This window comes from Spirillospora sp. NPDC052242 (genome assembly GCF_040679555.1).
In the GTDB taxonomy this organism is placed as follows: Bacteria; Actinomycetota; Actinomycetes; order Streptosporangiales; family Streptosporangiaceae; genus Spirillospora.
In genome coordinates this window covers 1-42396 of sequence record NZ_JBFAUZ010000070.1, presented here as the reverse complement: position 1 = coordinate 42396, position 42396 = coordinate 1, and the positions used below count along the sequence as shown (strand labels likewise).

Annotated in this window: 36 protein-coding genes and 1 other RNA gene; 12 read left to right on the top strand and 25 right to left on the bottom strand. The window is 72.6% G+C overall.

What is annotated here, in order from left to right; translation table 11 throughout:
• Positions 1-112: 112 nt before the first annotated feature.
• The 6 genes from ssrA to ftsE form a co-directional block, all read right to left on the bottom strand.
• Positions 113-485, bottom strand: a transfer-messenger RNA (tmRNA) gene (ssrA, locus tag AB0L25_RS37775).
• A gap of 294 nt (positions 486-779) precedes the next feature.
• Positions 780-2696, bottom strand: a complete 1917-nt coding sequence (locus AB0L25_RS37770; protein WP_500178043.1) for a penicillin-binding transpeptidase domain-containing protein — start codon at positions 2694-2696, stop codon at positions 780-782.
• A gap of 3 nt (positions 2697-2699) precedes the next feature.
• Positions 2700-3173 carry an SsrA-binding protein SmpB gene (smpB, locus tag AB0L25_RS37765; RefSeq protein WP_500178041.1) on the bottom strand — a complete coding sequence of 158 codons (474 nt, stop codon included), beginning with the start codon at positions 3171-3173 and terminating at the stop codon, positions 2700-2702.
• Positions 3174-3177: 4 nt separating this feature from the next.
• Positions 3178-4338: a S41 family peptidase gene (locus AB0L25_RS37760; protein WP_500178039.1), complete on the bottom strand. Its 1161-nt coding sequence runs from the start codon at positions 4336-4338 to the stop codon at positions 3178-3180.
• Between the two features lie 44 nt (positions 4339-4382).
• Positions 4383-5288 (bottom strand): permease-like cell division protein FtsX, encoded by a 906-nt coding sequence (gene ftsX / locus AB0L25_RS37755; RefSeq protein WP_500178037.1) that lies wholly within the window; start codon positions 5286-5288, stop codon positions 4383-4385.
• A gap of 98 nt (positions 5289-5386) precedes the next feature.
• On the bottom strand, positions 5387-6076 hold the full coding sequence (ftsE, locus tag AB0L25_RS37750; RefSeq protein ID WP_026403056.1) for a cell division ATP-binding protein FtsE: 690 nt from the start codon (positions 6074-6076) through the stop codon (positions 5387-5389).
• A 389-nt stretch (positions 6077-6465) separates the two neighbouring features.
• Here ftsE and AB0L25_RS37745 point away from each other — a divergent pair, with 389 nt between their 5' ends.
• The gene (locus tag AB0L25_RS37745) at positions 6466-6648 is read left to right on the top strand and encodes a hypothetical protein (RefSeq protein ID WP_500178035.1); all 183 of its coding nucleotides are present in this window, start codon (positions 6466-6468) and stop codon (positions 6646-6648) included.
• 79 nt (positions 6649-6727) lie between these two features.
• On the opposite strand, the gene AB0L25_RS37740 is transcribed toward AB0L25_RS37745, so the two are convergent.
• Positions 6728-7948: a DUF8094 domain-containing protein gene (locus AB0L25_RS37740; RefSeq protein WP_500178033.1), complete on the bottom strand. Its 1221-nt coding sequence runs from the start codon at positions 7946-7948 to the stop codon at positions 6728-6730.
• Between the two features lie 143 nt (positions 7949-8091).
• Here AB0L25_RS37740 and prfB point away from each other — a divergent pair, with 143 nt between their 5' ends.
• Together prfB and AB0L25_RS37730 are read left to right on the top strand one after the other, a co-directional pair.
• Positions 8092-9195: a peptide chain release factor 2 gene (gene prfB, locus AB0L25_RS37735; RefSeq protein ID WP_500178031.1), complete on the top strand. Its 1104-nt coding sequence runs from the start codon at positions 8092-8094 to the stop codon at positions 9193-9195.
• Positions 9196-9285: 90 nt separating this feature from the next.
• Complete coding sequence (locus AB0L25_RS37730) at positions 9286-10299, top strand: DUF8094 domain-containing protein (RefSeq protein ID WP_500178030.1); 1014 nt, start codon at positions 9286-9288, stop codon at positions 10297-10299.
• Between the two features lie 214 nt (positions 10300-10513).
• Here AB0L25_RS37730 and AB0L25_RS37725 read toward each other — a convergent pair whose 3' ends face one another.
• Positions 10514-15370, bottom strand: coding sequence for an NAD-glutamate dehydrogenase (locus AB0L25_RS37725; protein ID WP_500178028.1), 4857 nt, complete (start codon positions 15368-15370; stop codon positions 10514-10516).
• Between the two features lie 331 nt (positions 15371-15701).
• Positions 15702-17228 carry a serine/threonine-protein kinase gene (locus AB0L25_RS37720; RefSeq protein ID WP_500178026.1) on the bottom strand — a complete coding sequence of 509 codons (1527 nt, stop codon included), beginning with the start codon at positions 17226-17228 and terminating at the stop codon, positions 15702-15704.
• A gap of 249 nt (positions 17229-17477) precedes the next feature.
• On the opposite strand from AB0L25_RS37720, the gene AB0L25_RS37715 reads away from it, so the two are divergent.
• Complete coding sequence (locus AB0L25_RS37715; protein WP_500178024.1) at positions 17478-18074, top strand: hypothetical protein; 597 nt, start codon at positions 17478-17480, stop codon at positions 18072-18074.
• A 23-nt stretch (positions 18075-18097) separates the two neighbouring features.
• On the opposite strand, the gene AB0L25_RS37710 is transcribed toward AB0L25_RS37715, so the two are convergent.
• From AB0L25_RS37710 to pruA, 3 genes are all read right to left on the bottom strand, one after another.
• Positions 18098-20059 carry an acetoacetate--CoA ligase gene (locus AB0L25_RS37710; RefSeq protein WP_500178022.1) on the bottom strand — a complete coding sequence of 654 codons (1962 nt, stop codon included), beginning with the start codon at positions 20057-20059 and terminating at the stop codon, positions 18098-18100.
• 254 nt (positions 20060-20313) lie between these two features.
• Positions 20314-21024 carry an HAD family hydrolase gene (locus AB0L25_RS37705; protein WP_500178020.1) on the bottom strand — a complete coding sequence of 237 codons (711 nt, stop codon included), beginning with the start codon at positions 21022-21024 and terminating at the stop codon, positions 20314-20316.
• Positions 21025-21123: 99 nt separating this feature from the next.
• Positions 21124-22755: an L-glutamate gamma-semialdehyde dehydrogenase gene (gene pruA / locus AB0L25_RS37700; RefSeq protein ID WP_500178018.1), complete on the bottom strand. Its 1632-nt coding sequence runs from the start codon at positions 22753-22755 to the stop codon at positions 21124-21126.
• A 166-nt stretch (positions 22756-22921) separates the two neighbouring features.
• Between pruA and AB0L25_RS37695 the strand changes: the two genes are divergently transcribed.
• Positions 22922-23095: a hypothetical protein gene (locus tag AB0L25_RS37695; RefSeq protein ID WP_500178017.1), complete on the top strand. Its 174-nt coding sequence runs from the start codon at positions 22922-22924 to the stop codon at positions 23093-23095.
• Between the two features lie 54 nt (positions 23096-23149).
• Here the strand turns inward: AB0L25_RS37695 and AB0L25_RS37690 are convergent, their stop codons facing one another.
• Positions 23150-24154 carry an alpha/beta hydrolase gene (locus AB0L25_RS37690; RefSeq protein ID WP_500178015.1) on the bottom strand — a complete coding sequence of 335 codons (1005 nt, stop codon included), beginning with the start codon at positions 24152-24154 and terminating at the stop codon, positions 23150-23152.
• Positions 24147-24398, bottom strand: coding sequence for a hypothetical protein (locus AB0L25_RS37685; RefSeq protein WP_500178013.1), 252 nt, complete (start codon positions 24396-24398; stop codon positions 24147-24149). The genes AB0L25_RS37690 and AB0L25_RS37685 overlap by 8 nt, the downstream gene beginning before the upstream one ends.
• Before the next feature lie 101 nt (positions 24399-24499).
• On the opposite strand from AB0L25_RS37685, the gene AB0L25_RS37680 reads away from it, so the two are divergent.
• Positions 24500-25099: a TetR/AcrR family transcriptional regulator gene (locus tag AB0L25_RS37680; protein WP_500178011.1), complete on the top strand. Its 600-nt coding sequence runs from the start codon at positions 24500-24502 to the stop codon at positions 25097-25099.
• A 24-nt stretch (positions 25100-25123) separates the two neighbouring features.
• Here AB0L25_RS37680 and AB0L25_RS37675 read toward each other — a convergent pair whose 3' ends face one another.
• Together AB0L25_RS37675 and AB0L25_RS37670 are read right to left on the bottom strand one after the other, a co-directional pair.
• Positions 25124-25630, bottom strand: a complete 507-nt coding sequence (locus AB0L25_RS37675) for a DUF6912 family protein (protein ID WP_500178010.1) — start codon at positions 25628-25630, stop codon at positions 25124-25126.
• Between the two features lie 59 nt (positions 25631-25689).
• Entirely contained in the window at positions 25690-26325 is a 636-nt protein-coding gene (locus AB0L25_RS37670) for an HAD family hydrolase (protein ID WP_500178008.1), read from the bottom strand.
• Positions 26326-26533: 208 nt separating this feature from the next.
• Here AB0L25_RS37670 and AB0L25_RS37665 point away from each other — a divergent pair, with 208 nt between their 5' ends.
• A complete protein-coding gene (locus AB0L25_RS37665) occupies positions 26534-27730 on the top strand; it encodes an acyl-CoA dehydrogenase family protein (RefSeq protein ID WP_500178006.1) in 1197 nt (398 codons plus the stop codon).
• A 94-nt stretch (positions 27731-27824) separates the two neighbouring features.
• On the opposite strand, the gene AB0L25_RS37660 is transcribed toward AB0L25_RS37665, so the two are convergent.
• Together AB0L25_RS37660 and AB0L25_RS37655 are read right to left on the bottom strand one after the other, a co-directional pair.
• Positions 27825-28721 carry an N-acetylmuramic acid 6-phosphate etherase gene (locus tag AB0L25_RS37660; RefSeq protein WP_034518384.1) on the bottom strand — a complete coding sequence of 299 codons (897 nt, stop codon included), beginning with the start codon at positions 28719-28721 and terminating at the stop codon, positions 27825-27827.
• Positions 28718-29683: a MurR/RpiR family transcriptional regulator gene (locus AB0L25_RS37655; RefSeq protein ID WP_500178004.1), complete on the bottom strand. Its 966-nt coding sequence runs from the start codon at positions 29681-29683 to the stop codon at positions 28718-28720. The genes AB0L25_RS37660 and AB0L25_RS37655 overlap by 4 nt, the downstream gene beginning before the upstream one ends.
• Before the next feature lie 152 nt (positions 29684-29835).
• On the opposite strand from AB0L25_RS37655, the gene AB0L25_RS37650 reads away from it, so the two are divergent.
• Together AB0L25_RS37650 and AB0L25_RS37645 are read left to right on the top strand one after the other, a co-directional pair.
• The gene (locus AB0L25_RS37650) at positions 29836-30924 is read left to right on the top strand and encodes a BadF/BadG/BcrA/BcrD ATPase family protein (RefSeq protein WP_500178003.1); all 1089 of its coding nucleotides are present in this window, start codon (positions 29836-29838) and stop codon (positions 30922-30924) included.
• A 91-nt stretch (positions 30925-31015) separates the two neighbouring features.
• Entirely contained in the window at positions 31016-32662 is a 1647-nt protein-coding gene (locus tag AB0L25_RS37645) for a glycoside hydrolase family 3 protein (protein WP_500178001.1), read from the top strand.
• Positions 32663-32734: 72 nt separating this feature from the next.
• Here AB0L25_RS37645 and ptsP read toward each other — a convergent pair whose 3' ends face one another.
• The 7 genes from ptsP to nagA form a co-directional block, all read right to left on the bottom strand.
• Entirely contained in the window at positions 32735-34429 is a 1695-nt protein-coding gene (gene ptsP, locus AB0L25_RS37640; protein WP_500178000.1) for a phosphoenolpyruvate--protein phosphotransferase, read from the bottom strand.
• Positions 34422-34694 (bottom strand): HPr family phosphocarrier protein, encoded by a 273-nt coding sequence (locus AB0L25_RS37635; protein WP_500177998.1) that lies wholly within the window; start codon positions 34692-34694, stop codon positions 34422-34424. Before AB0L25_RS37635 ends, ptsP begins: the two co-directional genes overlap by 8 nt.
• A gap of 10 nt (positions 34695-34704) precedes the next feature.
• On the bottom strand, positions 34705-35412 hold the full coding sequence (locus tag AB0L25_RS37630; RefSeq protein ID WP_500177996.1) for an HAD family hydrolase: 708 nt from the start codon (positions 35410-35412) through the stop codon (positions 34705-34707).
• Positions 35403-35852 carry a PTS sugar transporter subunit IIA gene (locus tag AB0L25_RS37625; RefSeq protein ID WP_500177994.1) on the bottom strand — a complete coding sequence of 150 codons (450 nt, stop codon included), beginning with the start codon at positions 35850-35852 and terminating at the stop codon, positions 35403-35405. The genes AB0L25_RS37630 and AB0L25_RS37625 overlap by 10 nt, the downstream gene beginning before the upstream one ends.
• A gap of 54 nt (positions 35853-35906) precedes the next feature.
• Positions 35907-36140 (bottom strand): PTS sugar transporter subunit IIB, encoded by a 234-nt coding sequence (locus tag AB0L25_RS37620; protein ID WP_026403037.1) that lies wholly within the window; start codon positions 36138-36140, stop codon positions 35907-35909.
• A gap of 65 nt (positions 36141-36205) precedes the next feature.
• A complete protein-coding gene (locus tag AB0L25_RS37615) occupies positions 36206-37246 on the bottom strand; it encodes an SIS domain-containing protein (RefSeq protein WP_500177992.1) in 1041 nt (346 codons plus the stop codon).
• The gene (gene nagA / locus AB0L25_RS37610) at positions 37243-38340 is read right to left on the bottom strand and encodes an N-acetylglucosamine-6-phosphate deacetylase (RefSeq protein ID WP_500177990.1); all 1098 of its coding nucleotides are present in this window, start codon (positions 38338-38340) and stop codon (positions 37243-37245) included. The genes AB0L25_RS37615 and nagA overlap by 4 nt, the downstream gene beginning before the upstream one ends.
• Positions 38341-38562: 222 nt before the next feature.
• Between nagA and AB0L25_RS37605 the strand changes: the two genes are divergently transcribed.
• The 3 genes from AB0L25_RS37605 (at position 38563) to AB0L25_RS37595 (ending at position 42364) form a co-directional block, all read left to right on the top strand.
• Positions 38563-39903 carry a PTS transporter subunit EIIC gene (locus AB0L25_RS37605; protein ID WP_500177988.1) on the top strand — a complete coding sequence of 447 codons (1341 nt, stop codon included), beginning with the start codon at positions 38563-38565 and terminating at the stop codon, positions 39901-39903.
• A 172-nt stretch (positions 39904-40075) separates the two neighbouring features.
• Positions 40076-40813, top strand: coding sequence for a GntR family transcriptional regulator (locus AB0L25_RS37600; protein WP_500177987.1), 738 nt, complete (start codon positions 40076-40078; stop codon positions 40811-40813).
• 21 nt (positions 40814-40834) lie between these two features.
• Positions 40835-42364, top strand: a complete 1530-nt coding sequence (locus tag AB0L25_RS37595) for a PTS transporter subunit EIIC (RefSeq protein WP_500177984.1) — start codon at positions 40835-40837, stop codon at positions 42362-42364.
• Positions 42365-42396 lie beyond the last annotated feature (32 nt).

The window sequence follows — 42396 nt, the reverse complement described above, 5'->3', positions numbered from 1 at the left end:
CCTGCGGAGAGAGTACTCCGGGCGGATCCGGGGAGTGACCTTCCAAGGGGACGGACGGACGGTCAGGGCGAGGAGCTGCCCTGGCGGGCAACGAGCACACTTCCCCCCGAGCGAGTGGAGGTGGCGGGAATCGAACCCGCGTCCTTCGATGATGAGTCAGGGCTTCTCCGGGTGCAGCCTGCTAGGCGGTTTCTCGGCCCCGGCGCTCACGCAGGCTAGTCGCCGACGGGCTCAGTCGCTGTTGGTTTTCCCTTACGGCCCCGCGACCGGGCTGCAAGGTGGAGTCTCCTGATGATGTCAGGTCCCGGGGCGGAGACTCACCCGGGCTGACAGAGTTCGCTCCTCGCTCAGGCGGCGAGGGCGAACTCGGACTGCTTCTTGTTGGCAGTTATTGTTTTGCTGTCACAGGATTTACGAGGTCACGACAGCAACCCTCGACCCGCTTCTCCTGGCTCGATCGACCGAAGTCGAAGCCGGTCACCCCCATGTTGAGTTGTCAAAGCGGCCCGAGGGCCGCGCATGTTGACGTTACTAGGATAACGCGTGGCGGGGCAACGTGATTCCCGGTGGACGCGTGAAACCCGGGCGGGCGCGTGGCGCCCGCCCGGGTTCGACCGGCAGGGTCGGGCCGGTCCGGACGGCAGAGCCTCCCCCGAGACGAGGCTCTGGTCTCATCACGGCGACTGAGTCCGCAACCCCCCAAGCGGTTTCTCAGTCATAGGGGAAGACGCTCGGGGGGCGGGCGTTGGTTGCGGTCCGGACGTAAACAGGTTTTAAAGTCAGCCGAAGAAGGTCGCGGCGACCTGGGCGGCGTCCACCTGGCCCTCGATGGCGATGGCGACGGCGAGGTCGCCGTTGGAGCCGACGAACCAGGAGACGTTCTTGGAGCTGCCGCCCTCGTTGTAGGTGTTGAAGGAGGTGACTCCGGCGACCTCGCGGTCGACGTGGGCGGCCTTGGCGGTGCCGTTCCGGGCGGAGTTCTCCAGGACCTCCTTGAGGTTCGCGATCGACTCCGACGGGAGGTTCTGGGCGGGCGCCCGCTGCTCGACGTTGGGGACGTCCTTGCCCTTGAAGACGTACGGGGGACGCCAGGTGCCGGCCTGGGCGGCCGCGGCGACGAGGGCCATCGCGAGGGGGCTGACCTCGACGCCGCCCTCGCCGACCATCGTCGCGGCCTTCTCGCCCTCGTTGTCGGGGGACGACACCGAGCCGGTGAACGCGGGGACCTGCAGGCCCCAGTCCTGGCCGATGCCGAAGCGGGCCGCCTCGGCCAGCAGGGTCTTGCCGTCGATCTTGCCGCTCTGCTGGGCGAGGGCGGTCTTGCAGGACAGCGCGAGGTGGTTGGTGAACTCGCTGTCCGCGTACGCCTTCGTGGTGAAGTTCTTGCCGCCGACCGTGGTCGTGCCGGGGCAGGACGTCTCGGTGGCCGGGGTGAGGCCGCCGTGGCTGAACAGCGCCTGGGCGGAGACGATCTGGAACGTCATGCCGGGCGGGTAGTGGCCCTCGAACGCGCGGTTCTCGCCCTTGGTGCCGTGGTTGGAGACCGCGAGCACCTCGCCGGTGGCGGGCCGGACGGCCACGAGGGACGCCGGGAACGGCAGGCCGTTCAGGGCCCGGTCGGCGGCGACCTGGACGCCCGGGTCGAGCGTCGTCTGAACCTCGTTCGGCTTCTCGCCGGGCCAGCTCTTCAGGGTCGAGGTGCGCTGCCCGTTCGGGTCCTGCGCGACGACGCTGACGGTGGGGGTGCCGGCGAGGCGGCGCTGCATGAGCAACTGGACGCCGCTGACGCCGATCGTGTCGCCGGGCTGGTACGGGGCGCCGACCTCCTGCAGCCGGTCGGACGTCGCGGGGCCGAGGGTCCCGATCAGCTCGGGGGCGGCCTTCGGCGCGATCGGCGCGACGACCTCGTGGAACTCCAGGCCGGGGATGTTGCCGTGGAGCCGCTGGATCAGCCGGGCGTGCGTCGCGGCCTGCAGGGTCATCAGCGGCAGGAACTCCTGCGGCGGCGCGGACAGGACGCGGCCGTGGAGGCGTTCGGCGTCGAGCCGGCGGCCGCCGTCCATCTCGGTCGCCTTCGCGAGGGCGTCGAGGGTCTTCTTCGGGTCCTTCAGCCGGCCGGGGGTGACCCCGACCTGCCAGGCCCGGGCGGGGCTCAGCATCGAGTTGCCGTTGGTGTCGGTGATCAGCGCTCGCTCGGGCACCTCGCTGACCACCGCGAGCCGCTGGCCCTGCTGGAGCTTCGGGTTGATGATGGACGGGCTCCAGACGACCTTCCAGTGGCCGCCGACGCGCTTGAGGTCCATGTGGCCCTTGTACTCCCAGGGCCGCCCGTTCTCGCCGAGGTCGATCTTGACGGAGAACGACGCCTGCGCGGTCTCGCCGTCCTTGACGATCGCCGCGGCGTCGGGGTCGGCGCCGAGGACGCCGATCGACAGCCGCAGGGACGCCGCGTCGAGCTGGGCGCTCACCTTGCTGAGGGCGTCCGCGACCTGCTTCTCGTCGGCGCCCACGGTGTTGCCGGCGGCGGCCTCGTAGTTGCCGACCGACCAGGCGATCAGGAAGTCACGGACGGCCGGCATCGCCGACCGCTCGGCGAAGCAGCCGGTGGTCAGGGACGCGACGAGGGCGCCGCACCCGGCCAGCGAGATCGCTCGGCGCCGGACGCTGCGCGTCCGGTCTCGGTTGGTCTTCGACACCCTTCACCGTCTCCTGAACCGGGCCGCCTGTGCACGCTGCATCTCCCGCTGGGCCTCCCGCTTGGCGATGGCCTGCCGCTTGTCGTAGGACTTCTTACCACGGGCCAGGCCGATCTCGATCTTGGCCTTGCCGTCCTTGAAGTAGAGCGACAGCGGGACGAGGGTCCAGCCGGGATCGGACGTCTTGTCGATGATCTTCTGGATCTCGCGCCGGTTCAGCAGCAGCTTCCGGCGCCGCCGCGGGGCGTGGTTCGTCCAGGTGCCCTGCGTGTACTCGGGGATGTGGACGTTTTCCAGCCACACCTCCCCGTCCCTGACGTGGGCGAAGCCGTCGACGAGGGAGGCGCGGCCGGCGCGGAGGGCTTTGACCTCGGTGCCCATCAGCACCATGCCCGCCTCCCAGGTGTCGTCGATGTGGTAGTCGTAGCGGGCCCGCTTGTTCTGGGCGATGAGCTTTCGCCCTGTGTCGCGTGACACGTGATCAGCCTCGGTCCTTGTCCGGCAGCGTCGCGTCCAGGCCGCGCAGCACCGTCCGGGCGCGCTGCTCGGCCGCTTCGGGAGGGCGGTCGGCGGAGACCGCCACGTCGGGTTCGATCCCGACACCGTCGAGGTTACGGCCGCTCGGGGTGCGGTAGCGACCGACGGTCAGCTCGATCGTCGAACCGTCGGAGAGCTCGATCGGCTCCTGCACCGACCCCTTGCCGTATGTACGTGATCCTACGAGGACCGCGCGGTCGCGGTCGCGCAGGGACCCGGCGACGATCTCCGCGGCGCTCGCCGTCCCGGCGTCGACGAGCACGACCAGCGGCGACTCGGCGTCCCCGGGACGGTCGGCGGTGTAGCGGCGGGGCGGTTCGCCGCGCCGCTCGTAGGTGACGACCGGGCCGCCCGCGAGGAACGCCGACGCCGCCCCGACGGACTCCTCCAGCAGCCCGCCCGGGTTCCCGCGCAGGTCGAGGACGAACCCGGCGGACGGCGCGGGCTCGACGGCGGCGCGGACGCGGTCGCCGGTGCCGCGGGTGAACGCGCCGACGCGGATCGTCCGGACGCCGCCGGGCCCGTCGGTCACGGTGACGTCGCCCTTGCCGACGGACGTCCGGACGAGCCGGTACGTGCGGGCGCGGGAGTCGCGGGTCACGGTGAGGTCGACGGCGTCGCCCTCGGGCCCGCGGAGCGCGGCGGCGACGCGGGCGAGGTCCCAGCCGGCGGTCGCGGCGCCGTCCACGGCGGTGACGACGTCGCCCGCGCGGACCCCGGCGCGCGCGGCGGCGCTCCCGGGCTGGACGCTCGCGACGCGGACCCGCTCGTCGCCGTCCTCGGCGCCGAGCCACAGCCCGACCCCGCTGTAGTGCCCGTTGAGGCGTCCCTCGACGTCGTCGTACCGGCGGGCCGGGTAGTAGCGGGCCCACGCGTCGCCGAGCCCGCGCAGCATGCCCTCGATCGCGTGCCGGTCGAGTTCGGCGCGCCCGACGGGGTGCGCCGCACTGCCGCCGATCTTGGCGGCGGCCTCGTCCAGGACGGACCCGCCGGCGACGGCGGCGTGCCGGTCGGGGCCCGGTCCGCTGACCGCGCCGAGACCGTACGCGCCGAGGACGGCGGACGCCATGACGGCACCGCGGAGCAGGCGACCGGACGGGAACATGCCGCAAGTCTAGAGTCGGGGCCGGTGCGGGCCCGGCGTTCCGCTCAGATCCGCAGGTATCGCCGGAGGGTCAGGAAGGAGGCGATCGCGCACAGCAGGACGCCGAAGCAGATCGACACCACGATGACCGAGAGGACCGTGCCCCAGCCGAGCGTGCTGATGAGCTGGATGTCGTCGGCGAGCCGGTCGAGCAGCAGGAACTTGCTCATCACGAGCAGGATCGAGGCGAACAGGCCGCCGATCAGGCCGGCGATCGCGCCCTCCAGGATGAAGGGCAGCTGGATATAGGTGTTGGAGGCGCCGACGAGCCGCATGATGCCGGTCTCCCTGCGCCGGTTGAACGCCGACAGCCGGACGGTGTTGCCGACCAGCAGCACGGAGGCGACGACCTGGATCAACGCGATCACCAGGGCGCCCCACTGCAGCGCGTTCAGGATGCCGAAGAACCGGTCGAGGATCTCCTGCTCGTTGATCACCGTGTCCACGCCGGGACGGCTCTGCACGGCGTTGGCGACGGCCTTGTACTCCTCGGCGTTCTTGAGCTTGACGCGGAAGGAGTCGGGGATGTCGCCCTCGCGGGTGCTCTCCACGAAGCCGGGCGAGCCCGCGTAGCGCTCCTTGAACCGCTGGTACGCCTCCTGCCGGCTCTCGTAGGTGACATCCGAGACCTCGGACATGCCCTTGAGCTGCTGCTCGAGCTGCTTGCGCTGGTCCTCGGTGACGTCCTGCCCCTGGCAGGCCGGGTTCGAGCTGGTCTTCGCGCACAGGAAGATCGAGACCTCGATCTTGTCCTGCCAGTAGCTCTTGGAGGCGGAGACCTCGGCGCGGATGAGCAGGCCGGTGCCGAAGAGCGCCATGGCGATGGCGACCGTGATGATGAGGGAGATCGTCATCGTCAGGTTCCGGCGGAGACCGATCCAGATCTCCTGGAGAACGAACTGTACGCGCATGCCTCGCTGTCCTTGGTCGCCTGTCGTCGTCCCGGCTGTCTTCGCGGTGGCGGGAACGGGTGGTTCAGATGGAAGCCGTCAGTGGGCCGGCCGGGTTCTCAGTAGGCCTGGCCGTAGACGCCGCGCGACTGGTCGCGGACGACCCGCCCGTCCTCGAGCTCGACGACGCGCTTGCGGAAGGCGTCGACGATCGCGGCGTCGTGGGTGGCCATGACGACGGTGGTGCCGGTCCGGTTGATGCGGTCCAGCACCTTCATGATGCCGATGGAGGTGGCCGGGTCGATGTTGCCCGTCGGCTCGTCCGCCAGCAGGATCATCGGCCGGTTGACGAACGCGCGCGCGATGGCGACGCGCTGCTGCTCGCCGCCGGACAGCTCGTGCGGCATCCGGTGGGCCTTGCCCTCGAGACCGACCAGGTCGATGACCTCGGGCACGACCTTGCCGATGAAGCGCCGCGGCTTGCCGATCACCTCGAGGGCGAACGCGACGTTCTCGAAGACGTTCTTGTTCGGGAGCAACCGGAAGTCCTGGAAGACGCAGCCGATGCGGCGGCGCAGGTGCGGCACCTTCCAGTTGCTCAGTCTGTTGAGGTCCTTGCCCGCCACGTGCACGTGACCCTGGGAAGGACGCTCCTCCTTGAGGATGAGTCGCAGGAAGGTCGACTTGCCGGAGCCCGACGGGCCGACCAGGAACAGGAACTCGCCCTTGTCGATGGCGACGTTCACGTGCTGGAGGGCGGGCCGGTTCTGGCTCCGATAGACCTTGGTGACGTTGTCGAAATTGATCACGGCTGCATCACGGCGGTTCAGTCTAGGGGTTGGGGAGCGGCCCCGACCTGCGGCGGCGGATCCGTTCCGTCGCGTTCGGCCTGCGCCGCCCGGCTCTGCGGCCCGGGCGGGCCGTGGAGCCTGCGAGCAGTGTAGAGGGGACAGTCAACTACCTCGTCCCACTCGACGTGGTGGTGATGACGCGGTGGGAATGACCGGGCCCGCACCGTGCGGGCACTGTGCGGGGTCTGGGGGTCGCCCCCGAGTGGTTCGTACCGTTCAAGATTCCAGACTTGCCGGAACGACCATACAGTCCGGCTAGGCTGGATGATGGGAAAGATGCCTAATAAGTCGGTGATCGACGCATCCGCACGGACCCGCGTGCCGAGCACGGAGATGGGGGCCACACCATGAGCTGCGAAGATCTGATCTGCGCCCGTTGCGCGAACCCGGTCGTCGAGGGACGCTGCCCGACCTGCAGGATCGCCCGCTCCCAGATGCACCGGCACGGGCCGTCGCTGCCCCCGGCGCTCGTCCTGGCCGTGCTGGTCGCGCTGCTGTTCGTGGCGCTCGTGCTACAGCGCGTGTACTGAGGGCTCTGAGAGCCTTCTCACCAACTCCGTGACCGGGAACCCTGCCGTCCACAAATCCGGATGAATCGGGTGAACGGCGTCAGTTCTTCTTCAGCGGCGGGGTGTTCGCGCGGGTGACGGCCCCGTTGTCGCCGATGACCCGCGCCTTGGCCGTCCCCGAGCCGCCGTCGCCGTCCTTCTTCTCTCCGCCGTCGCCTTCCCCGGACGGACGGTCGCCGCTCGGGCTCGCGCTCGCACTCGGGCTCGCGCTCGCACTCGGGCTCGCGCTCCCGCTCGGCGACGGCTCACCGGAACCGGCGTCCTCGCCCTCCTCGCCGTCCTCGCGCGGCGGGTCGTAGGCGGCGAAGTGCAGCGTCGACGCCGTGTCGACCCTGTTCCCCTCGACGGTCCCGTCGAGCAGGTGCTCCGCCTCGGCCGGGATCTCGGGCCGGGGCGCCTCCGGGTCGTCGGCGGCGGCCTCGGAGATGAGCGAGGCGTTGCGGTACAGCGAGTAGATGATCAGCCCGCCGCCGTCCTCGGTGCGCAGCCCGAAGTAGGGGAAGGACGTCGCCGTCGGCACGACCGTCAGCGTCAGGTCGTCCTTCCCGGCGTCCTCCTTCGCCTCCTCGGCCCGCTCGTAGTAGCCGCTCGTGCGCGGGCCCGCCTCCATGACCTTGGCGGCGACGCTGCCGTCGCCCTCGGCGGCCATCGTCGCGTGGATGCCGCCCATCTCCTGCGGCCGGATGAGGACGGACGTGTCGTCACTGCGCAGCGCCTCCGCGTAGCCGTCGTCGTCGACCGCGACCGCGGGGACGTCGGCGTCCCGGTCGAGGACGACGACGTTGGTCAGCGACCAGCGGCGGTCGGCGCCGCGCAGGATGAACGACATCAGCACCCGGCGCCCGCTGTCGGACTCGCCCACGACCGAGCGGTCCACGGACGCCACGAACCACTGCGGGTAGCCGCCCGACCGCAGCTTCGGGACGTACAGCTCGGGCCTGCCGTAGTCGAAGCGGCGCACGGGATCGCCGTCGTAGGCGGCCTTGCGGAACTCGGCGGCGGTGAGCTGGGACTGCCCGTCGGACGTCCAGGTCAGCGCGAGCCGCTCGTCGCCCGCGGCGCGCGCCACGTCCTCGTTGATGACATAGGTACGGAAGGCGTCCTTCGCGACCTGCGGGGTGAGGTCGACCGGTTCGGGCGGCGAGGGCGTGGGCATGGCGGCGGTCGGCCGCACCTCCGGCGTGCTCTGCTGAGCGCAGCCCGCGGCCGCCATCGGCACCAGCAGCATGACGGCCGCCAGCGCGCGCGCGATCGTGTGCAAAACTCCGTCCCCCGGACCCGACGTTCGCCCTGACGCTCAGGCCGTCCGGCAGGGCCTCCCGTTCGCCGATTCTGCCACCCAGGGTATGGGGCGGGCGCCCCCGGCACTGCCGGGACGGCGATAAGCTCGGAAGCGTGGCAGGCATGGAACCGGAAGAGCGACTCAAGGAGCTCGGCGCGACCCTGTCCGGCATCGAGCAGGTGCTGGACCTCGACGGCATGCGGCGCGACATCGCCGAGCTGCGCGAGCAGTCCGCCGACCCCGACCTGTGGAACGACCAGGAGCGCGCCCAGTCGGTGACCCGCCGCCTGTCGTACCTGGAGAGCGAGCTGGGCAGGGTGGAGGGCCTGCGGCAGCGTCTCGACGACGCCGCGACCCTGTACGAGATGGCCGCCGAGATGGACGACGCCGACACGCGCGCGGAGGCCGACGGGGAGCTGGAGGAGCTGCGCAAGGCCGTCCAGCAGCTCGAGGTCCGGACGCTCATGTCGGGCGAGTACGACGCCCGCGAGGCGCTCGTCACGATCAACGCGCAGGCCGGCGGCGTCGACGCGGCCGACTGGGCCGAGCAGCTCCAGCGCATGTACCTGCGGTGGGCCGAGCGGCACGGCTACCCGACCGAGGTCTACGAGACGTCCTACGCCGAAGAGGCCGGGATCAAGTCGACGACGTTCACGGTCAAGGCGCCCTACGCGTACGGGACGCTGCGCGGCGAGCACGGCACGCACCGGCTCGTCCGCATCTCCCCGTTCGACAACCAGGGCCGCCGGCAGACGTCGTTCGCCGGGCTCGACGTCGTCCCGGTGGTCGAGCAGAGCGACCACGTCGACATCGACGAGGGCGACCTGCGGATCGACGTGTACCGGTCGTCCGGTCCCGGCGGGCAGGGCGTCAACACGACCGACTCCGCGGTCCGGATCACGCACCTCCCGACGGGCATCGTGGTGTCCTGCCAGAACGAGCGGAGCCAGCTGCAGAACCGGGCGACGGCGATGAACGTCCTGCAGGCGAAGCTGCTGGAGCGCAAGCGGCAGGAGGAGGCGGAGAAGATGTCCGCCCTGCGCGGCGAGGGCACCAGCAGCTGGGGCACGCAGATCCGCAACTACGTCCTGCACCCGTACCAGATCGTCAAGGACCTCCGCACGGGCGTCGAGGCGGGCAACCCGTCGTCCGTCCTGGACGGCGACATCGACGAGTTCATCGAGGCGGAGATCCGCTGGATGCGGCAGCAGGAAGCCGACGCCTGATCTTTTTTCTCGCGTTCGCAGAGTGATCAGGTGGTCACTCTGCGATGATTCCGGGTGGACTCAGCTCGTCGATTCCACCCGGGGGACCGCATGCCCGCACGCACACCCGCACGTCCGCACGGGCGCTCACGCCCGCGCCCGGTCGTGGCCGCGCTGGCGGTGCCCTGCCTGCTCGGCGCCGCCGCCGCGGGCTGCAGCGAGAGCCCGTCCGGGGCGTCGTCCGGGTCGGACGCGCCGCCCGCGCTGAGCCGGGCGCAGGCCGAGCAGGTGCTGAAGTCCTACACCGCCGCCGCCGACCGGGCCGGGCAGCGGCTGAGCCGCCGGGCGCTGGCCGCGGTCGAGACCGACCCGCAGCTGTCCATGGACGCGGCCATGTTCCGGAAGTACGGGGCGCTCCGCCAGCGGCCGCCGAAGCTCGCCTTCGCGAAGACCACCTTCTTCATCCCGCGGCTCCAGGGCCACCCGCGCTGGTTCGCGGTGGGCGCCGGGGGCGGCGGGGGCCAGGGCTCGCGCGCGCACGCGATGCTGTTCACGCAGGAGAAGCCGGGCGGGCCGTGGCTGCTGGCCGCCGACCCGGCCCCCGGCGACGGCGCGCTGGGCCGCATCAAGCTGGACGACCGGGGGTTCGCCGAACCGGTCGCGCCGGAGGCGGACGGGCTGCCCGTCACGCCCGCGGGGCTCCCGCAGGCGCACGCGGCGCTGATGACGAGCGGGCCGGACGCGTCCGGCGCCGCGGCGTTCGCGGACGGGCCCACCACCGGCCGGGCGTACCAGGCGCTGCAGCAGGTCACGAAGTCGCTCGCCGGGCAGGGCGTCAAGCTGTCGTCGACGTTCGCCCCGGCGCCCTACCGGGTGCACGCGCTGCGCACGAAGGACGGCGGCGCGCTCGTCTGGTACGCGATGAAGCAGCAGGAGGCATACTCCGCCGCAAAACGGGGCAGCCTGGCAGTAAGCGGTGATCTCGTAGGGCTCGCCCCGGCCACGTCGGTCAGGACACGCCTGAAGACGACGGTGCTCACGCAGTACCTGGCCGTCGTACCGCCGGACGGCCGCGCCATGGTCGCCGGCATCTACCGCAAGGCCGTCGCCGCCAAGGGCGCCTGAAGCCACGGGCCCCCGGACCGCGGGGGCCGTCAGTACGCCGCGCACGGCGCCGAACCGCGCGCGGCCACCGATCTCCGTCGGGTGCCGGGCCGTCCCGCTCTTCCCGACCGCTGCAGCGGGAGCGGTCCGGCACCCGGCGGGTCCTTCGATTGTGCCGCGCGCGCCGCCCCGTCCCCCGCTACACGGGACGGGACGGCGCGTCACGGTCACCCGCTCACGCCTCGGCGGGCGGCAGGGAACTGCTGGTGACGAGCGTGCGGACCGACCGCAGCGCCACCGACAGCGTCGCGAGGTCGAAACCGTCGCTCTCCCAGATCTCGCCGAGCATCTGCTGGGCGCGGTCCACCGCCGTCTTGTTCTTCTCCGCCCAGTGCGCCAGCCGCTCCTCCGGCCCCGCGCCGGGCTCGCTCGTCACCAGGACGTCCCGGGTGAGGGCCGAGTGCGCCGTGTACAGGTCGTCGCGCAGCGCGGACCGCGCCATCGAGCGCCACCGGTCGTCGCGGGGCAGCGCGATGATCCGCTCCCGCAGCCGGGACAGCTGCAGCCGCTCGGCGAGGTCGAAGTACACCTCCGCGACCTCCTCCACCGGACGTCCCGTCTCGTGCGCCACCCCCACCAGGTCGAACGTGCTGTAGGCGGCGACGAGCATCGCGCACTGCTCCGCCAGCTCGCCGGGGACGCCCCGCTCGGCGAACCCGTCGCGGCGCTGCTCGAACGCCGCGAGGTCCGCCCCGGTGAGCAGCTTGGGCAGCTGCGCGCTGAGCGTCGCGGCGCCGCCGGCGAAAAAGTCGACCGTCTCCCGGATGTCGAACGGGGGCCGCCGGTTGTGCAGCAGCCAGCGGGCGCCGCGCTCGGTCAGCTTCCGCGCCTCCAGCAGCATCGCGATCTGCGTGGACTGGTCGACCTGCCGCGACAGACTCTCCACCGACCGCCAGAACTTCGGCATCTCGAACACGTCCCGGGTCACCAGGTAGGCGCGGGCGATGTCGGACGACGACGCGCCCGTCTCCTCGTTCATCCGGAAGACGAACGTGGAGCCGGAGCTGTTGACCAGGTCGTTCACCACCGCCGTGGTGATGATCTGGCGGCGCAGCGGGTGCCGGTCCATGTGCGGGCGGAAGCGTTCGCGCAGCGGCGTCGGGAAGTAGTCGACGAGCCACGACTCCAGGTACGGGTCGTCGGCCAGGTCGGACTCGACGACGTCGGCGTCCAGCGCCAGCTTCGCGTACGCCAGCAGCACCGAGAACTCGGGGCCGGTCAGCCCCAGCCCGGACTGCCGCCGCTCCGCGATCGCCTTGTGGCCCGGCAGGAACTCCAGGTGCCGGTTCAGCCGCCCGTCCCGCTCCAGCTTCCGCATGTGCCGGGCGTGGACGTGCAGCATCGCCGGGGCCTGCGCCCGGGACGCCGCGAGCACCACGTTCTGCGCGTAGTTGTCGCGCAGCACGAGCCGTCCGACCTCGTCGGTCATCTCGTACAGCAGGGCGTCGCGCTGCTTGCCGGTCAGCTCCCCGTCGCGGACCGCCTGGTCCAGCAGGATCTTGATGTTGACCTCGTGGTCGGAGGTGTCGACGCCGGCGGAGTTGTCGATGAAGTCGGTGTTGACCAGGCCGCCCCGCCCGTCCGCGCCGCTGCGCGCGTACTCGATCCGGGCGAGCTGCGTCAGCCCCAGGTTGCCGCCCTCGCCGACGACGCGGCAGCGCAGCTCCCCGCCGTCGACCCGCACCGGGTCGTTCGCCTTGTCGCCGACCGCGTCGTTCGTCTCCAGCGAGCCCTTGACGTACGTGCCGATCCCGCCGTTCCACAGCAGGTCGACCGGGGCCCGCAGGATCGCCCGGATCAGCTCGTACGGCGTCAGCGCGGTGACGCCGTCGGCGATGCCGAGCGCCGCCCGCACCGGCGGGGTGATCTTGATCGACTTCGCCGTGCGCGGGAAGACGCCGCCGCCCTTGGAGATCAGCGACGCGTCGTAGTCGGCCCACGTGCTGCGCGGCAGCTCGAACAGCCGCCGCCGCTCGGCGAACGACGCCGCCGGGTCCGGGTCGGGGTCGAGGAAGACGTGCCGGTGGTCGAACGCCGCGACCAGCCGGATGTGCTCCGACAGCAGCATCCCGTTGCCGAACACGTCACCGGACATGTCGCCGATCCCGACGACCGTGAAGTCCTCGGACTGCGTGTCCTTGCCGAGCGTCCGGAAGTGGTACTTCACCGACTCCCACGCGCCGCGCGCCGTGATGCCCATCGCCTTGTGGTCGTAGCCGACGGACCCGCCCGACGCGAACGCGTCCCCGAGCCAGAACCCGTACTCGGCGGCGACCCCGTTCGCGATGTCGGAGAACGTCGCCGTGCCCTTGTCGGCCGCGACGACGAGGTAGGTGTCGTCCCCGTCGTGCCGCACCACGTCCGGCGGCGGCACCACCTTGCCGTCCACCAGGTTGTCGGTGACGTCGAGCAGGCCCGAGATGAAGTCCTTGTAGCAGGCGACGCCCGCCCGCTGCCACGCCTCCCGGTCCACGGCCGGGTCGGGCAGCTGCTTGCCGACGAACCCGCCCTTCGCGCCCGCCGGGACGATCACCGTGTTCTTCACGGCCTGCGCCTTCACCAGGCCGAGGATCTCGGTGCGGAAGTCCTCGCGGCGGTCCGACCAGCGCAGCCCGCCGCGCGCCACCGCGCCGTACCGCAGGTGCACGCCCTCGACCGACGGCGAGTACACGAAGATCTCGTACATCGGGCGCGGCTCCGGCAGGTCCGGGATGCGCGCCGGGTCCAGCTTCAGCGACAGGTACGGCTTGCGCTGGTAGTGGTTCGTGCGCAGCGTCGCCTGGATCATCGCGAGGTACGCGCGCAGGATCCGGTCCTCGTCGAGGCTCGCGACCTCGTCGAGCTTGCCCTGCAGCTCCTCGCCGATGCCGAGGCTGCGCTCGCTCTCCCCGCCCGCCAGGGCCGGGTCGAACCGGCTCTCCCACAGCCGCACCAGCAGCCGCGTGATCTGCGCGTTCCGCAGCAGCACCTGCTCGACGTAGCGCTTGGAGAACGTCGTGCCCGCCTGCCGCTGGTACATCGCGTACGCGCGCAGGATCATCGCCTGCCGGAAGCTCAGCCCCACGTGCAGGACGAGCGCGTTGAACCCGTCGTTCTCGATCTCGCCGCGCCACAGCGCGCGGAAGGCGTCCTGGAACAGCTCCTTGACCGACTCATCGGGCACGTCGGCGGACGGCGCGTACCGCAGCCCCAGGTCGTAGATCCAGTACCGCCGGCCGTCCGCGGTGTTGATCTCGTAGGGGCGCTCGTCGACGACCTCCACGCCCATGTTCTGCAGCAGCGGCAGCACCCGCGACAGCGAGATCGGCTCGCCCAGCCGGTAGATCTTCAGCCGCCGCTCGCCGTGCCCCGCGCCGAACGGCTCGTACAGGTTGATGGACGTGTCGGCGTCCGGTCCGAGCTCCTCCAGGAACCGCAGGTCGGCGACCGCCGTGCGGGCCGGGAAGTCCGCCTTGTACCCCTCGGGGAACGCGTCGGCGTACCGCCGCGACAGCGTCCCCGACCGCTCCTCGCCGAACTGCTCGACGACCGCGTCCGCCAGGTCGTCCGCCCACGACCGGGTCGCCGCCGCGAGCCGCGCCTCCAGGTCGTCCACGTCCACGTCCGGCAGCGGACGGCCGCGCTCGCCCCGCACCACCACGTGCAGGCGCGCCAGGAGCGACTCGGTGACGTTCGCGCTGTAGTCGACGCTGACGCCCTCGAACGCGTCCTTCAGGATCCCCTGGATGCGCAGCCGCACCTTCGTCGTGTACCGGTCGCGCGGCAGGTACACCATGCACGACATGAACCGGCCGTACATGTCCTTGCGGAGGAACAGCCGCAGCTGGCGGCGCTCCCGCAGCCGCAGCACCCCGAGCGCGATGCCCAGCAGGTCGTCGGCGTCGATCTGGAACAGCTCGTCGCGCGGGTAGCCCTCGAGCACCTCGATGAGGTCCTGCCCGTCGTAGCTGTCGCGCGGGAACCCGGACCGGTCCAACACCTCGTCGAGCTTGCGCTTCAGGACCGGGACGTGCGCGATCGACTCGCTGTACGCGACGTGCGTGAACAGGCCGAGGAACCGGCGCTCCCCCACCACCTCGCCGGACGCGTCGAACTTCTTCACCCCGATGTAGTCGAGGTACAGCGGCCGGTGGACGGTCGAACGCGAGTTCGCCTTCGTCAGCACCAGCAGCCGCTTCTCCGTCGCCTTCTCCCGCACCTCCGGCGGCAGCGCGGCGAAGCTGCGGGACTCGCGCGTGTCGTCGCGGAGGATGCCGAGCCCGGTCCCGGGCTCCGGCCGCAGCGCCGTCCCGTCCTCCACCAGCGTGTAGTCGCGGTAGCCGAGGAACGTGAAGTGCCCGTCGGCCAGCCAGTCCAGCAGCTCGACGCCCTCGGCGAGCTCCTTCTCCGGCAGCGCGGGCCCGTCCCCGCGGACCGCGTCGGCGATCTCGCCCGCGCGCGCCCGCATCTTGGGCCCGTCCTCGAACGCGACCCGCACGTCCTGCAGAACGCGCAGGAGGTCCTTCTCGAGCGTTTCCAGCATCGCGCGGTCGCTCGTCCGGTCGATCTCGATGTGCATCCACGACTCGTCGATGTCGGTGGAGTCGTCGAGCTTCGCGCGGAACCCGTTCAGGTGGCCCGCGACGTCCCGGTCGACGCCGAGCAGCGGATGCACGACCAGGTGCACCGCGAGCTGGTGCCGGTTCAGCTCCATCGTCACCGAGTCGACGAGGAACGGCATGTCGTCGGTGACCACCTGCACGACCGTGTGCCCCGGGTCCCAGCCGTACTCCTCGACCGTCGGCGTGAACACCCGCACCTTCGGGCGTCCCTGCGGCCGCTCCTCGCCGAGCAGCCGGTGCGCCATCGCGGGCCCGCAGATGTCGGCCGGATCCCGCTCGAGGAGATCCTCCGGCGCGACATGCCGGTAGTAGAGCCGGAGGTACGCGACGGCCTCCTCGACGTCGCCCCCGCGAGCCCCCGGCCGCTGGACGCACGTCTCAGCGGCCCTCCGTAGGAGATCGTCCTTCGCCTGGTCGAGCTTGCCGCCCATCAACAACTCCCCTTAGAGACTCCGCCACCCCGTTGTGGCGCTCCTCACGCGCCAGCGTAGCCAGGAAAACACCCCAAAGTTGACCTGCCAACCCGTAACGCGGACGTGGCTTTTCCCACGTGTCCATGGCGTCGCTCCGGTCGTCAGGCCGCCGGGCGGCCTTCCTCCAGTGGCGATGCGTGCGATCGCGGCATCGCTCCGGCTCGCCCAGGGCTCGCTGCGCGCTCAGATTCTCGCAAGCCCGAATCTGGCTTCGCACGCGATTGCGGTGATAGGGGTCCGCGCGTGGCCGGGGTGACGGCCGAGGTCCGTGCTCGACGGCTCCGGCACCCTAGGCGGGGGTGTCGGAGCCCGTGCCGTCGTCGCCGCCGGTGCCGCCCGTCGGCGGGACCTCGGGCCCCTCGGTGCCGGGACCGCCCGGCTCGCCGCCGGGGTCGCCGCTCGGCGGGGGCCCGCTGGTGGTGGGCGACCCGGTGGGGGTGTCGGACGTCGTCGGGTCGGGGGACGCGCTGCCGCTGGGGCTCGGGGAGCCCGACATGCTCGGGGACCCCGGGTAGGACGCGTCGTACGACGGGTCGGGCGTGTACGACGGGGTGTCGGAGACCGGGTCGTCCACCGCCGTGCTCGTCGGGACCGTCAGCGACGGGGAGCCGCTGTCCGACATCGGCGGGACGGTCGGGTCGCCGACGTGCTCGCCGGCCTTCCCGCTCCCGCCCGAATTGAAGATCATCACCGAGGACACGACCACGATCGCGACGAACACCGCGGCCACGCCGGCCAGCGCGGCCGAGCGGCCCGAGCTCTCGACGAGCTGCCGCAGCGTGGGACGTCCGCCGCCGGGGAGAGCCGCGGCGGAGACGGCCTGCGTGCGTTCGAGGTCGCCCGTCCGGACGGGGTCGCTCGTCCGGAGGGGGTCGTCCGCGGCGGCCGCGGCCGCCGGCGTCTCGTCGACGGCCTCGGCGGCGCGGACGGACCCGGCCGCGAGCATCGCGGTCGCCTCGGGGTCGCCCGCGTCGTCCGGGACGGCGACGACCGGGACGGGCACGGCGGCCTCGTCGTGCCCGAGCAGCCGCATCAGCACCTGCCGGGCCGTGGGCCGCAGCTCCGGCTCCTTGCGCAGGCAGTCGGCGACGAGGTCGCGCAGGGCGCCGTCCAGGTCGCCGAGGTCGGGCTCCTCGTGCAGGATCCGGTTGATCACCGCGGGGATGGTGTCCTGCCCGAACGGGGGCTCCCCCGTCGCGGCGAACACCAGCGTGGCCGCCCAGCAGAAGACGTCCGAGGGGGTGCCGACCTCGTCGCCGCCGATCTGCTCGGGCGACATGTACGACGGGGTTCCGATCACCCGGCTGGTCAGCGTGGTGCTGCCCGCCATCGCCCGCGCGACGCCGAAGTCGATCACGCGCGGGCCGTCCGGGCCGAGCAGCACGTTGTGCGGCTTGAAGTCGCGGTGGATGATCTCCGCCTGGTGGATCGCGGCGAGCGCCGTCGCGGTGCCGACCGCCAGCCGGTCGAGGGCCGCGCCCACCAGCGGACCGTCCTTGGTGACGTGCTGGTTCAGCGACGGGCCCGGCACGTACTCGCTGACGATGTACGGGCGTTCGCCCGTCGCGTCCGCGTCGATCACCTGCGCGGTGCAGAACGGCGCGACCTGCTTGGCGACGTCGAGCTCCCGCAGGAACCGGGCGCGGGCCTTGTCGTCCTCCTCCAGCTCGGCGTGCAGGAGCTTGATCGCGACCTGCCGTCCGTCCTCGTCCTCGCCGAGGTAGACCGTCCCCTGCCCGCCTTCGCCCACCCGGCCGATCAGGGCGTAGGAACCAAGCCGCTCCGGATCCCCGGATCGCAGCGCCCCAATCTCCATGCGTGGAACCGTCCCTCTCCTGATCGCCCGGGTCGAGCGGACCACCGGCCGATCGTCGCGGGCCGGCGCTGTGCGTGTCAGTGTGACGTCCGAGTCGGGCGGGGGGTTCACCCGGCCATGAGGCCATACGGTGCGTTCTGACCCAGTGCTTCCGATCGGACACGTATGAGCAGGCTCTTACCTTAGTGCCGAACACCGACGGACCGCGAGATCATTCGCCGTCCGATCCGCATCGGCGAGACTGGTCCCATGTCCTTCCTGCACGGCCGCCGGGTCCGCACCCGGAACGAGATCATGGAAGCCCACGGGCTCGGCCGCAGCACCCTGGAGAAGTGGTACCGGGAACGCGCGTCCAACGGGCATCCGGAACCCGTCGGGAAGGTCGGCGCGCAGCTCGCCTGGGACGCCGACGCGTGGGACCGCTGGTACGCGGCGCGCGAGGCCCCGGCCGTCCCGTCCGGCCTGGCCTCCCGCGACGACCTCGCCGCCCGGCACGGCCTCAGCCGGCACCGCCTCAAGCAGCTCTGGGCCGACCGCGCCGCCAACGGCCACCCGGAACCCGCCCACCGCGCCGGCAAGGCCCTCTACTGGGACGAGGCCGAATGGACGGCCTGGTACGCGGCGCTCGCGGAACGGCCGCCCGCCGAGGACCCGGACGATCTCGTCACCCTCGCCGAGGCCGCCCGCATCCTCGGGCTCGCCCCGACGAGCGTCACCGTCTACGCGAAGCGCCCGCCCGCCGGCTGGCCGGAGCCCGCCCGCGTCGAACCCCTCGCGGGCGGCCGCGTTCGCCGCCTCTACCGCCGCCGCGACGTCCGGTCCTACGCCGCGCTCCGCACCCGCTGACCTCCCGGGGCGGGTGACGCCGGTCAGCGGGTGAAGTGGGTCAGGACCTCCGGGTTGGCCATCGAGTCGCGGTTGGCGGCCTGGTCGACGGGGGTGCCCTGCAGGATCTTGCGGACCGGGACCTCGAGCTTCTTGCCCGACAGGGTGCGGGGGATGCCGGGGACGGCGTGGACCTCGTCGGGGACGTGCCGCGGCGACAGGGACGAGCGCAGTTCGCGCTTCAGGCGGTTCAGCAGGTCGTCGTCCAGGGACGCGTCCGGGGCGAGCTGCACGTAGAGCAGCAGGCGGCCCTCCTGGCCGAGGCGGCCGGTGTCGATGACGAGGCTGTCGGTGATCTCGTCGAACGCCTCGACGACGCGGTAGAAGTCGGACGTCCCCATGCGGACGCCGCCGCGGTTGAGGGTCGAGTCGGACCGGCCGTAGATGACGCAGCCGCCGTCCGGGAGGATCTTGAGCCAGTCGCCGTGCCGCCACACGCCCGGGTACATGTCGAAGTACGAGTCGCGGTAGCGGGCGCCGTCCTCGTCGTTCCAGAAGAAGACCGGCATCGACGGCATCGGCTCGGTGATGACGAGCTCGCCGACCTCGTCGATCACGGGCTCGCCCTTGTCGCCGTACGCCTCGACCTTGGCGCCGAGGCCGCGGCACTGGATGACGCCCGCGCGCAGCGGCAGCAGCGGGGACGGTCCGACGAAGCCGGTGCACAGGTCGGTGCCGCCGGAGAACGAGCCGAGCAGCAGGTCGCGGCCCACGGCGTCGTACACCCAGGCGAACCCCTCGGGCGGCAGCGGCGACCCCGTGGAGCCGATGCCGCGCAGCGCCGACAGGTCGAGTTCCTCACCGGGGCGGCGGCCCTCCTTGGCGGAGGCGGTGATGTAGGGGGCGCCGACGCCCATGTAGGTCACGCCGCTGTCGGCGGCGAGCCCCCACAGGTCGAGGGGCGCGCCGTCGTACATGACGACGGTGGAACCGACCAGCAGCCCGCCGACCAGGTAGTTCCACATCATCCAGCCGGTGGTGGTGTACCAGAAGAAGACGTCGCCGGGGCCGAGGTCCTGGTGGAACGACAGGGCCTTGAGGTGTTCGAGGACGACGCCGCCGTGGCCGTGCACGATCGGCTTGGGCAGCCCGGTCGTCCCGGAGGAGTAGACGACCCACAGGGGGTGGTCGAAGGGGACGGGCTCGAACTCGAGGGCGTCGTGGTCGGGGCGGGGCAGGTCGGCGTAGTTCATGCCGACGCGCAGGCCGTCGGGGGTCGCGGCCGGGTCGAGGTACGGGACGAGCACGGTCGCGGCGAGCGTCGGCAGCGCGGCCTCGATCTCGCGGACGGTGTCGCGGCGGTCGAACGTCCTGCCGTTGTAGGCGTAGCCGTCGACGGCGATGAAGACCTTCGGCTCGATCTGCGCGAACCGGTCGATGACGGACGACGATCCGAAGTCCGGCGAGCAGGACGACCAGATCGCGCCGAGGGACGCGGCGGCGAGGAAGCACACCAGCGCCTCGGGGATGTTCGGCATGTAGGCGGCGACCCGGTCGCCCTTGCCGACGCCGAGGGCGGCGAGCCCGGCGCGGACCTCGGCGACGTGCAGCGCCAGCTCCCGGTAGGACAGCACGCGGTGCCCGCCCGCCTCCGACCGGAAGACCACCGCGGTGTCGTCGGGGGTCTGCTCGGCGCGCCGCAGCGCGTTCGCCGCGTAGTTGAGCGTCGCGCCGGGGAACCAGCGCAGGCCGTCCACCGGCATGGGGCCGCCGGTGCGGACGGGCCCGTCGCCGCGCTCGCCGACGACGTCGAAGTACGTCCAGATCGCGTCCCAGAAGGCGTCGACCTCGGTGACGGACCAGCGCCACAGGTCGTCGTAGGTCTCGGTGAGGACGCCCCGGTCCCACAGCCAGTGGACGAAGTGCGTCACCCGCGCGTTCGCGACGACCTGCTCGGACGGTTCCCAGAGCGGTGCGCCCTCGGCGACGGTGTGCTCACCCGACATCTCTCCACCTTCCCGCCGCGTCCCGGCCACGCGGCGCTCCCCATACTCGTCGCGGGCCGCACCCGGCGCAACCTCGCCGCCCGCGCCCGTCCGGCCGCTCCCTCCGCAGGTCACGCGCAATGCCTGCGGCCCACACACTTCCCGTGCCGATCATGGTCGGCCGGCCCATGGCCGAGGTTATCCACAGGGGCGGTTTCTAGTGCCGCGCCGTCCCGGGACCGCGAAGACTGGAGCCGACGGAAGGAAGTGACATGTCAGTGACCGGTCAGGTCGGCGACGGCCCGCAGCACGGCATCGGTGTCGGCGAGCGTGGGGAGGACGACGTCCGCGCCCGCCGAACGCAGCTCCGCCTCCGTGGCGCTCCCGGACGCGACCGCGACGATCGGCGAGCCGGCGATGTGCGCCGCCTGCACGTCGCGCGGCGAGTCCGCGATGTAGACCGTGGCCCGCTCGGGGAAGGCGGCACCGTGCCGCTCACCCGCGCGGGACCGGGCGAGCTCCAGCAGCGCCGCCTTGCTGTAGACGCCGTCCTCGTACCCGCCGGCGTCCAGATCGAGGTGCCCGGCGAGCCCCAGCTCGGTCACCTTCAGCACCGCGTTCGCCCGGACCGACCCGGTGAGGACCGACTGCACGACGCCGGGCACCCGCGCCAGGGCGTCCACGGCCTCCCGCGCGCCCGCGAGCACCCGGCCGTGCTCCCGCAGTTCCGCCCGCCGCGCGGCGAACGCCCGGGTCAGCGCGGCGATGAACGGCGGCAGATGGTCGTCGGTGGTCACGACGTCGTTGAACGCGAGCGTCTCGAACACGATCTCGGACTCGGTGCGCCCCGGGGTCGGCGCGAGCCGCAGGAGCGGCCGCCCGACGGTCGCCTGGAACGCCTCGGCGTAGGCCTCGCGGGTGACCCGCCCGACGTCGACCAGCGTGTGGTCGATGTTCCAGAGCACCAGCCGGTTGAGCGTCGACATCCCGTTCCCATGGTCGTCGGAGGAGGAGCGCCCGGGCGTCCCGGGGGCGGTGGGCGCCCTTATCGTCGGGCCTCACGGGCGCTCCTGGCAACCGGACGGTCAGGGCCCCATGTGCGGGTAGCGGTGGTCGGTCGGCGGGACGAACGACTCCTTGATGACTCGCGCGCTCGTCCAGCGGGTCAAGTTGAACACCGCCCCCGCCTTGTCGTTCGTCCCGCTCGCCCGCGCGCCGCCGAACGGCTGCTGCCCGACGATCGACCCGGTGGGCTTGTCGTTGACGTAGAAGTTCCCCGCGGCGAACCGCAGGCTCTCGGTGGCCGCGGCGATCGCCGCGCGGTCGTCCGCGATGATCGCGCCGGTGAGCCCGTACTCGGAGACGCCCTCCATCTGCCGGAGCACGGCGTCGTAGTCCCCGTCCTCGTAGACGTGCACGCCGAGGATCGGCCCGAAGTACTCGGTCGTGAAGATCTCGTCCTCCGGGTCCGCCGACTCCAGGACCGTCGGCCGCACGAAGTACCCCCGCGAGTCGTCGAACTCGCCCCCGACGAGGATCTTCATCGAGTCGATCGTCCGGGCCCGCTCGATCGCCGCCCGATGCTTGGCGAACGCCCGCTCGTCGATGACGGCCCCCATGAACGTCGACAGATCGGCCGCGACGTCCCCCATCGTCAGCGACTCCGTCTCGCCGCAGAAGTCGTCCCGCAGTCGCTCCCAGACACTCCGCGGGATGTACGCCCGCGATGCCGCCGAGCACTTCTGCCCCTGGTACTCGAACGCCCCGCGCACCAGCGCCGTCTTGAGCACCCCCACGTCGGCCGAAGGGTGGGCGACCACGAAGTCCTTGCCCCCGGTCTCGCCCACGATGCGGGGATACCCCCGGTACCCGGCGATGTTCTCCCCGATGGCCCGCCAGAGCCCCTGGAACGTCCGCACCGACCCCGTGAAGTGCAGCCCCGCCAGGTCGGGCTGCCTCAGCGCCACCTCCGACACGGCCCGCCCGTTCCCGGTCACCATGTTGATGACTCCGGGCGGCAGCCCGGCCGCCTCCAGCAACCGCATGGTGAAGTGCGCGGCCAGCTGCTGCGTCGGCGACGGCTTCCACACCACGACGTTGCCCATCAACGCGGGCGAGGTCGGCAGGTTCCCGGCGATCGCGGAGAAGTTGAACGGGGTGATCGCCAGCACGAACCCCTCGAGCGGCCGGTACTCCATCCGGTTCCACACGCCCGGCGACGACCTGGGCTGCATCTCCTGGATCTGCCGCGCGTACGCGACGTTGAACCGCCAGAAGTCGATCAGCTCGCACGCCGCGTCGATCTCGGCCTGCTGCACGGACTTCGACTGTCCGAGGATCGTGGCCGCGTTCAGCGTCGGCCGCCAGGGCCCGGCCAGCAGATCGGCCGCCCGCAGGAAGATCGCCGCACGATCGTCGAACGACATCGCCCGCCACGCCGGAGCGGCCTCCCGCGCCGCCGCGATCGCCTCGGCCACATCGGCCTCCACGGCGTCCCCCATCCGCCCGAGCACATGCCCGTGGTCGTGCGGCTCGACGACCGCGATGGGCTCCCCCGCGCCCATCCGCCGCGCGCCCCCGATCGTCATCGTCAGCTCGGTCTCCGTCCCGCCGAGCTCCTTGATCCGGGCCTCCAGCGCCGCCCGTTCCGGGCTGCCCGGCGCGTACCCCTTGACCGGCTCGTTCACCGGAACCGGAACGGTGCTGACGGCGTCCATGCGTTGCTCCCGCGAAGTCCGACAACGATGTCGACGTGCCGGTCCCTACCCCTTCGTCCCATCCCGATGCGTCGCGCCGACCCCCGTCCCGCGCCCGTCCGAAACCGCTGCGGATTCGGCGGTCGGGGCGGTGTTCAAGAAGTGCCGGAGGGCGGATGATGGCGATATGAGCGAGCAGAAGCAGCACGGTGAGAAGACGCCGGACGGGCGGTGGCGGGCGCTGCCGCCGCGTACGCCCTTGGAAGACCTGGTGACCGGCCAAGAGGTTCCGCCCAAGCCCCAGGTGATCGCGGACGCGGACAGCGCGAAGGTCGACGAGGCCACCCGGTACCCCGCCTGACCCTTCGCCGGTCCCGAGGTCCCGAGGCCGCGGCGAGCCGCCGACGCGGAGGGCCTAAAGGCTTTGGACGAGGACGGCGGCGAGGTCGCGGGGGTCCTCGGGGCCGAGGTGAGGTGCGTCGAGCGAGCGGACGGCGAAGGGGTTGGACGGGGTGGCCGCGTCCGCTTCGGCGATCATGCGGTCCTGGAGGGCCGGGGGGACGGCCCGGTCGGCGGTGTAGCGAACGTAGGCGCGCGGGATGCGGCCCCAGGTCCGCGGGTGGCCGCGGGCGTCGTCGGTCGAAACGGCGGCCGACTCGTCCGGTTCGAACGTGTTGAGCGCCGCGAGGAAGGCCGCGTCGCCGTACCCGGCGGCCAGTGCCTCCTTCGCGATGGCGATGAACTCGCGATCGGCCGAGCGCCAGTTCGTGCGGCTGACGCCCAGGTGCTCGGGCGTCGGCACGGCGGGGATCCGCGGTAGCAGGGTGGAGGCGGCTTCCGGTGTCAGGTAGCAGTCCAGGACACTGCGGAGCCGGACGCAGCAGAACGCCGACAGGTACACCAGCCGCTCGATCAGGTCGGGGATCTGGTTGCCGACACGGGTGATGGTGGCTCCGCCCATGCTGTGCCCGACCAGGACGACCGGCCCGTGACGGGCGACGCGGCGAACGATGCGCACCACGCGCCGCACGTTGTCGTCCAGTGTCGTCGCGGCGAGCACCGGCGAGGGTGCGGCGGCGAAGGCGGCCGGGTTCTGGGGCGCCTGGTAGGAGCGCGGGAAGTTGCCTTCCGGACCGTGGCCGGGCAGGTCCACCGCCATCGCGCGGTGACCCGCCTCGGCGAGCGAGGCGACCAGCGGCGCGAACGAGTAGGCGTTGCCGTTGGCGCCGTGGACGATCACGAAGGTCGGCCGCCCGCCGCGTCCGGCGGGGCGGCCCGCGGCCCCGGCGCGGGCGGGGGCCGCGGTGAACACGCCCGCGCCGCCGGCACCGGCCAGGACCGCGGCGGCTCGGAGCAGCCGTCGGCGCTCGGGCCGCGGCGAATTTGTGGCGTCCGGAGCGTCGTCGTGCCGTTCATGCATCGGCCTGCTCCCGCCCGGTCGTGTGGCGCCAGGCCATGGCCCACACCAGGAGTACGGCACCGGCGGCGCCGAGCAGCAGGTCGGTCCATTGCGGGAGGTCAGCGGCGCGGGCCAGTCCGGCCACGCCGAAGCTGGTGCCCCACAGCGTCTGGGTGACGGCGGAACCGAACCCCTGGACGAACAGCAGCGTGCCCAGGATCCAGCGAGCGCTCTGCGCACCGGAGCCCTGTCGTCGTCGCGCCATGCAGACATCCCCTCTTCGCCATGCGCACCCAACCGTTCCGATGCGCTTGCATCAGAACGTAGCACTGTTCCGATGCAAGCGCATCACTTAGACTCGGGGACGTGCCCAGACAGGTGGATCACGACGGACGGCGCCGGCAGATCGCGCGAGCGGTCTTCGACCTCATCGGCGAGCGCGGCATGGAAGGCGCCACGCTGCGCGACGCCGCGCGGCAGGCCGGGGTGTCCATGGGGGCCGTGCAGCGCTGCTTCCCCACCAAGGAGCAGATGGTCGCCTGCGTCATGGAGCACATGCAGCAGCGGATCACCGAACGGGTCCGGGCCCAGGTCCCCGACATCGCCGAACCCGACGCGGCGATGACGACGCTGGAGCACACCCTCGCCGCGACGCTGGCGCTCGACCCGCCGAGCTCGGCCGAGACCAGGGTGTGGCTGGCCTTCACCGCCCAGGCCGCCATCGACCCGGCCCTGGCCGCGGTCCAGTACGAGCAGTACACCGGCCTGGCCGAACTCATCGCCCTGCTCATCGGCGCCGCGCAGACCCACGGCCACGCCCGTCCCGATCTGGACCCCCGTCAGGAAGCCGAAGCGCTGATCACCCTCACCGACGGGCTGAACATCCAACTGCTCCTGGGGCGGCACACCCCCGAAAGCGCTCGCGCCGCACTCCGCGACCGGCTGCACGCCCTCCGCACCGACTGATTTTCCGCGGTCACGGCATCGGCTTCAAAGGAGGTGCTGGAGTTCCTGGGTGGCGTACCAGAGGAGTTCGTGGCCCTCGGCGCCGTCGACGGTGAACGCGGCGTCGTCGTCGCCGGCGTCGGCGGCGGGGAGGGCGGCCGCGGCGGCGGCGATGTCGGCCTCGGCGTCCGCGTCGTCCACGTGCCCGGACGCGATCTTCTTCCACGGGACGGGCGACACGAGGCGGACGAGCGACGGATCGTCGTCGTCGATGGCCGCGTCGCCGCGTCCCTGCTCGACCACCCGGTCGGGCATCTCGGCGGCCAGCACGACGCGGCGGCGCGGGGCGGACGGGTCGGCGGCGAGGAGGCGCAGGGACGCGCGGGCGGCGGCGGTCAGCGCCGCGTACTCGAGCTCTTCGGTGTCGCCGCCCGCGTACCACTCGCGGAGCGCGGGCGTCACCGCGTGCGCGGCGAGCGGCGCGGGGCCGATCTCCCGGGATGCGTGGACGCCGGCGAGGAGTGCGAGCGTGCTGGGCAGGTAGACGCGCATGACGGTCGACAAGTCTGCCAGATGCCCGCCGGGCGCCCTCGCGGGACGCACCGGCGGTGTCACGGCAGGAGGTTCAGCTCGCGGAGTTCGGTGATGGTCTTCGCGGGCTCGGTGTGCAGGATGCCGTGGATGCCGAGGGCCTCGGCGGCCTTGATGTTGTGCTCGATGTCGTCGATGAAGACGCACTCGGCGGCGTCGAGTCCGAGGAGGTCGAGGGCGTGCCGGAAGATGCGCTCGTCGGGCTTGCGCATTCCGACCTCGCACGAGATGACGACGGCGTCGAACAGGTCGGCGAAGAGGTCGCGGGGGTACTCGTTGCCCCAGGAGTTCGAGAGGAGGGCGGTGCGGGTCCCGGCGGCGCGGGCGGCGCGCAGGGCCTCGTACATGGGCTCGACCGGGGAGAACGCGCCGAACATGCGGGCGATCAGTCCGGCGGCGGCGACCGGTTCGCCCTCGACGGTGAGGAGTTCGGCGGCGAGGAGCCGCTCGAACTCGGCGGGGTCGAGGGTGCCGTCCTCGAGCCCGTGGATCGGGTTGACGCCGCCGCCGTCGTACGCCTGCTTGACCCAGGCGCGCATCACCGTGCGGTAGCGCTCGGCGTCGATGCGGTCGGCGGCGAGCCAGGTGGCGATCGCGTCGTTCAGCGGGGAGGTGAGGACCCCGCCCCAGTCGGTGATTACGGCTTTGACGGTCACGAGGCGATGGTAGGCGATCCGACCCCGATGACCGAATCCTGTTCGGGGTCAGGGGCGTGCGGACGCCGGCCATGCCGCGACGGCGAGCATGGTGGCGCCGGTGGGGCGGGTCGAGAAGGCGCCGTACCCGCGCCGTCAGGCCGCGCGAGGTGAGTCGTCGGGGGTGGGCGGGAAACGGGACCGAATCGCGTTCTGCAAGACTGCGGGCATGGACTTCGAACTCAGCGCGAAGGCTCGGGAGTACCGGGACAGACTCCAGGAGTTCATGGACGAGCGGGTCTATCCGGCCGAGCCCGTCTACGCGGAGTGGCGTGCGGCGAACGATCCGCACGCGCTGCCGCCGGTGGTCGAGGAACTGAAGGTCGAGGCGCGGGAGCGGGGGCTGTGGAACCTGTTCCTGCCCGACATCTCGGGCCTCTCGAACGTCGAGTACGCGACGCTGGCGGAACTGACGGGACGGTCCCCCGACCTCGCGCCGGAGGCGGTCAACTGCGCCGCCCCGGACACCGGGAACATGGAAGTCCTGCACATGTTCGGCACCGAGCAGCAGAAGCGGGACTGGCTCGAGCCCCTGCTGAACGGCGAGATCCGCAGCGCGTTCGCGATGACCGAGCCCGCGGTGGCCTCGTCGGACGCCACGAACATCACGACCTCGATCGTCCGGGACGGCGACGAGTACGTGATCAACGGCCGCAAGTGGTTCATCACCGGCGCGGCCGACGAGCGCTGCAAGATCTTCGTGGTGATGGGCAAGACGGACCCGGACGGCGCCCCGCACCGGCAGCAGTCGCAGATCCTCGTGCCGCGGGACACCCCGGGCGTCCAGGTGCTCAGGCATCTGCCGGTGTTCGGCTACCAGGACCAGCACGGGCACTCGGAGATCCTGTTCGAGGACGTGCGGGTGCCGGTGTCGAACCTGCTCGCGGAGGAGGGCGACGGGTTCATGATCGCCCAGGCGCGGCTGGGGCCCGGCCGGATCCACCACTGCATGCGGGCGCTCGGGATGGCGGAGCGCGCGCTGGAGCTGATGTGCCGGCGCGCGGTGGACCGGGTGGCGTTCGGCGCGCCGCTGGCGAAGCAGGGCGTCGTGCGGCAGCAGATCGCCGAGTCGCGGATGGCGATCGAGCAGGCGCGGCTGCTGACGCTGAAGACGGCGTGGCTGATCGACCGGGCGGGCGCGAAGGGCGCCCGCTCGGAGATCGCGGCGATCAAGGTCGTGGTGCCGCGCATCGCCCACGAGGTCGTCGACCGGGCGATCCAGGTGCACGGCGGCGCCGGGGTCTCCGACGACACGCCGCTCGCGAGCATGTACACCTGGCTGCGCGCCATGCGGATCTTCGACGGTCCGGACGAGGTGCACGTCCGGACCGTCGCCGGGCAGGAGCTTCGTCGGTACGAGAAGTGAGCACGCGGCCAGTGCGGGGATGACCGCATGCTCCGGGTCGGCTCGCGGCCGGGCCGGGCCCGAGCCTGTCCTGGTTACGCGGAACTCGGTGGGGTCACGCGGATCTCAGTCGTTGCAGCGCCTCCCGGACGCCGCCGTCGGTCTCCTCCAGGACGAGCGTGGCGCGTGCGGCGGGCACCTCGCCGAGGAGGGAGACGAGCGCCACGCGGGTGTTGCCGCCCGCCTCGGCCAGCGCGTTCTCGCACGTCCGGGCGTCCATGCCGGTCGCCTCGGTGAGGATGCGCACGAGGCGGGCGCGCAGTTTGGCGTTCAGCGCGTTCACGCTGATCATCAGGTTGGAGTAGGTGCGCCCCATCCTGATCATGAGCGTGGTGGAGAAGCTGTTGAGCACCAGCTTGGTGGCGGTGCCCGCCTTCATCCGGGTGGAGCCGCTGATCACCTCCGGGCCGGTGGCGAGGCCGATGTGGACCTCGACCTCGTCGCCGTAGGGGGTGTGCGGGTTGCAGCTGATCAGCGCGGTGCGCGCCCCGACGGCGGCGGACGCGCGCAGCGCGCCGACGACGTAGGGGGTGCGGCCGCTCGCCGCGATCCCGATGGCGATGTCGCCGGGCTGGACGTCGCGGGCGTCCCGGGTGCCGAGTTCGGCGTCGTCCTCCACGTCGGAGATCGCCTGGGACAGCGCCCCGGGCCCGCCGGCGTGGTGGGCGACCACGCGGCCCCAGATGCCGAACGTCGGGGGCAGCTCGGCGGCGTCGATCACCGCGAGCCGGCCCGAGGTGCCGGCGCCGAAGTAGTGGACGCGTCCGCCCGCGCGCAGCGAGACGACGGCGAGGTCGACCAGCCGGGCGACCTCGGGCAGGACGGACGCCACCACCATCGGCACCGTCGCGTCCTCGGAGTTGATCAGTCGCAGCACCTCCATGGTCGGCAGCGTGTCGACGTCGAGGGTGCGGGGGTTCCGTCCCTCGGTGGGGAGCTCGCAATCGATCACCGACGCCTCCGGTCGGGTCGCACGGTCCGGCCGCGGACCGCCTCGTACGTGGCTTCCAGGGCCTTGCGGGTCGGCCCGTAGGTGCGCTGCGCCACTCCGACGAAGACGCAGTCGACCACCGTGAGCTGCGCCAGCCGGCTGGCGGTGGCGCCGGAGCGGAAGGTCGTCTCCCTTGCCGCCGTGGTGAGGATCAGGTCGGCCACCTCCGCGATGGGTGATCTGGGGAAATTGGTGAGCGCCACGGTCGTGACGCCGTTGCTCTTGGCGACCTCCAGTGCGTCGATGGTCTCGACCGTCGCGCCGGTGTGGGAGATGCCGATGGCGACGTCTCCGCTGCCGAGGACGGCCGCGCTGGTCAGCATGATGTGGGCGTCCGCCCACGCGGAGCAGACCCGTCCGATGCGGTGCAGCTTCTGCTGGAAGTCGGCCGCGACGAACGCGCTGGCGCCCACCCCGTAGACGTCGACGCGTTCGGCGGCGACGACGGCGTCGACGACCTGTTCCAGCATCTTGATGTCGAGCTGGGAGGCGGTCTCCTCCACGGCTCGGGCGTCGGCGAAGGTCACCTTCTCGACGATCTGTTCCAGCGAGTCGTCGGGGCTGATGTCGCTGCCGATGACCCGGCCGCCGCTGGCGGTCTGCGCCCGTCCCGCCTCGGTGGCGAGGGTGAGCCGCAGCTCCGGATAGCCGTGGAACCCGATCGCGCGGCAGAACCGGATGACGGTCGTCTCGGACGTCCCGCAGTTCTGCGCGAGTTCGGTGATGGTGGAGTTGGCGACCCCTTCCGGGTCGTCGATGACGCGTTGCGCGACGCGTCGCTCGGCGGGGGGCAGTGAGGGCAGCAGCGAGCGCACCCGCACCACTGTGCTGAGCGGCGTCGGGTCCTTGCCCGGCGCCTCGTCCCCGGGTGCACCGGGCGCCGCCCCCGTGCCCCCCGGCTCGGGTCCGATGGGTTTCCTCATGGAAGAAAGTTTCTTACGCTCACAATGTCGCGTCAACGGTAGAAAAGGCTACGGTTCGCCATGTGTTGACCCATTTGGCCGGTCCGTATGTGGTCGGTATAGACGCGGGTGGCACGAAGACCCGCTGTGTCGTACTGACCCTCGGGGGAGCCTTGGCCGGTTCCGGCACCGGCCCTGGGGCCAACCCCAACTCCGGTGGAGACACCGCCGGGGCGCTGCGCACCGCCCTGCGCGAGGCGCTCGGAGACCTGGACCGCACCCACGTGCTCACCGGCGTCTTCGGGATCGCCGGCGCCGGCTCCGCCGGGCGGCCCGCGGCGGTGACCGCCGCGCGGCGCGCCTGGCAGGCCATGGGCCTGCGCGGCTCCCCCGCGGTGGTGACCGACATCGCGGTGGCGTTCGCCGCCGGAACCAGCCGTTCCAAGGGCATCGTCGTGTTCTCCGGCACCGGCGCCGGGGCGGCGGTGATCAGCGACGGGACGATCGTGCAGCGCGCGGACGGCTACGGCTTCCTCGTCGGGGACGAGGGGTCGGCGGTGTGGCTCGGCAAGGAGGCGGTGCGCGCGGCGCTCGCCGCCTACGACGGCCGCGGCTCCCCCACCCTGCTCACCGACTCGGTGCCGCGCGCGCTCCTCGGCCCGTCGGTCGTCGCGGAGATCGACGCGGCGCGGCGGCGGCAGCACCGGCCGCACCGGCACCTCGCGATGGCGCACGCCGCGCACGGCGCCGCGGCGCCGCACGCCCCGCACGGTGCGCCGCAGCCCGTGACGCTCCCGGCGGGCGGCGGGACGGCCGTGCTGGTGCACGAGGCGGTCCCGACGCCGGCCGGTCCGTGCCCGGCGGGGCCGCCCGGGCACCCGGAGCATCCCGGCACCCCGCCCAACCCGCAGCTCGCGCAGGCGATCATCAAAGAGGTCTACGGCCGGCCGGCGTCGGCGCTGGGCCGGCTCGGGCCGGTCGTCGCCGCCGCGGCGGCCGCGGGCGACCCGGTCGCCAAGCGGATCACCGAGGAGGCCGCCGCGTCGCTGCTGCGGGACGTGGACGCCGTGCGGCCCGCGCTCTCGGACCCGCGCGCGCCCGTCGTCATGCACGGCTCGGTGCTGCGCGAGGGCCCGGTGGCGGACGCCGTCCGCACCGGGCTGCGGCACCGGTTCGCCGAGGCGCCGCGCAGCGCGGGCGACGGGGCGGTCGGCGCGGCGGGGCTCGCGCTGCGTAGGCTGGGGCATCCCCTTCCCCACTGATGGGTTCTCCGCCATGTCCCGTCGCATCTCCGCACCGCGGCTACCCTGTGACGACGATCGAACCGCAGACCGCGTCGGGGGGCCTGGTCAGGTGCGTTTTCCACGGAGTTCGCTCGCGCTCGCGACGGCGCTCGCGCTCGGCGCGTCGACACTGGCTGCGTGCAGTGACGACGGCGACGGCGGGACGGACGGGCGCGGCGGGGCGAGCGCGTCCGCGTCGGCCCGCGCGTCCTCGCCGCCGCCGGACGCCTGGATCCCGGGGCACGTCGCGAAGATGAGCGTGCGGGAGAAGGTCGGGCAGCTGTTCGTCCCGACGTTCTACAGCCGCGCCGACGCGCTGCGCACGATCCGGCGGTACCACGTGGGCGGGCTGATCTACTTCCCGGAGAACTTCGGCTCCCCGGAGGAGACGGCGGCGCAGTCGAACGCGCTGCAGAAGGCGTCGAAGATCCCGCTGGTGCTGGGTGTGGACGAGGAGCAGGGCATCGTCACCCGCACCCCGTTCATCACCCGGTTCCCCGGCAACATGGCGCTGGGCGCGACGGCCGATCCGGCGCAGGCCCGCGCCGCCGCGCGGGTCACGGGCGCCGAGCTGCGCGCCGTCGGCATCAACCTCGACTACGCGCCCGTCGCGGACGTCAACGTGAACCCGCGGAACCCCGTCATCGGCGTCCGCTCGTTCGGGTCCGACCCGGCGCGGGTGTCGCAGATGGTGACCGGGGCCGTCCAGGGCTACCAGGACGCGGGCGTCGCGGCCGTCGCGAAACACTTCCCCGGGCACGGCGACACCGCGACCGACAGCCACTCGGGCCTGCCGGTGATCGAGCACGACCCGGACACGTGGCGGAAGGTCGACGCGCCGCCGTTCGAGGCCGCGATCGCCGCCGGGGTGGACGCGATCATGACGGCGCACATCGAGCTGCCGAAGCTGGACGGCTCGGGCGACCCGGCCACGCTGTCGCGGAACGTGCTGACCGGGCTGCTGCGCGAGCGGCTCGGCTACGACGGCGTGATCACGACCGACTCGCTGCGGATGGAGGGCGTCCGGACGAAGTACGGCGACGGGGCCGTCGCGGTGCGGGCGGTCCAGGCGGGCGCCGACCAGCTCCTGATGCCGCCCGACCTGCCGGAGGCGTACGGGGCGGTGGTGGACGCCGTCCGGTCCGGGAAGATCACCGAGCGGCGGCTGGACGCGTCGGTCACCCGGATCCTGCGGCTCAAGCAGCGGCGCGGGCTGTTCGGGCAGGCGCAGACCGACCCGGCGAAGGCCGCGTCGGTCGTCGGGAACGCGCAGCACGAGGCGACGGCCCGGCAGGTCGCGGAGCGGGCGGTCACGGTCGTCGCCAACAAGGGCGGCGTGCTGCCGCTGAAGGGACGGACGGTCGCGGTGACCGGGCCGAAGGCCGAGGCGCTCGCGGGCGCGCTGCGCGCCCAGGGCGTCCGGACGGCGTCCCCCGGCTCGGCGGACGTGACGGTGCTGACCACGGACGACGCCGGTTCGGCGACGGCCGCGCGGGTGCGGGCGCTCGGCGGGAAGCCGGTGGTCGTGGCCGCGCTCGGCAGCCCCTACGACCTGAACTCGGCGGGCGGCGCCGCGGCCGCGGTGGCCGCGTACTCCTCCGGGACGGCGTCGCTGCAAGGTCTCGCGCGGGTGCTCGCGGGCACCGCGAACCCGACCGGGAAGCTGCCGGTCCCGGCCGGCGGGCGGCCGGTCGGGCACGGGCTGAACTACGGGTAGGACGGCCGCCGGAACGGCGTCGGCCGCCGGGGCGGGCGCCCCGGCGGCCGAACACGCGGAATCCGCGAAACCTCAGATGCCCAGTTCGTCCAGTCCGGGCAGGAGCTCGCGGGCGTAGTTCCGCGCCTGCATCGCGGTGCGCCCGGTGCGCGCCGCCGCGGCGGCCTCCCGGCACTGGTCGAGGGTGTGCCGGGCCAGCGCGGCCCGCACCAGCGGCAGGGACGGCGCGCTCATCGACAGCGACGTCACGCCGAGCCCGACCAGCACGCAGGCGAGCGCCGGGTCGCCCGCGGCCTCCCCGCACACCCCGCACGGGACGCCCGCGGCGGCCGCGGGGGCGACCAGGTCGAGGACGGCGGGCTGCCACGGGTCCTGCAGGTGGGCGAGGCCGCCGATCTGCCGGTCGGCGGCGCACGCGTACTGCGTCAGGTCGTTGGTGCCGATGCTGAAGAACGCGACCTCGGACGCCAGGTCGCGGGCCCGCAGCGCGGCGGCGGGCACCTCGATCATGACGCCGGGGGTCTCGATGCCGGCCTTGCCGCACTCGCGGGCGAAGAACGCCGCCTCCGCCGCGTCCGTCACCATCGGCGCCATGACCTGCAGCGTCGCGGTCGTCCCGGCGGACGCGCGGGCGAGCGCGCGCAGCTGCGCGGCGAGCACGTCGGGATACCGCAGCGACATCCGCAGGCCGCGCTCGCCGAGCGCCGGGTTCGGCTCCTCGCCGGGGGGCGGCAGGAACGCGAGGGGCTTGTCGGCGCCGGCGTCCAGCGTCCGGACGACCACGCGGCCCTCCGGGAACGCCTCCAGCACTTTCCGGTACGCCTCCTCCTGCTCGGCGTCGGACGGCGGCGCCGCCCGGTCGAGGAACAGGAACTCGGTGCGGTACAGGCCGACGCCCTCGGCGCCGTTCGCGAGCGCCGCCGCCACGTCCTTCGGGCCGCCGATGTTCGCCAGCAGCGGCACCCGGTGCCCGTCCTTCGTCGCCCCCGGCCCGGCCGACTCGGCCAGCGCGGACGCGCGGGCCGCCGCGGCGGCGCGCGCCGCGGCCACCTCGTCGTCGGACGGGTCCGGACGGACGGTGCCCGCGGCGCCGTCGACGAGCACCGGGGTGCCGTCGGCCAGCCCCGTCGCGCCCGGCAGGGCCACGACGGCGGGCACGCCCATCGTCCGCGCGATGATCGCGGTGTGGCTGGTCGGGCCGCCCTCCTCGGTCACGAACGCGACGACCCGCGCGGGGTCGAGGACGGCGGTGTCGGCGGGGGCGAGGTCGCGGGCGACCAGCACGAACGGCTCGTCCGACTCCGGCACCCCCGGCATCGGCAGGCCGAGCAGCCGCGCGATCGTCCGGTCCCGGATGTCGTCCAGGTCGGTGACGCGGGCGGCGAGGTACTCGCCCGCGCCCGCGAGCATCTCCCGGTACACGCCGAACGCCTCGAACACCGCGCGCGCCGCGGCCGTCCCCTCGCCGATCTTGGCGCGGACGCCGTCGGCGAGGCCCGGGTCGCGGGCCATGAGCGCCTGCGCGTTCAGCACGTCCCGCCCGTCGGTGTTGCCGGCCTCGGCGGCGCGGGCGCCCCGCTCCTCGAGGTCGGCGGCGACGGCCTCCAGCGCACCGAGGGCGATCGCGTTCTCGGCCTCCGCGTCGCCCCCGTGCCGCGCCCCGGCCTCCGGTTCCGGCACCGCGCCCGCGATGCCGCGGACCGGACCGAACCCGACGCCCGGGCTGACGCCCGCGCCGTGCAGCGGGCCGGGCACGCCCTCAGGCACCTTCGGGCTCCGGCGTGGACAGGAGCGCCTCCAGGCTGTCGAGCAGCGCGCCGGCGTCCTCCCCCTCGGCGGAGATCACGACCTCCTCGCCGTACCGGGCGTCCAGGCCCAGCACCGCGAGGATGCTCTTGGCGTTCACCGGCTCGCCGCCGCGCTTGGCGACGGTCACGTCCATGGGGGCCTTCGCCGCGGTCTGCACGAACAGCGCGGCGGGGCGCGCGTGCAGGCCCACCTTCGACTCGATCCTCACATTGCGCTCGCTCACAGCACACTCCTCACCGGACGCCTTGTTCTTTACGTTCGCCCGCACCGGAGACGGGCACGCGAAGCGCGGGCCCCGGCGCGACGTTCACTCGTTGCAGGTCGGCGACCACGTGGTCGGCCGCGGCGAGCGCCGCGGCCGGCTGGGTCGTGGTGATGCCGACGCAGGTCATCCCCGCGGCCTTGACCGCCGCGACACCGGCCGGGGCGTCCTCGAAACCGATCGCCTCGTGCGGCGGCACCCCGAGGTCGCGGGACGCCGCCAGGTACCCCTCCGGGTGCGGCTTGCCGGTCGTGACGTCCCCGGCGGTCAGCACGATGTCCAGCAGGTCGCGGATGCCGAGGAAGGCCAGCAGCCGCTCGGCGTACTCGCGCTGCCCGGACGTCACGACCGCCAGCGGCAGCCCCGCGTCCGCCAGCGACCGGACGAGCTCGACCGCCCCCGCGACCGGCGCGGGCGGCGGCATCCCCGGCAGCGACTCGTAGGAGACCGCCTCCTCGAACAGCTCCTCGGCCGTCCGGCCGCTCGGGAACAGGTGCAGCAGGTCGCTCAGCACCTCCAGGCCGCGGCGCCCCGCGAACGAGGCGATCAGCGCCTCGTCCTGCGGGACGCCGTGCGACGCGAACAGCTTCCGCCACATGACGCGGTTGCGGGGCTCGCTGTCGATCAGGGTGCCGTCCAGGTCGAACACCGCGGCGCGGAGCGGAATCTCTACCGCCATGTGAAGAGCTCGGCCCCCTTCGCCACCTCGCCGGTCTCGACGACGTCCGACAGCGCGCCGTCGCCCGCGTCCAGCGCCACCACGGCGCAGACCGGGGAGCGGCCGCCCGCCTCGATCACCGCCGGGTTCCAGCCGACCAGCGGCTGCCCGGCGGTCACCTCGTCGCCCTCGGCGGCGAGCAGCTCGAAGCCCTCGCCCTTCAGCTTGACGGTGTCGATGCCGAGATGCACGAGGACGCCGTGCCCCTCGGCGTCCACCACGACGTACGCGTGCGGGTGCATCTTCACGATCTTCCCGGTGACGGGGGCGATCGCCTGCCCGGGGCCGCGTTCGGGATCGACCGCGGTGCCCGGTCCGACCATCGCCTGCGCGAACACCGGGTCGGGCACCCCGGCCAGGCCGACGACGCGGCCGGACACCGGGGACAGTACTCGGGTCATGTGGGCCCCTTGTCGTTCGTTCCGCCTCGCTCGTTCACCCTTCGCCCGGACGCGTCAGTCGAGGATGTCCTCGATGTCGCTGGCGATCGTGTCGGCCTCCGGGCCCACCACGACCTGCACGACCGTGCCGCTCTTCATCACGCCGAACGCGCCGGCCGCCTTCAGCGCCGCCTCGTCGACCTTGCCGGGGTCGGAGACCTCCGTGCGCAGCCGCGTCGCGCACGGCTCGATCTCCTCGATGTTGTCGGCGCCGCCCAGCGCGGCGACGATCGCCTCGGCCTTGTCCATGTCGTCTCTCCTCGGTCCGGGGTGGGCTGGACCCTCTGGTGAACGGGTCTTCGGGGTGCCGGTGCTCAGGTCGTCTGAGTCACCTTGTTGAGGCCGCGCGGCACGTCGGGGTCGAGCCCGAGCCGGCGCGCCAGGTTCTCGACCAGGATCTGGCCGGGGACGATCAGGCCCAGCGGCGCCACCCACTCGGGCAGCCCGGGGCCGGGGAGCGCCGCCGTGCACGCGGCGGCCAGGCCCGCCCCGCCGCCGACGCCGTACGCGGCGGCGCCCGCGCCCCGCACGCGCTCGGCGAGCGCGATCGTCCCGGAAAGGGTGGGGCCGGAGTCGGCGGCGACGAGCAGCGCGGGCGTCCGCGCGTCCACGACCGCGATCGGGCCGTGCAGCAGGTCCGCGTACGACAGGCCCATCGCGTGCAGGTAGCACGCTTCCTTGATCTTCAGCGCGAGTTCCAGCGCGGTGCCGAACGCGATCCCCCGCCCGGACACGACCGCCCCCTGGACGCCCGCCAGCTCGTCCACGATCCGCGGCAGCGCCTCGGACGCCTCGGTCGCCTCGACCAGCCCCGCGACCTCGTCGGGGACGCGGCGCAGGTCGTCCTCCGCGACGTCCGCGCCGAGGCCGAGCGCGAGGACGGACAGGGCCGCGAGCTGCGTCGTGTACGTCTTGGTCGCCGGGACGGCCTTCTCGTCGCCGGCCCGCGTGATCAGCGCGACCTCGGCGGCCTCCGCCAGCGGCGAGCCCTCGCCGTTGGTGACCGCCACGGTCCGGGCGCCGCCCGCGGCGGCCCACTCCAGCGTCTCGACGATCTCCTCGGTCTTGCCGGACTGGCTGATCGCGACCGCCAGCACGCCCGACAGGTCCAGCCTCCGCCGGTAGGTCGTCGCGATCGACGGCGCGGCCAGCGTCGCCAGCCGGCCCACGTGGGACTCCACCAGGTACCGGCCGTACACGGCCGCGTTGTCCGACGAGCCGCGCGCGATGAACAGCACCTGCCTCGTCTCCGCCGCCAGGTTCGCGATGTCGGCGGTGCGCGGCAGCAGCGCGTCGATCGTCCGGCGCAGCGCGTCCGGCTGCTGACCGATTTCGGCGCGCATGAGGCTGGTCATGAATCCCCTCCGAAGACTTTCTGCCCGTTGATCCAGGTCGTACGCGCCCGGTGGTCCGGGCCGAGGTGCACCAGGTCCGCGACCGCTCCGGGGGCGATGCGGCCGAGCTCGGCGCGGCCGATCAGGTCCGCGGGGACGCGCGTGGCGGCGTCCACGGCCGCGGCCGGGTCGACGCCGATCGCGATCGCGTTGCCGACCGCGTCGTCCAGCCGCAGGCCCGACCCGGCGATCGTCCCGTCGGCGCGCAGCGGCGGGCCCTCCGCGGGCATGGTGATCGGCTCGCCGCCGAGGTCGTAGGTGCCCGGCGGCATCCCGGCGGACGCCGCCGCGTCGGTGACCAGGACCGTCCGTCCGGCGGCGGAGCGGAACACGAGCCGCGCGGCCGTCGCGGACACGTGGTGCAGGTCGAGGATGAGCCCGGGGCTGAGCCGGTCGTCGACCAGCGCCTGCGCGGCGACGCCCGGGTCGCGGTGGTGCACGCCGGACTGCGCGTTGAAGATGTGCGTCACCTTGCGGGCGCCCGCGTCGGCGGCGGCCGCGACCTGCTCGGCCGTCGCGTCGCTGTGCCCGACGCTGACCAGGACGCCCGCGTTCGTGAGCGTCCGGATCGCGTCGAGGGCCCCGGCGCGTTCGGGCGCGAGGGTCACCAGCTTGACCAGGCCCGTCTCCAGGAGCGTCGCGATCGCCTCGGGCGTCGGGTCGGTGATGAAGTCGGCGTTGTGCGCGCCCTTGCGCTTCTCCGACAGGAACGGGCCCTCCAGATGGACGCCCAGGACGCGCGTGCCGTCGGGGAGGCGGGGCAGCAGCTCGCGGGTACGGCGCAGCGCGTCCGCCTGCGTCGCGACGGGCGCGGTGATGAACGTGGGGAGGAACGACGTCACGCCGGTCTCGGGGAGGCGCGACACGACCGTGCGCCAGCCGTCCTCGCCGGCGTCGACCATGTCGTACCCGAAGAAGCCGTTCACCTGGAGGTCGACGAGACCGGGCGCCAGCAGGCCGTCGCGCAGCTCGACGTCGGGCGTCCCGTCCGGGCGGCCCTCGCCCACCTCGGCGATCAGGCCGTTCTCGACCCGGACGTATCCCGGGGAGAGCACGCGGGTAGGACCACCGGCAGGGGCGGTGATCATGCTTTCGGCCGTGATCAGTAGTGACATCTCTGCGCACTCTCCGTGACGCCGTGGTCGCTGGTCGTCGCCTCCGGCGACTGGTCTAGTCCGGACTAGACCAGTCAGCACCATACTGCACGAATCGGATGCAACTAAAGATGTCGGCCCGAACTCCTCCCATCGGGCCCAGCTCGGGGAGGTCATCGGCGCATGAGTACGGCAACCGCGACGGGCGACGGCGGCTCCGGCGACGGCGGAGTGCGCCGCACCTGGTCGGCGGCGTTCGGCGTGCTGCAGCGCATCGGGCGCAGCCTCATGCTGCCGATCGCCGTCCTGCCCGCCGCCGGCATCCTGCTCCGCCTCGGCCAGCCCGACCTGCTCGGCGCGGACGGCCTCGGCTGGGACCGCGTCGCGGAGGTGTTCGCCGCCGCGGGCGGCGCCCTGCTCGACAACCTCGCGATCCTGTTCGCCGTCGGCGTCGCCATCGGGTTCGCCAAGAAGTCCGACGGCTCCACCGCCCTCGCCGCCGTCGTCGCCTACCTGGTGTTCGACCGCGTCTCGAAGGTGATGTTCGCGCACACCGACGAGCTGCGCGCGTCCGTCGTCCAGAAGGTGCAGCAGGAGGACGGGTCGCTGGAGGAGACCGTCGCGTACGGGCTGCAGAACCCGACGCAGGTCCTCGGCGGCATCGTCGTGGGGATCATGGTCGCGCTGCTCTACCAGCGGTTCTACCGGGTGAAGCTCCCGGCGTGGCTCGCGTTCTTCGGCGGGCGCCGCTTCGTCCCGATCGTCAGCGCGGGCGGCGCGCTGCTGCTCGGCGTCGTCTTCGGGTTCGTGTGGCCGACCCTCGGCGGCTGGATCAACGACTTCGGCGACTGGCTCACCGGCGCGGGCGCCGTCGGCGCCGGGCTGTACGGCGTCGCGAACCGCCTGCTGCTGCCGTTCGGCCTGCACCACATCCTGAACTCGCTGATCTGGTTCGTCTTCGGCACGTACCGGGAGCCCGACGGCGACGTCGTCCACGGCGAGATCAACCGGTACCTCGCGGGCGACCCGGACGCCGGGACGTTCCTCGCGGGGTTCTTCCCCGTGCTGATGTTCGGCCTGCCCGGCGCCGCCCTCGCCATCTGGCGGGCCGCGCCGCCCGACCGCCGTCCCGCGGTCGGCGGCATCATGATCTCCGCCGCGCTCACCGCGTTCGTCACCGGCGTCACCGAGCCCATCGAGTTCTCGTTCATGTTCGTGGCGCCCGTCCTGTACGCGATCCACGTCGTGCTGACCGGCGTCTCGATGGGCGTGCTCGCCGCCCTCGACGCCCAGCTCGGGTTCAGCTTCTCCGCCGGGCTCATCGACCTGCTGCTCAACGCCACCAAGAGCAACACCCGGCACCTGTGGCTGATCGTCGGGACGGGGGTGCTGTACTTCTTCCTCTACTACGCGATCTTCTATTTCGTGATCAAACGGTTCGACCTGCCGACGCCCGGCCGGGAGCCGGAAGAGGACATGCCGCCGGAGTCCAAGCCGGACGCCCCGCCCAAGCGAGCCCGCTGACCTGCGAAAACGCCGATCTTGCGGGGGCGTCCTCGTGATCGCCCCGTTATCTTTTCGTGCATTGACATGCGTTTCGTCCTTGTGGTCTAGTCCGGCCTAGACCAGTCCGAAACCGACACGAAGCCGCCCACTCCGACGATCATCGATCCGGCTCCGGCCATCGAGGACCCCCGTGACCATCGATCCGCACAGTCCCGTCCCGAAGTACTTCCAGCTCCGCGCGATCCTCCTCGACCTCATCGAGAGCGCGGAGCTGCCCGTGGACGCCCCCATCCCCTCGGAACGCGAACTGTGCGCCCGGTACGAGCTGTCCCGCATGACCGTCCGGCAGGGGGTCGACCAGCTCGTCACCGAGGGACGCCTCTACCGCGTCCCCGGCAAGGGCACGTTCGTCGCCCGGCCCAAGATCGAGATGCCGCTGCGGCTGGTGTCGTTCACCGAGGACATGCTGGCCCGCGGCCTGCGCCCCGGCGCCGTCGACCTCGACCGCCGCACCGCCCCCGCCGACGCGCACCTCGCCCGCGTCTTCGGCGTCGAGACCGGCACCCCCGTCCACGTCATCGAGCGGCTGCGCACCGCCGACGGCGAGCCCATGGCCCTCGAACGCGCCCACATCCTCGCGTCCCTGGCCCCCGACCTGCTCGACCGGCGGCTCGCCGACCGCTCCCTGTACGGCGTCCTCGAAGCCGTCTACGGAATCGTCTTCGACGCCGGCGACCAGACCATCGACGCCGGCCTCGCCGACGCCGCCGACGCCCGGCACCTGCAGATCGCCAAGGGCAGCGCCGTGCTGCTCCTGCAACGCCGCTCCTACACCGGAGGTGTGTGCGCCGAACTGGGCGTGTCGACCTACAGAGCGGACCGCTACCAGATCCACACGGCCCTCGGAAGCCCCCCGCCGAACTCCTAACCCCCAAGGAGGAACCCCCCGATGACAGCGACAACCGTGGACTCGGCGCCACGCCGAGGGTCGAGCGTGCTGGCGGTGCTCCAGCGCATCGGCCGCAGCCTCATGCTGCCGATCGCCGTCCTGCCCGCCGCCGCGCTGCTGCTGCGCTTCGGCCAGGCGGACATGCTCGGCGCGGACGGCCTCGGCTGGGACCGCGTCGCCGAAGTCTTCGCCGCCGCGGGCGGCGCCCTGCTCGATAACCTCGCTCTCCTGTTCGCCGTCGGTGTGGCGATCGGGTTCGCGAAGAAGTCCGACGGCTCCACCGCCCTCGCCGCCGTGGTCGGCTACCTCGTGTTCGACCGCGTCACCAAGGTGATGTTCTCGCACTCCGGCGAACTCGAGGGCAGCGTCGTCATCACCAAGATGGTCGACGGCACGGAGACCCAGGCCATCGACTGGGGCGCCAAGAACCCGACCCAGGTGCTCGGCGGCATCCTCATCGGCCTCCTCGCCGCCGTCCTCTACCAGCGGTTCTACCGGATCAAGCTGCCGACGTGGCTCGCCTTCTTCGGCGGGCGCCGGTTCGTCCCGATCGTCACCGCCGGCGCCGCGCTCGTGCTCGGCGTCGTCATCGGGTTCGCCTGGCCCGTCCTCGGCGGTTGGCTCACCGACTTCGGCGAGTGGATCACCGGGGCGGGCGCCGCCGGGGCCGGCATCTACGGCGTCATCAACCGCCTCCTGCTGCCGTTCGGCCTGCACCACATCCCGAACTCGCTGATCTGGTTCGTGTTCGGCGAATACCAGACGGCCGACGGCGGCGTCGCCACCGGCGAGATCAACCGGTACCTCGCCGGGGACCCGGACGCGGGCGGCTTCCTCGCCGGGTTCTTCCCCGTGCTGATGTTCGGCCTCCCCGGCGCCGCGCTCGCGATGTGGCACGCCGCGCCCAAGCACCGCCGCCCGGCGGTCGGCGGCATCATGATCTCCGCCGCGCTCACCGCGTTCGTCACCGGCGTCACCGAGCCCATCGAGTTCGCGTTCATGTTCGTCGCGCCGCTGCTGTACGGCGTCCACGTCGTCCTGACCGGCATCTCGATGGCGATCCTCGAGGCCGCCGGAGCGCAGCTCGGGTTCGGCTTCTCCGCGGGCCTCATCGACATGCTGCTGAACGCCCGGAAGGACAACACCGAAGGGCTGCTGCTCATCATCGGGATGGGCGTCCTGTACTTCATCCTGTACTACGTCATCTTCAGATTCCTGATCATCAGGTTCAACATCCCGACGCCGGGCCGCGAACCGGACGACGTCGAGTCGGTCGCCGCCGACCCCGGGGCCGACCCGGAGATGGCGGGCGTCGCCGCGAAGGGCGAGGGCAAGGCGCGCAAGGGCGCGGCCGCCGCACCCGTCGACGGCGGCACCACGCAGACGGCGGTCGCCGACACCGGCGGCTCGTCGAGCGACGCCCCGGCGGGCGACACCGGCTCGTCCGGCGACGCCGGCGGCTCTGGCGGCGACGCGGGCGGCTCGGGCGGCGACGCCGGTTCGCCGCCGGACACCCCGTCGAGCAGCTGAACCACCCCCGGACGGCCGCCTCACCGGCCGTC

Bases quoted from the DNA above. Each gene is read 5' to 3' on its own strand.
- AB0L25_RS37760 (WP_500178039.1), bottom strand. From the start codon at position 4,338: ATGTTCCCGTCCGGTCGCCTGCTCCGCGGTGCCGTCATGGCGTCCGCC.
- ftsX (WP_500178037.1), bottom strand. From the start codon at position 5,288: ATGCGCGTACAGTTCGTTCTCCAGGAGATCTGGATCGGTCTCCGCCGG.
- AB0L25_RS37745 (WP_500178035.1), top strand. From the start codon at position 6,466: ATGAGCTGCGAAGATCTGATCTGCGCCCGTTGCGCGAACCCGGTCGTC.
- prfB (WP_500178031.1), top strand. From the start codon at position 8,092: ATGGAACCGGAAGAGCGACTCAAGGAGCTCGGCGCGACCCTGTCCGGC.
- AB0L25_RS37730 (WP_500178030.1), top strand. From the start codon at position 9,286: ATGCCCGCACGCACACCCGCACGTCCGCACGGGCGCTCACGCCCGCGC.
- AB0L25_RS37725 (WP_500178028.1), bottom strand. From the start codon at position 15,370: ATGGGCGGCAAGCTCGACCAGGCGAAGGACGATCTCCTACGGAGGGCC.
- AB0L25_RS37720 (WP_500178026.1), bottom strand. From the start codon at position 17,228: ATGGAGATTGGGGCGCTGCGATCCGGGGATCCGGAGCGGCTTGGTTCC.
- AB0L25_RS37715 (WP_500178024.1), top strand. From the start codon at position 17,478: ATGTCCTTCCTGCACGGCCGCCGGGTCCGCACCCGGAACGAGATCATG.
- AB0L25_RS37710 (WP_500178022.1), bottom strand. From the start codon at position 20,059: ATGTCGGGTGAGCACACCGTCGCCGAGGGCGCACCGCTCTGGGAACCG.
- AB0L25_RS37705 (WP_500178020.1), bottom strand. From the start codon at position 21,024: ATGTCGACGCTCAACCGGCTGGTGCTCTGGAACATCGACCACACGCTG.
- pruA (WP_500178018.1), bottom strand. From the start codon at position 22,755: ATGGACGCCGTCAGCACCGTTCCGGTTCCGGTGAACGAGCCGGTCAAG.
- AB0L25_RS37695 (WP_500178017.1), top strand. From the start codon at position 22,922: ATGAGCGAGCAGAAGCAGCACGGTGAGAAGACGCCGGACGGGCGGTGG.
- AB0L25_RS37690 (WP_500178015.1), bottom strand. From the start codon at position 24,154: ATGCATGAACGGCACGACGACGCTCCGGACGCCACAAATTCGCCGCGG.
- AB0L25_RS37685 (WP_500178013.1), bottom strand. From the start codon at position 24,398: ATGGCGCGACGACGACAGGGCTCCGGTGCGCAGAGCGCTCGCTGGATC.
- AB0L25_RS37675 (WP_500178010.1), bottom strand. From the start codon at position 25,630: ATGCGCGTCTACCTGCCCAGCACGCTCGCACTCCTCGCCGGCGTCCAC.
- AB0L25_RS37665 (WP_500178006.1), top strand. From the start codon at position 26,534: ATGGACTTCGAACTCAGCGCGAAGGCTCGGGAGTACCGGGACAGACTC.
- AB0L25_RS37655 (WP_500178004.1), bottom strand. From the start codon at position 29,683: ATGAGGAAACCCATCGGACCCGAGCCGGGGGGCACGGGGGCGGCGCCC.
- AB0L25_RS37630 (WP_500177996.1), bottom strand. From the start codon at position 35,412: ATGGCGGTAGAGATTCCGCTCCGCGCCGCGGTGTTCGACCTGGACGGC.
- AB0L25_RS37625 (WP_500177994.1), bottom strand. From the start codon at position 35,852: ATGACCCGAGTACTGTCCCCGGTGTCCGGCCGCGTCGTCGGCCTGGCC.
- AB0L25_RS37620 (WP_026403037.1), bottom strand. From the start codon at position 36,140: ATGGACAAGGCCGAGGCGATCGTCGCCGCGCTGGGCGGCGCCGACAAC.
- AB0L25_RS37615 (WP_500177992.1), bottom strand. From the start codon at position 37,246: ATGACCAGCCTCATGCGCGCCGAAATCGGTCAGCAGCCGGACGCGCTG.
- AB0L25_RS37605 (WP_500177988.1), top strand. From the start codon at position 38,563: ATGAGTACGGCAACCGCGACGGGCGACGGCGGCTCCGGCGACGGCGGA.
- AB0L25_RS37595 (WP_500177984.1), top strand. From the start codon at position 40,835: ATGACAGCGACAACCGTGGACTCGGCGCCACGCCGAGGGTCGAGCGTG.